Raw genomic sequence first — 56,181 nt, forward strand, 5'->3', positions numbered from 1 at the left:
CAGTGCCATGCAGCTGTCCGATCTGTCCACGCAAGAAGCGCCCCCCCCGCGCAGCCAGTCCGGCATTGCAGAGCTGGACCGCGTCCTCGGCGGTGGTCTGGTCCCCGCCTCCGCGATCCTCGTTGGCGGCGATCCGGGCATCGGCAAATCCACCCTATTGCTTCAGGCTGCCGCCCATTTTGCCAAGGCGGGGCTCTCCACCATCTATGTAAGCGGCGAAGAAGCCTCCGCACAGGTCCGCATGCGCGCCCAACGTCTCGGCCTCTCGGATGCGCCGGTCAAACTCGCCGCCGAAACCAATCTGCGCGATATTCTGACCACCTTGGACAAGGAGCGTCCACAACTGGCGATCATCGACTCGATCCAGACCATGTGGGCCGATAATGTCGAATCTGCCCCCGGTTCCGTTAGCCAGGTCCGCGCTGCCAGCCACGAGCTCACCGCTTTCGCCAAACGCACCGGCACCTCCGTGATCCTCGTGGGTCATGTCACCAAGGAAGGGGCCATCGCAGGCCCGCGCGTGGTCGAACATATGGTCGATACCGTGCTTTATTTCGAGGGCGAGCGCGGTCACCAATTCCGCATCCTGCGCAGCGTCAAGAACCGCTTTGGCCCCGCAGATGAAATCGGTGTATTCGAGATGACAGGCCGTGGATTGGCCGAAGTCACCAACCCCTCTGCCCTGTTCCTGTCCGAGCGTGGCCAACCCGCCGCAGGCTCGGTTGTCTTTGCGGGCATTGAAGGCACGCGCCCCGTCCTTGTCGAGCTGCAAGCCCTCGTGGCCCCCTCGCCCCATTCGCAGGCCCGCCGCACGGTCGTGGGTTGGGACGGCGGACGCCTTGCGATGATCCTGGCGGTGCTCGAAGCGCGATGCGGCATCCCCTTTGCGGGGCTTGACGTCTATCTGAACGTCGCCGGTGGCATGAAAATCTCGGAGCCTGCCGCAGATCTGGCTGTCGCCGCCGCCTTGCTGAGTGCCCGAGAAGACACAGCCCTGCCCGCCGAGACCGTTGTTTTCGGGGAAATCAGCCTTTCGGGCGCACTACGTCCGGCGTCTCAGACCGAAAATAGGTTGAAAGAGGCGCAAAAACTTGGTTTTACCAGCGCTATCGCTCCTGCGGGAGGCAAAGCCGCAGCGGCCACCGGCATCACGCTCAACACCATGAGCGATCTGACCGGTTTTGTTGGTGAAATTTTCGGCGCAGGGTAATGCGCTATTGAGGCATGAAGGCAGACGCAGATGGATGGATTCACGATTATCGACGGCGTTGTAGCGCTTGTCATCATCCTCTCCGCGCTACTGGCCTATGGACGGGGCCTTGTGCGAGAAGCCATGGCGATTGTCGGCTGGATCGCCGCTGCGGTACTGGCCTTTCTTTTCGCCCCGCAAGTCGAGCCGCTGGTCCGCGAATTGCCCGTTGTCGGCGAATTCCTCGCGGATAGCTGCGAACTCTCCATGATCGGCGCTTTTGCAATCGTCTTTGCCATCGCTCTGATCGTGGTCTCCCTGTTTACCCCGTTGTTCTCGTCTTTGGTTCAGCGCTCTGTACTGGGCGGGCTTGACCAGGGGTTGGGCTTCATCTTTGGCGTCGCACGCGGCGTGTTGTTGGTAGCTATCGCATTTTTTGTGTACAAGACCGTGATGACCGGACAGCAATTCACCATTGTGGATGAAAGCCGGTCTGCGGTTGTATTTTCGCGTTTCACCGGACAGATCGAAGAACAAAACCCCGAAGCGGCGCTGGGTTGGATTACCACCCGCTATGAAACGCTTGTCGGAGCCTGCGGCGAGTAAAGCGGTAGAATTCACCTGATTGGTGTCCTGATTAAAGGCACATTAATCTTTGGATTATAGCACTGGGCCCAGAAAAGGGACTTAGTGTGAGCCAAACCGATATTTATGCGGCGTTTGATCTGATCTCGGCACCGGTGTTTGTGTTGGAAATCGACGATCAAGGCGCGCCTGTTTATGTGGCCTTCAATGAATTCGCGCGCTCTGTGTCCGGTCGACCGCTGACGGATTACGTCGGGCGGACCGCACTCGAGATTTATCCGGGTGTCTTTGGCCGGACCGCCTATGCACACCACTGCGCGGCACGCGACCGTGCTGCGACGATGACATATCAGCTTGATCTGCCTGTCTTCGGGATTGCACGCACAATCCGAACCACGCTGCGCCCCGAAACGGATGAGGCAGGCAAGGTCCTGCGCCTTATTGGCACTTCAACCGACATGACGATCGAAAAACACGCACTCGAAGCCAAGGTGCAGCTTGATACGATGTCCTCCGAGATGGAGCAGTTCGTGGCCCTCGCCGCCCATGATTTGCGCGGCCCCATGCGCAATATCGCCTTGATCGCAGATATGCTCCGGGATGAGTTTGTCGATCATGGGGACGGCAAACTCGAATTGATGGATACTCTGGAAAGCATCGCCCTCAAGACGATGAGCCTGATCACAGAGGTGCTGAGCCATGTTGAAACGGTGGCGGTACAAGCATCGAAGACTGTTTTCAGCTTTCCCGCCATGTGCCACGACATCGTCAGCACCCTTGACCCGCATCATCAGCATGTCGTCGTCAGCACGCCTGCAACAGTGGAAACCGACCGCACCGCACTTCAGATCGTGTTGCGGAATCTACTGGAAAACGCCATGAAACATGGCGGCATCCCCCATCTGCATATTCAGGTCGATGTCAAGATCGGCATGGCCGGGATGCTGGATGTGACGATCACCGACAACGGCCAAGGGTTCGAGAAAGACGCGCTTAAGGTCATGAACAGATCAGAGATACGCGCCGAGTCGGGCTATGGTCTATTTGGGATCAAACGTCTGATCTCCGCCCGCGGCGGTACGTTGGCCGCACTCAATCTACCCGATGGTAGCGGCGCAATGATCCGCTTTTCTTTGCCCGGCTCCTATGTCGACAGCAACGCTTCTTTGCACCAGGCTGAGGCTTTCACGCCGAAGATCCCCGTTGTTCCCCTGCGCGGAACGGAAAACCGCGTCTGATAGCAATGCTCTGACACCGGGTCGTTCATGACATGAACAGTGACCCAGTAAAAGCAGTGCACGCGCACGAAGTTCCCGCACCTTTGCGGAATTCCTCGCTCCATGAAGCGCTGCGGGGTGACACCCGCTGCCATTCGCCCTAAGTACTGGTGCGACCCGCAATGGATTCGGAGCTGCTCCCCTTGTCCGACCTCACATCCAAGATCATGCCGCCTGCTCATCCTTTTGACACGTCCTATCTGCGCGATGATGGGGACGAGGATAAACTGAAAGAGGAATGCGGCATATTCGGCGTCATCGGCGTCTCTGATGCGTCGAACTTCGTGGCCCTCGGGCTGCACGCCTTGCAACATCGCGGCCAAGAGGCCGGCGGCATCGTCAGCCATGACACCGAGGTCGGATTTCAGTCTGCCCGCAAGTTTGGCTATGTGCGCGACAACTTCACGTCAGAGACAGTGATGAAGCACCTGCCCGGCGAACTGGCCATTGGCCATGTGCGTTACTCTACCGCCGGATCGAAAGGCCAGACCGCGATCCGCGATGTGCAGCCGTTCTTCGGTGAATTTGCCATGGGTGGTGCCGCAATTGCGCACAACGGCAACATCACCAACGCCAATGCCTTGCGCCGCGAGCTGATCGAGCGTGGCTCGATCTTTCAGTCCTCGTCAGACAGCGAATGTATCATCCATTTGATGGCCCGGTCGCTACAGCGCAACATCCCCGAGCGGATGGAAGACGCGCTGCGCCGTGTCGAAGGTGCGTTTTCCGTTGTCGCCATGACCCGCACCAAGCTGATCGGCGTCCGCGATCCCTTGGGCGTGCGGCCGCTGGTGTTGGGCCGTGTTGGCGATGGCTGGGCCCTCAGTTCCGAAACCTGTGCGCTGGATATCATCGGTGCCGAGTTCGTGCGCGAGATTGAACCCGGAGAGATGGTTGTCATCAACGATAAGGGCGTCGAATCGCACTTCCCCTTCCGCCGCCAGAAATCGCGTTTCTGCATTTTCGAACATGTTTATTTCTCGCGGCCCGACAGCATCCTTGGCGGACGTTCGGTCTATGAAACCCGCGAAGCGATTGGCCGTGAGCTGGCCAAGGAAAGCCCAGTCGAAGCTGATCTTGTCTGTCCCGTACCTGATTCCGGCACGCCCGCTGCCATCGGTTTCTCGCTCGAATCCGGTATTCCCTATGCGATGGGCATCATCCGCAACCAGTACATGGGCCGCACCTTTATCGAACCGACAGAGCAGATCCGCAACATGGGTGTGCGCCTCAAGCTGAACGTCAACCGCGCGCTGATCAAAGGCAAGCGGGTGATTTTGGTCGATGACAGCGTGGTGCGTGGCACGACCAGTCGCAAAATCAAGGAAATGATCCTCGATGCCGGTGCGAAGGAAGTCCATTTCCGCATCGCGTCGCCGCCCACCGCCTGGCCCTGCTTTTATGGCGTCGACACACCCCAGCGCGAAAAATTGCTGGCCGCGACCATGACCGAAGAAGAAATGCGCGATCATCTGAATGTGGACAGCCTCAAGTTCATTTCCCTCGAAGGGCTTTACCGCGCCGTGGGCGAGACGGAGGGCCGCAATGCCAAATGCCCGCAATACTGCGATGCCTGTTTTTCCGGTGAATATCCCGTCACCCCCGCCGACCAGCTCGAGCAGGGATTCGAAATGAAACCCGCAGCGGAATAAAGTCGTTTTCAACGTCTAAGGTCAGTATTCTATGCTACTGTAGCGCATGACAAATGATCCGACGCTCTTCGCCAATCACATCGCCGACTGGTCCGCGCCCGCGCAGAAGGCTGCGCAAACTTGCCGAGCCCTCTTTGCGCAGATCGCAACGCAGAACGGCATCGGCACAAAAGACGAATCACTCAAATGGGGACAATTGTCGTGGCGGCCAGAGCGCCCCCGCACTGGATCGACCCTGCGCATGGTCTGGGCACCAGACACTCCCGATACACTATCGCTCTTTGTCGATTGCAAAACCGACCTAGCCAGCCGCATGTCGACGCTCTATCCCGATGTAGCAGGCAATGACGGGCGGCGCTGCATCACCTTTGATCTGACAGCCCCCCTGCCGGAGCAGGCCGTGGCGCATCTGGCGCAGATGACCTTTACCTATCATCTTTCCGCCGATCCGTCGGCCAAACGCCGCTGAGCAAAAGCACCCCTCTTTCGGCCTAGATCAGAGCTTGCTAGCCACCGCGCAACGCCCTGCTAAACCCCGAAAGCACCCGCCATGAGCAGCACCGACATCCAAGAACCAACGCCCGAAAATGTGGCCGATCTGGCCACTGAAACGATATCGCTACCGAAACGCGCCCTGATCGGGATCTTCGGGAGCGAAACAGCACCCGCCGCCCTGATCCGTGACACGCGCGGTGACATTCACCGTGTCACCCCCGGTGATACCGTCGAAAAACGAACCGTTGCCGCCATCGGCACCGACCGCGTCATCCTTTCCAAAGGCAGCCGCACGGAAACTCTCCTGTTGCCGCAAAGCTAGCGCCTCTTGACCCTTGTGCCGGCAACAGGCACATCCCCCCCATGACAAAAACAGCATTGATCACCGGCGCCTCGCGCGGTCTGGGTGCCGCACTGGCCGAAGCGCTGGCGCCGACCCACCACATCATCGCAGTGGCCCGCACCACCGGCGCGCTAGAAGAGCTCGATGACCGCATTCAGGCCAAAGGCGGTGCCGCCACCCTCGCCCCGATGGACGTCACCAATGCAGATGCCATGGCAACCCTGTGTCGCGGCATCTTTGACCGCTGGGGCACGCTCGATCTATGGCTCCACACGGCCGTACATGCAGCCCCATTGGCCCCGACCGATCACATCGACGCCAAGGATATGGCCAAGTCCGTCGCCTGCAACGTTACAGCCACGGCCACACTGATCACCTACATAGCCCCTTTGCTGGGCCAAAGCGGGTCGGCTGTGTTCTTTGACGATCCCCGCGCCGGACAGAAGTTTTTCGGAAGCTACGCCGCAACCAAGGCCGCGCAAATTGCCCTCGCGCAAAGCTGGGCTACTGAGACCGCATCAATCGGCCCCAAGGTCCATATTATGACGCCCGATCCTATGCCCACAGCAACCCGCGCGCGCTTCTTTCCGGGCGAAGATCGCACCCCGCTGGCCGATCCCCACGCACAGGCCGCTGCGGTTTTGGCGCAACTCTAACCCTTCACCCTTTTAAAAATACCCGACCCCACGCTTGCTGCGGCAAGGCCCCTCACCTATCAAGGCGCAAAGGGGCCAAACATGCGCATATTGATCACCAACGACGACGGCATCACCGCACCGGGGCTGGCCGTGCTTGAACAGATCGCCAGAGATCTTGCCGGACCTAAAGGCGAGGTCTGGGTCGTGGCCCCGGCGTTCGAGCAATCTGGCGTGGGCCATTGCATCAACTATGTCCATCCTACGATGATCAGCGAAATCAGTCCCCGGCGCTTTGCCGCCGAAGGCTCTCCGGCTGACTGCGTGCTCGTGGCTCTACATGATCTGATGCGCGACGGTCTGCCCGATCTGGTACTCTCGGGCGTCAATCGCGGCAACAACTCTGCTGAAAACACGCTTTATTCCGGCACCATCGGTGGCGCAATGGAAGCGGCCCTTCAGGGTCTGCCGGCCATCGCCCTGTCCCAATACTACGGCCCCGGGAACCGTGATCTGGAGGATTCCTTCGAAGCAGCCGCGACCCATGGCGGCGATGTGATCCGCCGCATCCTGGCTGCCACCCCATCCGAGACCGCAGACTACCGCCTGTTCTACAATGTCAACTTCCCTCCCGTGGCCGCCTCTGATGTGCAGGGCATTAAACTCGCCCCACAGGGCCGCCGCCCCGGCGTGGTCTTCGGGACCGAGCCCCATACAGCGCCCTCGGGCCGACGGTTCTCCTGGATCAAGGGCGGCGATCAGCAGGTGATGACAGCCCCTGGCTCCGACGCCGCCGTCAATCTCGAAGGCTACATCTCGGTCACGCCGATGAGGGCCGATCTCACAGCGCATGAGATGATGGACAGCCTTGCGGGAATTGCCACATGACCGAAGAGGCCGACGCAGGCGCGGAACGCAAGATGCAGTTCCTCTATGCCCTGCGTTCCAAAGGGGTGACCGACAATCGCGTATTGGGCGCGATGGAAAGCGTTGATCGCGGTCCCTTCATCACCGGCCTTTTTGCTGAACGCGCCTATGAAGACATGCCGCTGCCGATTGCCTGCGGGCAAACCATCAGCCAGCCCTCGGTGGTGGGCCTGATGACCCAGGCTCTCGAAATCTCACCGCGCGACAAGGTGCTCGAAATCGGCACCGGATCAGGCTATCAGGCCGCAATCCTCAGCAAACTGGCCCGCCGCGTCTATACGATCGACCGTCATCGCCGTCTGGTACAGGAAGCGCGGCAGATCTTTGCGGACCTTGATCTGAACAACATCACCGCCATTACGGGCGACGGTAGCTATGGCCTTGAAGAACAGGCCCCCTTTGACCGCATCATTGTGACCGCTGCGGCCGAAGACCCCCCCGGTCCGCTCCTCGCGCAGCTCAAGGAAGGCGGCATTATGGTCCTGCCGGTCGGCCAATCTGATGCCGTTCAACATCTAATCCGTGTCCGGAAAACATCGGATGGGCTGGAATATGACGAAATGCGCGCCGTGCGCTTTGTTCCGCTGCTCGAGGGCTTGGGCAAAGACACCTGATGGGGTATCATTCCGGCCAAATTCCGGGATACACGGAAACGGCAGTGTGATGAGGTCAAGCAGATGAATTTTTCCACAATCAAAACCCGCGCCCGTTTGAGCCTTGCGGCAGGAACCAGCGCGATGGTGCTCGTCGCATGTGGCGGACAACCGCTTGATTTCGATTTGCGCGGGTTGGGCGGTGGGTTCAGCACCGCTGAAGCCGCAACCGGCCCGCTTGCCGAGCGCCCGAACCCGGACAACCGCGGCGTCATCTCCTATCCGAATTATCAGGTCGCCGTGGCCCGACGCGGCGATACGCTTAATGACGTGGCAACCCGTGTCGGAGTGGATGTGGCAAGCCTGGTACGGTTCAACGGCATTGATGCAGATGTGCCCCTGCGCAAGGATGAAATTATCGCCCTGCCCACCCGCGTCGCCGAACCTTCGCCCGCCACCGGTGCCGCCAGCACCGGCCCGATCCAGCCCGTGGACATCACCAGCCTTGCCGGCAATGCCATCGACCGTGCACCGGAAACGCCGGGCGTACAAACCGCAGCCCTGCCGCCCGTCACCGGCGCAACGGCACCGACACAGGCGCAAAGCGGCAAGGAACCGATCCGTCACAAGGTCGAACGCGGCGAAACCGCCTATACCATTGCGCGTCTTTACAATGTTCCTGTCGCGGCACTGGCCGAATGGAACGGCCTTGGCGCGAATTTCGCAATCCGCGAGGGGCAGTTCCTGCTTATCCCCGTGCCACAGCAAAACCCGCCTGCCCGCGCCGCCGCACCAGCCCAGACCGCTGCGGTGCCGACACCTGCGCCCGGCGCTGGCTCGCCTACGCCGACACCTCCCTCCGCGGCCAAACCGCTGCCACAGGACGATACGGCCAAGCCACTCCCGACAGACACCGGGGCTGCCCCCGCCGCGCCGGTTGCGGATGTGGGCCGCACCACCAAGCCGGCAAAAGCGACCAAGATGGTCATTCCCGTTCAAGGCAGCATCATCCGCAGCTACGCCAAGGGCCGCAACGAAGGCATCAACATCAAAGCCGCCGCCGGTGCGCCCGTGAAAGCTGCGGACAGCGGTACAGTGGCCGCAATCACCAAAAGCGCAGAGGGCGTGCCCATCGTCGTGGTCCGCCATGCGGGCAACTTGCTGACAGTCTATGCAAATGTCACCGATGTGAGCGTGGCCAAGGGCGACAGTGTCGGCCGGGGCCAGCAAATTGCCAAACTTCGCAGCGGCGATGATGCCTATGTGCATTTCGAGGTACGCCAGGGCTTTGACAGCGTCGACCCCGCACCCTTTATTGAATAATGCGGCATCCGTATGAACAAAGATACACGCGCAGGTTCAATTCGCGATAAAATAACCCAGAAATTATCCAGTTTGCGCCTTATTCAATCTAATGCCGCCACATCTTCGCCATGTTTCGGGATTAGAAACAATGCAAGCGTTTAGGTTCCATTGATCAAGCTCTCTCGGGAGCAGCGTAAAAAAGGGCACCGATCTCAGCGGTACCCTGCCCGGCCTGCATACCTCATGTCGTTGCAGGCACGACGGCGAACACATGCGACGGCCCCCTCCAGCCGTCGCATGGCGCAGTCCCTACAAATGAGATGCCTTCTTCAGCGCAATGCCACGCCTTTGCGCCCTGCCAAATCAGTGAAGTACTGCCACGCCACCCGGCCCGACCGCGAGCCGCGCGTGGCCTGCCATTCGATGGCCTCGGCCCGCAGGGTTTCATCGTCAATCTGCACGCCATGCGCATCGCAATAGCCCCGGATCATCGCCAGATACTGGTCCTGATCGCAGGCGTGAAATCCCAGCCACAGCCCGAAGCGGTCCGAAAGAGAGACTTTTTCTTCCACCGCTTCGGCCGGGTTGATGGCCGAACCGCGCTCGTTCTCGATCATATCACGGGGCATCAGATGTCGCCGGTTCGATGTGGCATAAAGTACCACATTCTCTGGCCGCCCTTCGATGCCGCCGTCCAGCACCGCCTTGAGTGACTTGTAATGCGCATCATCATGGCCAAAGCTCAGATCATCGCAGAACAGGATAAACCGTTGTGACGCGCCGCGCAAAAGGTTCAGCAACCGCCCCACCGAAGGCAGATCCTCTCGCTGAAGTTCAACGATCCGCAAAGCTTCATGCGTTGCGCAAACATCCGCATGGATCGCCTTGACAAGGCTGGATTTTCCCATACCCCGCGCGCCCCACAAAAGTGCATTATTCGCGGGCAATCCTGCAGCAAACTGGCGCGTGTTCTGCACCAAGGTATCGCGGGCACGCTCAACCCCCACAAGCAAATCCAAAGCCACGCGCGACACTTCGGCCACCGGCTCCAGCCGGTCCGGCTCCGTATGCCAGACAAAGGCTGTCGCGGCATCAAAGTCGGGTGCCGCCAAAGGCACCGGCGACATACGCTCAAGTGCCGCTGCAATGCGGTCCATCGGATCGTCGATCATCGGCATTACTTCAGATCATCCTCGTCTTCGTCGAATTCCGCCAAAAGCGCGTCTTCGTCATCGTAATAACCTTCGGCCCGCAGCTTTTCTTCGCGCTTGCGCTCCACACGTTTGACCAGCTGAATCGAGATCTCATAAAGCCCGTACACCACCACAAACAGGATCACCTGCGTGATCACATCTGGCGGTGTCACCAGCGCGGCCAGCACCAGAATGGCGACCATCGCGTATTTGCGCACGTTGCCCAGACCCTCAGCGCTGACCAGCCCGGCCTTGCCCATCAAGGTCAGCAAAACCGGCAGCTGGAAACACAGACCGAAAGCCACGATAAACTTGATTGTCAGGCTCAGGTATTCCTGCGCCGATCCCTGAAAGGCAATCGCCGCCACACCGTTGTCCACGACCGTGGCGTTCGATCCTGTCAACGATCCTTGCTGGAAGCCCAGAAAGAAGTCGAACGCCAGCGGGGTCACCACATAGAAGGCAAAAGCCGCACCGATAAAGAACATGAGGGGCGAAGAAATCAAAAAGGGTAGAAAGGCACCCTTCTCGTTCTTGTAAAGCCCCGGTGCCACAAACCGCCACAGCTGGTAGCTGATGTAGGGAAAGCCCAGCACCAACCCGCCCAGCAAAGAGATCGAGATGGCGACAAAGAAACCTTCCTGCAGCTTGATCAGGATCAGCCCGCAATCTTCCTGCCCCCGCTCGGCCATGGCAGAACACAATGGATTGGTCAAAAAGTTGAAAATGGGGTTCCAGACCGTAAAACAGATCACCATCCCGATAATAAAAGCGATCACCGAATGGATCAGCCGCGTGCGCAACTCTGCCAAATGCTCAATCAGCGGTGCTGCGCTGTCGTCAATATCGTCCGTAGCGCTCATGCTCTATTCTTTCTTCGCCGCTGCCTTCTTGGCTGGCGCTTTCTTGGCCGCTGGGGCTTTCTTCGGGGCTGCCTTCGCCGGGGCCTTCTTGCCTGCGGGTTTTGCCGCTGCAGCCTTTTTCGGTGCCGCTTTCTTTGGCGCGACTGGCGTATCCGGCTTCAAAGCCGCCTCTGCCGCCACAGCCCGCGCCTCTGCCTCTGCCGCCTCGCGTTTCAACCGTTCCGCCCCGGACCGCGCCGAACTTGCCTGAACCTTTTTAAAGTCCTCGGCCTTCTTCGCTGCCAGCTTGCCGGTTTCGCTTTCCGGATCCAGATCGGTCAGTGATTTGGTCGCGGATTTGACGCTGTCCATTGCGCTGCCGACAGGGTTGGTCGCCACCTTGAGCGATTTGTTGATCGAGGTAGACATCTCGCGCATGCCGCTCTCGTCAGCCGCGTCGTTCATTGCACTCGAGAACTCGCGGGCCATGCCCTTGGCCTTGCCCACAAACTGCCCGACCTTGCGAAACATCATCGGAAGGTCTTTGGGCCCGACGACAATCAGGGCCACGATCCCAATAAGCAGTAATTCGGTCCAACCCAGATCGAACACGGCTTATACCTGCGTCTTGTCGGACTTCAGGTCGGTCTTGGGGTGCGTGCCTGTGTCGGTGTGCGATGGCAGCTCGGCGCTCTCGATCTCGCTGGCTTTCGTCACATCCTCGTCGCCCTCGCTCACGCCTTTCTTGAAGCTGGTGATGCCCTTGCCGACCTCACCCATCAGGCTGGAAATCTTGCCACGGCCAAAAAGCACCAGAACCACGACCGCAATCAGCAGCAGGCCCGGCAATCCAATATTATTCAACATCTCACGTCTCCCATAGGTCAAAGCAGGCAAGCCCGCATATCGTCAGCTTCTTCTTAGGAAATCACCCGGCGCGCGCAAAGCCCCAAAGGCCAGCGCAGTCCGATCTCGCCACTTGAAGAGCAATAGAATCTCACCTTGCCGCACCCTCCTGACAGGTTTATGTCAGGAGCATGACCCGTAAGGACCGCCTTTTTGCTCTGATCGACCATTTGCGTGACGGGGACACCCACCGCGCGGAAACGCTGGCTGCGCGCTTTGGGGTCTCAGTCCGCACCATTTACCGCGATATGGACAGGCTCGCGGCCTCCGGTCTCCCCCTGCGCGGTACCCGCGGCAGCGGCTATCAACTGGTCCCCGGCATCAGCCTGCCTCCCCTCACTTTGTCTGAAGATGAACTGGAAGCGCTGAACCTCGGCCTCGCCATCGTGGCGCAGGCCGCCGACAACAGACTGCGCCGCGCCGCCGACAGCCTGACCGCAAAGCTGGACACGGCATTGCCTACGAAAACAATCGCCGAAGCGGCGCAATGGGCCGACGTCCTCAGCCCCTTTGCCGATCCCACCCGCAATCTGCGCCATATGCCATTGCTACGCTCTGCCCTCGAAGCCCGCCAAAAAGTCCGGCTGACCTACACCGGCACAGAGGGCACCGTCACCAGTCGCATCATCCGCCCTTTGCATCTAGGCTACCTCGGCCGTATCTGGACCCTGACCGCTTGGTGCGAAACCCGCGACGCCTTCCGCGTCTTCCGCCTTGATCTGATGGAAAGCGCCGAAGCCCTGCCAGAGCTTTTCACCGATGAACCCGGCAAACGTCTGGCCGACTACGCCCCGGATCAGCGCACCCCACCCCCGGCTTCACCCTTTTAGAAATACCAAAGAGCTACTTCCGCAGCCGCCACCCGGTCTGCGGCGACAGAAATGCCTCGACACTGGCCTGCGCGATCACGATCGTATCGCCGCCCGTCGGCACATTCAGCCCGCCCGGCACCGCCGTCACCTCCGCCTTGCCACGCGGCAGTTGCGCGGTCAAAGCCTCCAGATCGACTTTCCCGGGTTCCTGAACGCCAACAGTCACAAGCACACGCATTTCCGCATGCGCCACTTCCGTGACAGCGAAGAGCGGCAGCGACGAGTGGCGCAGGGCGTCTTCAATTGCCCGTCCGGCCGCCTTGGTGTAATCCATCCCGTGCAGGTCATTGCCCATGCCCATCTCAATGATCACCCGGTGCGTCGCGCTCACATCATCCATCGGCACGCTCCATGTCAAACCCGACCGAAAGGGCGACATTCGCCATAATCGTCGGATGACCGTCGCCTTCCTGCCCCATGGGGCGCGGCACATCCAGGCCGCCTTTGGACACGCGTACGGTCACATGGCCATAGGGAAAAACAGACTTCAAAACCTCTACATCAACCTGGTCAGGCTCCTGAACTCCGATATCAAGTGTGATCTGCATGTCTTTCTTATCAAACCCGAAAAGCTCTGCCAGATTGATCGAGTTGTGCCACAACGCATCGCGCACGGCCCGTTCGGCAGCCTGCGTGTAATCACCGCGTCGCAAAGAAGATCCCATCCCGAATTCCACCAACAAAGTCTCAGCCATCACGTCTCCCTTTCAGGAAATACAAAACACCGGTCGCGCGGAATTGTCAGCCACATCACGGCCCCCGGTTGCGGCAAAAATACATTGGGTACTGTAGCCCGCAAACTTGATCCGTCATGGTCCATCACGAACTCGACAAGGCTCTCCGACCCCATAAAGCGCGCCCGACTGACCACTGCCCGCGCCGGTGTGCCTTCCTTGGCAGTGGGGTTCGGCCCCTTGCCCGCCCGGTCAAAATCAATCCGCACATGCTGGGGCCGGAACACGATCTGAACCTGTGTGCCATCGGCAACGCCGGGGGCCAGAAACCGACCAAAGGCAGTCTGGGCCAGCGCCCCCTGCACCGTAGCCTCCACAACATTGGCATCACTGAAAAACGCCACCGCCGCCCGGTCGATGGGCCGCGTATAGACATTATAGGGCGCGCCTTGCTGCACAATCACGCCGTCGCGCATGAGCGCAATCTCGTCGGCCATCCGCATCGCCTCGTCAGGCTCGTGGGTCACAAGCAATACGGCGGTGTCTTCCTCCTTGAGGATGCTCAGGGTCTCGTCACGGATGCCGTCCCGCAAACGGTTGTCCAAGCCCGAAAACGGCTCGTCCATCAACATGATGCGCGGCCTGGGGGCCAATGCCCGCGCCAGCGCCACGCGCTGCTGCTCTCCGCCCGACAGCTGGTGCGGATAGCCGTCGATGAACCGCAGCAGATCCACCCGCTTTAGCAGTTCCTCGACGCGGGCGCGCTTTTCAGCCTTGGTCCCCTTCAGCCCGAAAGCCACGTTGTCAGCCACGCTAAGATGCGGAAACAGCGCGAAGTCCTGAAACATCAGGCCAATCTCGCGGCGCTCCGGCGGTACGCGAAACACGGTATCGCAGATCAGATTGCCATCCACATGGATCGTGCCGCTGTCCTGCATCTCGACCCCCGCGATCATCCGCAAGGTCGTGGATTTACCGCAACCCGATGGCCCCAGCAGACAGGTCACCTGCCCCGGCATGATTTTGAGCGAGACGCCATCCACCACCGCGCGGCCTTGATAGCTGCGGCGCAGGTCTTTGATCTCGAGGCGTGGGGCGAGTGAAGTCATTGATACCCGATAGATTTACTCAGGCTCAGCTATCAGCCCTGCCGCAGCGCTGCAAGCGCTCCGGCCCTGCCTGCGACCATCAGGACCGGGTTATTGGACCAGATCAAATCCGGCGCGTGCCACATCAACCCCGTTAACCTGCAACACGACCGCATGTGCACCGGGATGAAGCGTGAAAGTCGTCGCATTTCCCTTCAACAGATGCCGCTTTGACAAAACGAGCTGCGTGCCGGCAGTGATCCTAGCCGCCTTCAGCTTGAAAACTTTCTCGGCTTGATTGCCTCCCGGCCGGGCAAAGACTATCCGGTAGTCGACCATCACCGGTACGTCGGTTTCCGCCTGCAGGGTGCAGAAAATCTCCAACCGCTCCCCGATCCGCACAACCTCTGCGCCCAGCGACAGGTCCGCTGTCACCGGGACATCACGCCGGTAGCCCAAAAGCGCCAGCGCCCCCGTATGGCCTTGCTTGACGAGCACCCGCAGCGCATGGCGGGTCATCCACTCCAGCTCCTTTGCCTCCTGCGCGCCCGTTTTGGACCAGTCCCGCAGCAGATCAAGCACGACCTCAGGCTCTGCCTTCGCAATGTCATTCAGATGATTGGCAACCGAGCGCGTCACGAACCGCGTTCTGTCCGCATACAGCTCTTGCAACAAAGGCACCCGCTGGGCTGTTTCCAATTGCACGGCCTTGGCCCAAGGCAAACGCGGTCGCGTGCCTTCGCTGACCAACCTGCGAACGTGGTAGTTGTCGTCCTTGGCCCAGATTGCCAACCGCGCCAGCGTTTCCTCAGGCCAGCGGTTCAAAAAAGGGCGAATGTAGAATTCCATCGAAAACCGCTGCGTTGCGCGATACAGCAACTCAAGCGCCCGGTCCCGATGATCTTCCAACCCGTGCCGTACGGCCAGTATTCCCGGCAGTGCGTGGATGAAATGGCCAAAATCATCGTCGCGAAGGGATGGGTCCAGCGGCGCGGGCATGGCTGCTTCAAGCTGGTCGGCCATCGTTGCAAAGTCCGGTGCCAACTGCCGCTCCAGACAATCAGCCATCCAGTCCAGCCGCGCCAGCAATTCCCGCTCTGCGAACCCTGCCAGCGCGTCGGCTTTGAACCGCGCCGCGTCGAACCCCGGCATGCCAGCGGCATATTCTGCCGCCAGCTGCCCGACAGTTTCGGCGTTAAAAAGATGGTCTTTCAGTGAAAACCGGTTTTCCATCACATCGTCAGGTTTGTGGCTCCGCCATCCAGCAACAGGTTCTGCCCGATGATAAACCCGGCATGCTGCGAGCATAGGAATGCACAGGCCTGTCCGAACTCCTCGCGCGTGCCGTAGCGCCCTGCCGGAATACCCGCCGCGCGTTCGGCGCGTGCCTCGTCCAGCGTGATACCCTTTTGCTTGACCACACCGCCATCCAGCGCATCGGCGCGGTCCGTTGCGTGGATCCCCGGCAGGAGGTTGTTGATCGTCACACCTTTGCCCGCCACCTGACGGCTGGTGCCCGCCACATAGCCGGTCAGACCCGTGCGGGCCGAATTGCTCAGCCCCAGAACGCCAATGGGCGCGCGCACGGATTGCGAGGTGATGTTGACCACCCGGCCCCAGCCACGGTCCATCATGCCCGGCACCAGTGCCTTGATCAGCGCGATCGGGGCCAGCATATTGGCGTCCAACGCCTTGATGAAATCCTCACGGTCCCAATCGCTCCACATGCCGGGGGGCGGCCCACCTGCATTGTTGACCAGAATATCCACATCACCCGCCGCTTCGATCACCATCGCCTGACCTTCTTCGGTTGCCACATCCGCAGCAACTGTCGTGATCGTAACGCCGTACTCCTGACGCAGCCGTTCGGCCGATGCCTCCAATGCTTCCGCGCCCCGTGCATTCATGACGAGGTCAACGCCTGCTTCGGCCAACGCCTCTGCACAGCCCAGTCCCAACCCTTTTGATGATGCGCAAACCAGCGCCGTCTTACCTTTGATCCCAAGATCCATGACCGATTCCTCCAATTGTTGCACAAGAGTTAACCAGCTTCCGACCCAACTGCCAGCAAAACACCCCGCGCTTGACCCAAGCCTGTCACAATCCTAGCCTAAGCCGCTGCCAACGCCCTCAGTCCGAAAGGTGCCCCATGGCCCGTTCCCGTCCCGCGCCTGCGCAAAGTCTGCCTGTCTACCGTGCCGCGGATTTCACCTGCACGGACGGGGCCAATATGGGTGATCCGGTGACCATCGCGTCTGAATTGCTGCTGGATGACATCTATGAACTGCCGTTCGGGCAGGACCTGCAGCGGCTGTCGGTTATTGCCGACAGCACCGGCCCTTTCCGCGTGTCATCCGAAACCGCAGTGGGCACGCCGCAGGCCGTTTTACATATCGACTGCGCGCTTAGCTTCATGTCACCCGACGGCATGACCCATGAAACACTTTTGCTAGTCGAGGTCGACGAAGACGGTACCATCGCCGATATCTATCTGCTGCCACTTTCAGCTTTGAAAAGCAGCGTCGAATACCGGCTCGTCGGCATCGACACCACGACGGCACGCCAGAAGTTCGCGCAGGTCGCCTGTGTCTCCTTCACCCGCGGCACCCACATCACGCTGGCTTCCGGCGAACAGCGCCTGATCGAAGAGCTCGAAGTTGGCGACCGCGTTCTGACCCGTGACGACGGCGTGCAGAAAATCCGCTGGATCGGGCAATCTACCGTGCGCGCAGTGGGCGAATTCGCCCCGATCAAAATCCACGCAGGCACGCTGCACAACGAAAACGACCTGATCGTCAGCCCCGACCACCGCCTGTTCATCTACCAACGCAGTGACGAACTGGGCGCAGGCCAATCCGAAATCCTGGTGAAAGCCCGCCATCTGGTCAACGGCTATACCGTTACAGTTATGGACGGCGGTTTTGTCGACTACTTCCAGCTTTTGTTCGACAGCCACCAGATCATCTATGCCGAAGGCATCGCCGCCGAGACGATGCTGATCGACACCCGCACAAAATCTGTCCTCCCCGCCGACCTCTCCGCCGCCATGGGCGACGTGATCCCCGGCCACTCCGACCTGCCTCACGCTGGTCTGGACGTTAACGAAGCGCTGCTGAGGCGACCCGATGCAGCAGAGTTGCTGCGCAAAGCGTCGAGCCGGTAGCACTAGGCCAAGTTTACGACATAGATTAAACGCGCAAATACTGCCGCCTCACCGCAGACCGGCCTTAGATATATGTCAAACCCTTGCCCTCGCCCGTATGTAAGGTATGTGTACGCTCGGTGTGCGTTGGGTGACTATTTACGCTTTGTACATCTTTGAACTGCCCTTTCGGGTACACTCACATCAGGAACGCCGTGCAAGATGCTGGATAGCAACCCAAATCGCCCCGAGCTGCCACCCGAAATCGCACGGCGCCGGACATTTGCGATCATCAGCCACCCGGATGCCGGCAAAACCACGCTGACCGAGAAATTTCTGCTGTTCGGCGGCGCGATCCAGATGGCAGGGCAAGTCCGCGCCAAGGGCGAAGCACGACGCACGCGCTCTGATTTTATGGCTATGGAAAAGGACCGTGGCATTTCTGTCTCTGCCTCCGCAATGTCCTTTGATTTTGCCAGCCGGAACAAGAACTTCCGTTTCAATCTTGTGGATACACCGGGGCACTCGGATTTCTCTGAGGACACCTACCGCACGCTGACAGCCGTTGACGCCGCGGTGATGGTCATCGACGGTGCCAAGGGCGTTGAATCCCAAACGCAGAAACTGTTCGAGGTCTGCCGCATGCGAGACCTGCCGATCTTGACCTTCTGTAACAAGATGGACCGCGAAAGCCGCGATGTCTTTGAGATCATTGACGAAATACAACAGAACCTCGCCATCGATGTAACACCTGCAAGCTGGCCCATCGGCGTCGGCCGCGACTTTATCGGCTGCTACGATATTCTGCGCGACCGTCTGGAACTGATGGACCGCGCCGACCGCAACAAGGTGGCGGAGAGCATTGAAATCAACGGCTTGGACGATCCGGCGCTGGCCGAACACGTCCCCGCCGCATTGCTGGAAAAACTGCGCGAAGATCTTGAGATGGTGCGCGAGTTGATGCCACCGCTTGACGCCGATTTGATGGCCGAAGGCTCGTTGACTCCCATCTGGTTCGGCTCGGCCATCAACTCTTTCGGGGTGAAGGAATTGATGGAAGGCATTGCCAAATTCGGACCGGAGCCGCAGATCCAGAACGCCACACCAAGGCAGATTCTCCCTGAAGAACCAAAGGTTTCGGGCTTTGTCTTCAAAGTTCAGGCGAACATGGATCCCAAGCACCGCGACCGCGTGGCCTTTGTGCGCCTTGCCTCGGGGCATTTCCTGCGCGGCATGAAAATGACCCATGTGCGCACCAAGAAGCCTATGACCATTTCCAACCCTGTGATGTTCCTCGCCTCCGACCGCGAATTGGCCGAAGAGGGCTGGGCCGGCGATATCATCGGCATCCCTAACCACGGCCAGCTGCGCATTGGCGACACATTGACCGAAGGTGAGGCTCTCCGGGTGACCGGCATCCCCTCCTTTGCGCCGGAGCTGTTGCAGGGCGTCCGTGCGGGTGACCCTCTAAAGTCAAAACATCTCGAAAAAGCTCTGATGCAATTCGCAGAGGAAGGGGCCGCTAAGGTTTTCAAGCCTTCCATCGGCTCCGGCTTTGTTGTGGGCGTTGTTGGCCAGTTGCAGTTCGAAGTGCTGGCCAGCCGGATCGAGCTTGAATACGGCCTGCCGGTACGCTTTGAACCCTCGCAGTTCACCTCTGCTCGTTGGGTGAACGGAGACAAGCAAGCCGTTGATAAATTTACCGAAACCAACAAGCAACACATCGCCCACGACCATGATGGAGACATTGTTTATCTGACCCGCCTGCAGTGGGATATTGACCGGGTGGAGCGCGATTATCCGGATGTGCGATTGACGGCCACGAAAGAAATGATGGTGTGACAAGCTGGGGTCTGAGTGCAACGATCAAGGCCCCCACGCCCGAGATTCTGCGCTTTGTCGCCTACCATCTGGAGGCCGGAGCGCAGCGGCTTTATATCTATCTCGACGATGACAACCGCAATGCGTTTGACGCGCTGAAACCCCACCCCAAGGTACGACCTGTTCTGTGTGACAGCGATTGGTGGAACGGCAAACCGCCTAAAAAGCATCAGGTCAGGCAAAGCCGCAATGCGACGCATGCCTACCACCGCCGCGACACCCCAGATTGGCTGATCCACATGGATGTGGACGAGTTTCTGATCACAGAGCGGCCCGTCGCGGACATTTTGGCGGCCCTGCCCGCGGACCAACCCATCGCCCGCATCCGCCCGATGGAACAGCTCGCCGGCGACGGCAGTGCCTTCAAAGCTTTCGTGCCCAACGGTCCCGATCGCACCCGCATCGTCGATGCCCTTTATCCGACCTATGGGGCCTATATCAAAGGTGGTTTCTTAAGCCATCTGGCCGGAAAGCTGTTTGTGCGCAGCGGTTTGGACGATGTGCGTATCCAGATCCACAATGCGTTCCAACACGACACAATGCTGCCTGGTCCCGAAGACACCGACGGGATCGAGCTTGCTCATTGCCATGCCAAGTCTTGGGACGACTGGCTCTCTGCCTATCGCTACCGGTTGGAAAAAGGATCCTACCGCCCCGACCTCGCCCCCAACCGCCCCCGCGACAGGGGTGGGCTCTCGATGCACGAAGTATTCTCGATGATCGAAGCCGAGAGTGGCGAAGCGGGCCTGCGTGCCTTCTTCGACGAAGTCTGTGCCGATACGCCGCTATTGCGCGACCGTTTGGCGCAACACGGTCTGCTGCGGCGGGCGAAACTTGATCTAAATATCACAATGGCGCGACATTTTCCCGACCACACAGCCTAACAGGCGTTCTGTTTGACGCCACGCGCCCGAGTTGCTATGCGGACACAACATATCGCGGCAGTTGCCGCCCAATGGGCCAATCGGGCCGGTATGAACCACGCAGCGGGCCAAGTCAGTGTCCGCAAACATCGGACACATATGACAAAATTCTCTGATCTCAAGCTCAGCCCCAAAGTGCTTAAAGCCATCGACGAGGCTGGCTACGAAAGCCCGACCCCCATTCAGGCGGGTGCTATTCCCCCTGCCCTCGAAGGCCGCGACGTTCTAGGCATCGCCCAGACAGGTACCGGAAAAACCGCCAGCTTTACGCTGCCAATGATCACCATGCTGGCCCGTGGCCGCGCCCGCGCACGGATGCCGCGCAGCCTTGTACTCTGCCCGACGCGTGAGTTGGCTGCACAGGTTGCCGAAAATTTCGACACCTATGCCAAACACGTCAAGCTGACCAAAGCGTTGCTTATCGGCGGCGTCAGCTTCAAGGAACAGGACACCGCCATAGACAAAGGCGTGGATGTGCTGATTGCCACGCCGGGTCGCCTGCTCGACCATTTCGAGCGTGGCAAACTCATTCTGAATGACGTGAAAATCATGGTGGTGGATGAAGCCGACCGGATGCTCGACATGGGGTTCATTCCCGACATCGAACGCATCTTTGGCCTGACGCCGTTCACCCGCCAGACGCTGTTCTTCTCGGCCACGATGGCACCCGAGATCGAGCGGATCACCAATACCTTCCTCAGCAATCCCGAGCGGATCGAGGTTGCACGTCAGGCGACGACAAACAAGAACATCACCCAAGGCGTGCTGATGTTCAAAGCCTCGCGGAAAGATCGTGAAGCGACGGAAAAGCGTAAAGTGTTGCGCGCGCTGATCGACGCCGAAGGCGACAAATGCACCAACGCGATCATCTTTTGCAACCGCAAGATGGACGTGGATACGGTTGCCAAGTCTTTGAAAAAGTACGGCTATGATGCCGCGCCGATCCACGGGGACCTGGATCAAAGCCAGCGCACCAAGACGCTCGATGGCTTCCGCGCCGGCGATCTGCGTTTTCTTGTCGCCTCTGACGTTGCCGCCCGTGGCCTTGATGTGCCGGCGGTCAGCCATGTGTTCAACTTCGATGTGCCCAGCCATGCCGAAGATTATGTGCACCGCATAGGTCGCACTGGCCGTGCCGGACGTGACGGGGCGGCGATCATGATCTGTTCCCCTCGGGACGAAAAGAACCTCGCTGACGTTGAAGGCCTCGTGCAGCATGAAATCCCGCGGTTGGACAATCCGCTGGGTGGTAGCAAACCTTCCGAAGAGGTGGCGGCAAAGCCTGCCGATGCGGCGGAAAAGACCGAAAAGCCCAAGCGCACCCGGTCGCGCAGTCGGAAATCCGACGATGCGCCCAAACCGGCCGAGACCAAAGCAGACGCGCAGGCCGAAGCACCAAAGGCCGAGGCCTCCGTCGAAGCCAAGCAGCCGGACGACAAACCAAAATCCGACAGCCGCAGCAGATCGCGCAGCCGCGATGACAACAAGCAGCGTGACGACCACAAGCAACAGAACGAGAAGCGGGATAACAACCGCAGCCGCAATGACAATCGCGGCGGCCGGGGCGGGAATGACCGCGGAGGCAATCAGGTTGTCGGGCTTGGCGATCACACGCCAGAGTTCATCGAGTTGAGCTTCGAGGACCGTCCAAGCAACTAACCCTTAGATCGTTAGTCCACAAAAAAGGCCCCGCAGATCGCTGCGGGGCCTTTTTTGCATCTGCCTGAGAAACAGCTCAGCTCAAGCGGCTGACTACGACTGTCACTTCGGGCTTCTTGCCAATCTCTTCCTGACCGGACTGGCGCACCACCCGCTTCAGGCCTTCGTTCAGTTTGTTGTCATCGCGCAATGTGGCGGCTTTGGACCGGCCCAGAAACTGGCTCAAGTCTTCTTCCATCACGTCAACCAGCGCCGTGCCCGACTTGCCCGTCTCGGGCAGGCCCATGCAATCCACCCAAGGATCACCGAGAGGCTCGTCATTGTCATCCATGATCACGGTCACGGTGACATGACCGTTCAACGCCATGCGGATCCGGTCGCGCACAACGCCGTCCAGCGCACCAATCTGAACAGAGCCGTCCAGATACGTCCGCCCGCTTTCGATGTATTCCGCGACCTTTGGCTTGTTGCCCGACAGATCAATCATCATCCCGTTCACAGCCAGCACGCCAGTAAAGCCTTTGCCTTCCGCGATTTTCACATGCTCGCGCAGGTGGCGATGTTCGCCATGCATCGGGATCAGGATTTGCGGTTTCACCACATCATGCAGCGTCTCAAGATCGGGGCGGTTGGCGTGACCAGACACATGGTAATGGCCGTTGCTGTCATCCACCACATCAACGCCCAGTTCAGAGAACTGGTTCATGATACGGATCACGCCCTTTTCATTGCCGGGGATCGTCTTGGACGAGAACAGGAACAAATCGCCCTGCTTCATCTCGATGCCCTGATATTTGCCCCGTGCCAACTGCGCGCTCGCCGCGCGGCGTTCGCCTTGGGATCCGGTGACCAGAAGCATGAGGTTTTCACGCGGGATGCCTCGCGCTTCCTCGGCGCTGACAGTCTTCGGGAAATCCTTCATCACGCCGGTTTCAAGCGCCGCTTCAACCATGCGGTTCATCGCACGGCCCAGCAGCACGATTGAGCGTCCCGCCTTGTCGCCCGCCACAGCCAGCGTTTTGACACGCGCCACGTTGGAGGCAAAGGTGGTCGCCACGACCATACCTGCCGCCCCGCTCACCAATTCCTCAATTGCCGGACCGACAGTCGCCTCTGACCGGCCGGCCTTGGGGGAAAAGACATTCGTGCTGTCACAAACCAGAGCCTTAACCCCGTCCTTGCACACGTCGGCCCAGAGCTCGGGGTCATAAGCCTCGCCCACACCCGGTGTCACGTCGATTTTGAAGTCCCCGGAATGCACCACGCGCCCCTCTGGGCTGTCAATTACCAAGGCAGAGCTTTCGGGGATCGAATGGGAAATCGGCAGAAATCCAACTTTGAACGGTCCTGCCTCCACCTGCTCGGGCCAGGCACCGACGATCGTCAAGGCGCTGTCCGGGATGTTGTATTCATCCAGTTTCCGCCGGGCGATGTTGCCGGTGAACTTGCGCGCATAAATCGGGGCTTTAAGGTCTGCATAGGTGTGCGCTACGGCACCCACATGATCCTCATGCGCATGGGTGATAAACACCGCTTCAATCCGGTCGCGGCGTTCCTTCAGCCATGTGATGTCGGCGATGATCAAATCAACGCCGGGGCTGCCATCCATATCCGGGAAAGCCACGCCAAGGTCGACTACGATTAGCCGTTCTTTTCCAGGCTTGCCGTAGCCATATACATAGGCATTCATGCCAATTTCACCCGCCCCGCCGAGGGGAAGGTAGATCAATCTCTCACTGCTCATCTGTCAGCTAATTCCTTGTTATACTTATAAATCACGGTCAGGCCGTGCATTGTCAGATCATCTTGGTATTCATCAAAAAGGTCGGCGGCCTGCTGAAACAGCGGGGCCAGACCCCCGGTGGAAATGACGCGCATCTCGCGCTCGCGTTCCGCCTTTATCCGCGCACATATCTCACGAACGAGACCAACGTAACCCCAGAAAATTCCCGATTGCATACAGGCGACCGTATTGGTCCCAACGACCTGCTGGGGCTGGGTGATATCGACATGCGGCAAGGCGGCGGCGGCACTGTGCAACGCCTCAAGGCTCAGGTTCACACCTGGCGCGATCACGCCACCGACATAGGCGCCATCCGCCGCGACCACGTCAAAAGTCGTCGCCGTCCCGAAATCCACGATGATCAGGTCCGGCCCGAAAAGATCGTAGCCCGCCACGGTATTCACCAACCGGTCCGGGCCTACTGCTGTCCCTTCGTCCACCCGCACCTCGACCGGCAGCGCACAATCAGGTTTACCGACAACCATGGGCCGCGTGTCGAAATACCGATCGGCAAAGACCCGCAGGTTGAAGACAACGCGCGGCACCGTGGACGAGATGATAACGTCAGTGATCTCTGCCTCGATCTTTTGAAATTTCATCAGCGTGCTCAGCCAGACATAGTACTGATCCGCGGTGCGCTGCCATTCGGTCGCCGTGCGCCAGGTCGCGATAAAGCTTTCGCCGTCCCAAATCGAAAACACCGTGTTGGTATTGCCGCAATCAATCGCAAGAAGCATGGGTCTGTCCCCCTAGAAAAACACATCCGCAGCCGTGATCGCCACAGGGCCCGCCGCCGTGCCCAGGATCAGGTTGCCGCTTTCATCGACATCTTCAAACGTGCCGACGGTCTCATCACGCATGGTGCGGGCGGTAATCACCTCACCCAGCTTTGCCGCATGGGCCAGCCAGGCCCGCCGAATAGGCGCAAAGCCCTGATCGAGGAATTGCGCCTCAAGCGCCGCATATTCTGTCGCCAATGTATCAAGGAAAACTTCGGGCGGCACTGTGAGCCCCAGTTCACTCTTCAAGCTCACCGGACGCAATGCGCGTTCCTCCACCTCTGCGGCAGAGGGGGCATGCACGAGGTTGACGCCTATGCCGATGATCAGGTGGTCGCCCACACTCTCTAACAGAATGCCCGCCACCTTGCCCCCACGGAGCAATACATCATTCGGCCACTTCAGGGCAAAGACGTCCGGCCTGCCGGTCACAGCATCAAAAGCGCGGTAGAGCGCCAAAGCCGCCAGAAAGCTGCGCAGCGCTGCCACGCCGGGTTCCTCAGCGCGCCGCATGATCAACGTACCTGCGAAATTACACCTTGGCGTGGCCCATGCTCGCCCGCGCCTCCCGCGTGCCGCTGTCTGCTCTGAAGCGAAAATCCAGGTCGGCCCCGAAAGCGTCGGCAGCATTCGCTGCGCTTCGGACAGGGTTGAATCTACGGTCTCCAACACATGGCGGCCATAGCCCTGGGGCCAGCCCGTCATGGTTTCACCCTTTTAAAAATACCCGACACTGCCCGCTGACACAGACACGCGATCAATTGACCAGCGCACCCGCCGCCGCCTGTGCCGCAGCTTCCACGCCGAACATGTTGATGATACCCAACACCATGATCAAGGCCGAGGCCGTCAGGAAGATCGGCAACACACGCCCCCTGCCCTGGTCCAAGCGGTCGCTGCCGTCTTCGCCAAAATACATGAAGAAAACGATCCGCAGATAGTAGTAGGCACCGATCACCGATGCCACAACACCCGCAATTGCCAACCAGGCCAGACCCGCATCATAGGCGGCACGCAGTACGTAGAATTTGCCAAAGAACCCGAGCATCGGCGGCACACCTGCCAGTGAGAACAGCAAAACCAGCATCGCCAAGGCGCGCCCGGGATTGTTCTTTGCGTACATGTTCAGCGCAGAGATGTCCGAAACCGGCGCGCCGTCTTTCTCCATCATCAGAATAAAGGCGAAGGTGCCCACATTCATGGTCACATAGATCGCCATATAGACCAGCATCGCCTGAACGCCAAAGGCTGTACCCGCAGCAAGCCCCATCAGCGCATAGCCCATGTGGGCGATGGATGAGAATGCCATCAGACGTTTGATGTTGGTCTGGCCAATGGCCGCTACACCGCCAAGGAACATCGACAGGACCGACAAAAGCGCCACGATCTGCTGCCAGTCCCCGACCGCTTGGCCGAAGGCATCGTGCAACACCCGTGCAAACAGTGCCATTGCGGCGACTTTGGGGGCAGTGGCAAAGAAAGCTGTAACCGGTGTGGGCGAGCCTTCATAAACGTCTGGCGTCCACATGTGGAACGGCACAGCCGACACTTTGAATGCCAAACCAGAAATCAGGAACACAATACCAAAGAGCAGCCCCAAGGATGTCTCACCCGCCTGTGCGGTCGTGATGATCCCGGAGAACAAGGTCGTCCCGGTGTAGCCATACACCAGCGAGGCACCGTAGAGCAGAATGCCCGAAGACAGCGCGCCGAGTACAAAATACTTCAGACCCGCTTCGGTTGAGCGCACGGAATCACGGCGCAAGGAGGCCACCACATAAAGTGCCAGCGATTGCAGCTCCAACCCCATATAAAGCGCCATCAGATCGCCTGCTGAGACCATCATCATCATGCCCACAGCGGCCAGTGCAACCAACATCGGATATTCAAACCGCAACAGCCCACGTGCCTGCATATACCCTTCGGACATGATCAGGACGGCAGCGGCAGACAGCAGGATCGTGACCTTCGCAAACCGTGCAAAGCTGTCCTCGATGAACATGCCGTTAAAGGCGACCTCAGTGCCCTCACCCGTCAGACCAATCCACGCGGCCAGCGCCACGAAAACCACCGCCGTGGCCCAGACCAGCAAGCTGCCCATTCTGTCTTTGGTGGTGTAGACGGCCGCCAGAAGCCCCACCAGCGCAAAGGCCGCCAGCAGAATTTCGGGCAGAATGACGTTCAGATCAGCGGAAATCATCGCGCGTGTCCTTTAGTTCAAAGCTTCGGCGGTCTGGACGGCCGTTTGGCCTGCCTCTACCGCGCTTGCGTAATTTTCAACCAGCGCCGTTACGGACGGCCCGATCATGTCCAGCACCAGCGCCGGGTAGATGCCCAGAAGCAGTGTCATCACCACGAGTGGAGCAAAGATCCACTTCTCGCGGGCGTTCATGTCTTTGATCGCCTTCAGGCTTTCCTTGATCAACTCGCCCATCACCACACGGCGATAGAGCCACAGGGCATAGGCAGCAGACAGGATCACGCCGGTGGTCGCAACCGCCGCCACCCAGGTATTGACCTGGAAAGTGGCCATGAGCGTGAGGAATTCACCGACAAACCCGGAAGTGCCCGGTAGGCCTACATTTGCCATCGTGAAGAGCATGAAGATCATCGCGTACACCGGCATCCGGTTGACCAGCCCGCCGTAGGCGTCGATCTCACGGGTGTGCATGCGGTCATAGACCACGCCAACACACAGGAACAATGCGCCCGAGATGAAGCCGTGGCTGATCATCTGGAAGATCGCACCGTCTACCCCTTGCTGGTTCGCTGCAAAGATACCCATGGTGACAAAGCCCATATGCGCAACGGATGAATAGGCAATCAGCTTTTTCATATCGTCCTGCACCAGCGCCACAAGGCTGGCATAGACGATGGCGATGGCAGACATCCACAACACAACCGGTGCCATCACATCAGATCCCACCGGGAACATCGGCAAGGAGAACCGCAGGAAGCCGTAGCCCCCCATTTTAAGCAGGATTGCCGCCAGCACCACTGAGCCGGCCGTCGGGGCCTGAACATGCGCATCCGGCAACCAGGTGTGCACCGGCCACATCGGCATTTTCACTGCAAAGCTGGCAAAGAACGCCAGGAACATCAGCGTCTGCATCCCACCGATGACTTGCACCCCAAGAACAGAGAAGGTTTCGGAGCCGAAGGTGTGGTTCAGCAAGCTGACATCACAGGCCCCGATACAGGTCGTGCCTGCATCCGAGAACATTGCGACCATTGCCACAAGCATCAGGACCGAGCCGAGGAAAGTATAAAGAAAGAACTTGAAGCTGGCGTAGATGCGGTTCGCCCCGCCCCAGATGCCGATGATCAGGAACATCGGGATCAGGCCCGCTTCGAAGAACAGATAGAACAAGATCAGATCCAACGCCATGAAGACGCCGAGCATCAGCGTTTCCAACAGCAGGAAGGCGATCATGTACTCCTTGACGCGGGTGTTCACATCCCACGAGGCAGCGATGACCAGTGGCATCATAAAAGTAGTCAGCATGACGAAAAGGATCGAAATGCCATCCACGCCCATTCGGTACTTCAGCCCCAACAGCCAATCGGATTCCGTTACAAACTGGAAGCCCGTGTCATGTGGATCGAACTGGAACAGCACGAACAGCGAAATCACAAAGGTCGCTGTTGTGGTGATCAGCGCCAGCCACTTGGCATTGCGGTGCGCGGCTTTATCGTCGCCACGCAGGAACACCGCCAGGATAACTGCAGCAAAGGCAGGCAGAAATGTAATGATGGAGAGCAGGTGCGTATCCATTAGTTCGCTCCTCCGGTCATCGTCATCCAGGTGACGAGCACGGCAATGCCGATCACCATCGCGAAGGCATAGGTAAAGATATAACCGGACTGCGCCTTACCGGCGAGCCGCGTGAAGAAGGGTATGATCCCCATTGCGATCCCGTTCAGGGCCCCGTCGATGACGCTGCCGTCACCACGCTTCCAGAGGAAGCGACCAATCGCTTTGGCTGGTTTGACAAAGACCACATTGTAGATTTCGTCAAAGTACCACTTGTTCAGAAGGAACTGGTAGAGCGGTTGCTGGTTTGCGGCCAGACGACCGGGCAATGTCGGGTTCCAGATGTAGAACCACAGCGCCATCACAAGACCCAGCAGCATGGCGATGAAGGGCGATACCTTGACCCAGATTGGCGCACCATGTGCGTCTTCCAGAACATGGTTTTCGGGCGCAAAGTACAACGCCCCCTCGCCCGGCGCACCGCCAAAGGCAGCATGATGCGCCTCATCCGAGCCGTGTCCGTCTTCGGACGTACCGTGGTTGTCTTCGGCACCATCAGCCTGCGCATCCGATCCTTCGGCCATTTCGGCCAATGGGATATTGTAGAACTCAGCAACGTATTTGTGATCGCCAAAGAACGGCTTGTACCAGATCATACCGGCAAAGATCGCGCCCAATGCCAGAACGCCCAGCGGCACCAGCATCACTGTGGGCGATTCATGTGCATGTTCATGCGTATGCTTGTTGCCACGCGGCGCACCAAAGAAAGTGAGGAAGATCAAACGCCAGCTGTAAAAGCTTGTCATCGCGGCAGCGACAACCAGCAGCCAGAAGCCATACATCGACCCGCCTGCCCAAGCGCTTTCAATGATCGCGTCCTTCGACAGGAAGCCGGCAAAACCGAAGTGCGTCAGCGGGATGCCGACACCGGTGATGGCCAATGTGCCGACCATCATCGCGGCAAAGGTATAGGGGATCTTTTTCCGCAAGCCGCCGTAATTATTCATGTCCTGCTCGTGGTGCATCGCGTGGATGACCGACCCGGCACCAAGAAACAGCATCGCCTTAAAAAAGGCGTGGGTGAACAAGTGGAACATCGCCGCCGAATACATCCCGACGCCAGCAGCCACGAACATATATCCCAGCTGCGAACAGGTTGAATAGGCGATCACGCGCTTGATGTCGGTTTGGACCAGGCCCACGGTCGCGGCAAAAAAAGCGGTCGTGGCACCGATCACGGTGACGAACATCATCGCTTCCGGGGCAAATTCCATCACCGGCGACATGCGGCAGACAAGGAAGACACCCGCCGTCACCATTGTCGCCGCATGGATCAGCGCTGACACGGGTGTCGGGCCTTCCATCGCGTCGGGCAACCATGTGTGCAGGAACAATTGTGCCGATTTGCCCATCGCACCCACAAACAGCAGGAAGGCAATCAGATTGGCCGCATTCCAGTCGGTCCAAAGGAACGAAATGGTCTGCTCTGCCAGATCAGGTGCAACGGCAAAGATATCATCAAAGCGGATGCTGTCCGTCATCAGGAAAAGCGCGAATATCCCAAGCGCAAATCCGAAGTCCCCGACCCTGTTCACCACGAAAGCCTTGATCGCAGCGGCATTTGCGCTTGGCTTTTTGTAGTAAAAGCCAATCAGCAAGTAAGACGCGACACCCACGCCTTCCCAGCCGAAGAACATCTGGATCAGGTTGTCTGAGGTCACCAGCATCAGCATCGCGAAGGTGAAGAACGACAGATAGGCAAAGAAACGTGCGCGATAGTTCTCGTGCTCACCCGCGAAATTGTCGTCATGGGCCATGTAGCCAAACGAATAGAGATGCACGAGCGCCGAGACGCTTGTCACGACGATCAACATGATCGCAGTCAGCCGGTCCATTCGGATCGACCAATCCGTGCTCAAGCTGCCCGATTCAATAAAGCGCAGTATCTGGATATGCTCGGTTGGACCGTCCAGCGTCAGGAAAACAACCCAGGACAGGGCCGCCGCCAGAAACAGCAGGCCCGTGGTGATCCACTGGGCCGCAGCCTCGCCAATGATTTTCCAGCCAAAGCCGCCGACGAGGGCGCCGACGAGTGGGGCGAAAAGGATGATGGTTTCCATGTGCCTCTAGCCCTTCATTACGTTGACGTCTTCAACCGCGATCGTGCCACGGTTGCGGAAGAAACAAACCAGAATAGCCAGACCGATCGCCGCCTCGGCTGCAGCGACTGTCAGAACGAAAAGCGTGTAAACCTGTCCGACCAGATCGCCCAGAAAACTGGAGAAGGCGACGAAATTGATATTCACCGCCAAAAGCATCAATTCGATGCTCATCAGGATGATGATCACGTTCTTGCGGTTCAGGAATAGCCCGAAGATGCCAATGACAAACAGCGTCGCCGCTACTGTCAGGTAATGTTCAAGTCCGATCATGTCGTCCCTCGGTTCTTTTGCCCGTTATCGGGGCTTTTAGTATCTTTGCGTCCCGCTTGCCAACGGGACATGCGGTGGTTCAGCGGGTAAATCCGTAGCCGCCCAAAACGATGATCAGCACCACCACCAACACCACGATTGTATTTCTCGACATGTTGTCGTCCTTGTTTCCTGCCGTCCAAAAGCGGCCAGCAGCCATCTGTCTTTCGGGGCTAGAGCCCCTGCCCCGGTTTCACATCTTTCAGTTCCATCGTCTTGGTCGGGTCACGCATCATCTGTGCTACGACATCCTGCCGCTTTACATCCACGCGGTGGCGCAGGGTCAGCACAATGGCACCAATCATCGCCACCAGCAGGATCAGACCTGCAAGCTGGAACAGCAAAAAGTAGTCGTCATAAAGGATCAGCCCCAGCGCCGCTGTGTTCTGCACATCGGGGCTTGTCACCTGCGCGCGCAGCCCTTCCGCCGCCGCGTTGCTTTCCCAAGCGCCAAAGGCCATCACAAACTGCATCAGGATGATCAGGCCGATCAACAACGCCAATGGCATGTATTTCGCCATCTCCGCCTTCAGCTCTGCAAAATCAACGTCGAGCATCATCACCACGAACAGGAACAGGACCGCAACAGCGCCCACATAGACGATGATCAACAGCATCGCGACAAACTCGGCCCCCAAGAGCACGAAAAGCCCTGCCGAAGAGAGAAAGGCGAGGATAAGCCAAAGCACAGAGTGCACCGGATTGCGGCTGATCACTGTGAACAGACCGCCTGCGATCACGCAGATCGCAAACAGATAGAATGCAAAGACACTCATGCGTCGCCCTCTTTTTCGTCAAAGACCTGCTGTGCGAGTTCCATCGCGCGGGTCATGGCAGGCAGGCCAGCAAAGACCGACATCTGCGCAATTGTTTCTTTGATATGCTGCTCGGTCGCACCTGCAGTAATCGCGTGGCGCACCGTTTGGCGCATGACTGTATCGTTCTGCGCCCCCTGCATCGTCAGACCCGCAAGCGTCAACAACAACCGCGTCCGCGCATCCAGACCGTTTTCATTGATGGAATTGCCGAACATCATTTCCATCATGTCTTTGGGCATGGTGCCCATCATCGCCTCGAACACCTTGGGCGAAAACGCATCCATCGAAGGCATGGCCTTCGCCATCTCCTGCGCCTGCTTCATCATCGCTTCAAAGGGGTTTACGGGGTCACTCATCGGTAGGGCGCATCCATCTCGAGGTTGCGGGCAATCTCGGCTTCCCAACGCTCGCCGTTGTCGAGCAGCTTTTCCTTGTCGTAGTACAGCTCTTCGCGCGTCTCGGTCGAAAACTCGAAATTCGGCCCTTCGACAATCGCATCCACAGGGCAGGCTTCCTGACAGAAACCGCAGTAGATGCATTTGGTCATGTCGATGTCATAGCGCGTCGTGCGGCGCGAACCGTCGGCGCGCGGCTCCGCATCAATGGTGATCGCCTGCGCAGGGCAGACCGCTTCGCACAGTTTGCACGCAATGCAGCGTTCTTCCCCGTTGGGATAGCGGCGCAAGGCGTGCTCTCCACGGAAACGAGGCGACAATGGCCCCTTTTCGTGCGGGTAGTTCAAAGTAGCCTTAGGCGCAAAGAAATAGCGCATGCCTAGCATGAACGCCTTCACGTAGTCGGTCAGCAGGAAATATCCGGCTTTGCGGGAGAAATCTGTTTGGCTCATATCATCCTCACATCGGCCAGCGGGCATAGATGCCCCAGAACCATTCGAATTTTGCCGCGAAGGCCACGAATACCACCCAGAAGAGCGAGAACGGCAGGAAGACTTTCCAGCCCAGACGCATCAATTGGTCGTAGCGGTAGCGCGGCGTGATCGCCTTCACCATGGAGAACATGAAGAAGACGCCGAGCATCTTAATGAACATCCAGAAGAAGCCATCCGGCAGGAAAGCCACAGGCGACAGCCATCCGCCAAGGAACAGCAGTGATACCAGCGCACACATCAGCACCACGGCCACCAGCTCGCCAATCATGAAGAGCAGGAAGGGTGTGGACGAATATTCAACCTGATAGCCCGCCACCAGTTCTGATTCCGCTTCCGGCAGGTCAAACGGGGGCCGGTTGGTTTCTGCCAAGGCCGAGATAAAAAACAGGATCAACATCGGGAAGTGTGGCAGGAAATACCAGTGCAGGATGCCGCCGCCGCCCTCTTGTGCGGCCACGATGGATCCGAAGTTCATCGAACCGGTCGAGATGATCACACCGATGATGATCAAACCGATCGAGACCTCATAGGAGATCATCTGGGCTGCAGAGCGCAGCGAGCCGAGGAAGGGATATTTGGAGTTTGACGCCCAACCGCCCATGATCACGCCGTAGACCTCAAGCGAAGAGATTGCGAAGACATAGAGGATGGCGACGTTGATGTCGGCCAGGATCCAACCATCATTGAACGGGATCACCGCCCAGGCAATCATCGCCATGACAAAGGAGATCATCGGGGCCAGGAAGAACACGGCGCGATCCGCGCCGGCGGGCACCACGACTTCTTTGACGATATATTTCAGGAAATCCGCAAAAGATTGCAGCAGACCGAACACACCAACCACATTGGGCCCGCGCCGCATCATCACGGCGGCCCAGATCTTGCGGTCTGCGTACATTAAAAAGGCCAGCGCCAATAGCAAAGGCACCACCAAGAGCAGGACCTGCCCCACCAACAACAGCCCCATACCCAGGCCGGTTTGCGTAAAGAATTCAGCCATTGTCCCTCATACCCTCGGAATGCCTTTTTCGACGCAGTTGGCTACTGTGACTTCGGCATCGATTGTCTTTATGCCCCGCGGCAGGCTCGGCGAGATCGTATAAACAGCATCGCCCCGCCAAAGGCCAGCCTCTTGGGCCACATTTGTGCGCACATGTCTTGCGAATCCGTAACCGCGAATGAGCGTATATTGCGCAGCCGCACATTCGGCATAGTCGGCCACGTCCTGACCGCTTTGCGCTTTGGTCATGGTCACCTTGAACTGCACCAGATCACCGTCCAGCAGTGCGGTTTCTACCCCTTTGTAATCAGGGATAAAATCCGATGCCAGAGGCACCTGTGGTTCGCATGCGCCCAATGCCATGAGAGCAAGGGCCGCCACGATTCTCACTCAGCCGCCATCGGTTGCGCAGCCCGTGCCGCCGCATTCGCCGAAAGCTCAGCCATCAGCTGGCTGGCCCGTGCAATCGGATTGCTCAGATAGAAATCCGCAATCGCGGTGCCAAAGGCCGCTGTGCCCATCTCGGCTTGCGGTACTGCCTGCCACTCATTCTGTGCAACGACATCCACATCACCCAGATGCGGCACCTCTTTGACCAAGGCCCGGCGCAACGCGGCGAGTGAGTCGTAGGGCAAGGTTGCCTCCAACTCGGCCGACAAGGCGCGCAAGATCGCCCAGTTTTCTTTGGCCTGTCCAGGGGCAAAGCTGGCACGCAGCGCCAGTTGCGGCCGCCCTTCGGTATTGACGAACAGCCCGCCCTCTTCGGTATAGGCGGCACCCGGCAAGATGATATCGGCGCGGTGTGCGCCCCGATCGCCATGGCTGCCCTGATAGATCACGAAAGGACCGGCAGGAATGTCGCCCTCATCAGCGCCAAGATTATAAATCACATCAGCGCCCAGCACATCGGTGATCCCGTTCTCGGACGTGGCACCGATATCCATCGCGCCAACACGGCCTGCAGCAGTGTGCAGCACCAAAAGCTTGCCGCCCGACTTTTCACAGATCGCCTGAACGGTAGCCAGAACCGCTGCGCCATCTTCGGCAGCCAAAGCGGCCTGCCCGACGATCACGATCGCGTTCTGCTCGGCCATCGACGACATATCGAGATCAAGCACATGGGCAAGTGCTGCGCGGTCCGTGCCCATATGTTCATAGTCATAGGTCAGGTTGCCCGCCTCACCGACCAATGTCACATCAGCGCCCCGTGACCAGGCCTTGCGGATGCGTGCGTTCAGTACGGGCGCTTCAACCGCCGGGTTTGTCCCGACCAGCAAGATCTTATCGGCCAGATCAATGTCCTCGACCGTGGCGGTACCCACATAGCCGGAACGGTTGCCCGCAGGCAGCTTGGCACCGTCTGTGCGACATTCAACAGAACCGCCCTGCCCTTCGATCAGGGTCTTCAGCGCATAGGCTGCTTCGACCGGAACCAGATCACCGATCAGGCCGCCGACCTTCTTGCCCTTAATCGCCGCTGCTGCAGCGGCGAGTGCTTCGGGCCACTCCGCTTTGCGCAGCTTGCCGTTCTCGCGGATATAAGGCGTGTCGAGACGCTGACGGCGTAAACCATCCCAGACAAAGCGTGTCTTGTCGGAAATCCATTCCTCGTTCACGCCATCATGGTTCCGCGGCAGAAACCGCATCACTTCACGGCCCTTTGTATCGACGCGGATGTTCGATCCCAGCGCATCCATAACGTCGATGCTTTCGGTCTTGGACAATTCCCAAGGCCGCGCCGTGAAGGCATAGGGTTTCGACACCAGCGCCCCGACCGGGCAAAGATCAATGATATTGCCCTGCAGGTTCGAATCGAGTGTCTCACCCAGATAGGACGTAATTTCGGCATCTTCGCCGCGGCCCGTCTGGCCCATCTTGTGAATGCCCGCGACTTCGGTGGTGAACCGGACACAGCGCGTACATGAAATGCATCGCGTCATATGTGTTTCGACCAATGGCCCCAGATCAAGATCTTCGGTCGCCCGTTTCGGCTCGCGGTAGCGGCTGAAATCGACGCCATAGGCCATCGCCTGATCCTGCAAATCACATTCGCCGCCCTGATCGCAGATCGGGCAATCCAGCGGGTGGTTGATCAACAGAAATTCCATCACGCCTTCGCGGGCCTTTTTGACCATCGGCGAATTGGTTTTCACGACAGGCGGCTGGCCCTCGGGACCGGGACGCAGATCTTTGACCTGCATCGCGCAAGAGGCCGCCGGCTTGGGCGGGCCGCCCACAACCTCGACCAGACACATCCGGCAATTCCCGGCAATCGACAGCCGTTCATGGTAGCAAAAACGCGGGATTTCGACCCCCGCCTCTTCACAGGCCTGAATCAGCGTCATCGCCCCTTCAGTCTCGATTTCCTTGCCGTCGATAATGATCTTGCGGATGTCGCTCATATGCTCACTTCGCTCTCAGTAACGAACCGATCCGGCTCGATTTTTGAATTTCTTCCATCCCAAGCACACAATAGCTTTGCGGGTCGGAAGTATCGACCCCTCTCGCCTGGAAAAATGTTGCGGCTTTGCGGCGCAGGCGATTCTTTTCGGCGTCGCTGTCGGTATAGGCTTCGATCTCGGCCTCAGTATAGCCCAGATCGCGGGCCTGACGTTCCAGATTGCGTACATACCCGATGGCTTTGAACATACGCGGCGCGATGGTTGGACAGTTCTTGCGTACGATGTCGGCGATGCCAAGATCAAAGAGCGCGTCGTCAATCGCCGCGACCTCGCGCAGCGGCGTTTTAGCCATCACCGGAGTGGCCAATATCGCGGCCCCCAAAACTGCTGCAACCAATGTCTTCATGTCTCTAAGTCCTCATCTGCTCAGGCGGTTTTTGCCCCTGCGCAACATGAGTATCAGTCCCTTTGATATGCAATATCAGGCGACCAGCCTGACTGGCTTCGGCGTCTTATTGCGCATTTCAAAGCTGAGGGCAAACCCCCTGAAACACCAATGTATTATCAACGATCCGCAGCTGTTCAGGCGGCGTATCGGGCCCCACTGCCCAGGCGATGTCAGAGCTGCCGTAGGTTTTGACACAATAGCTGTTGCCGGCGTGCCGGCCGGCCTCGCGCGCGCCGTCAAGAGACTGGGCCACGTCACGGATGCGCACGGTAAAGACGTCGCGCTGGCGGTCGACCTTGCTGACCTTGGTCCGATAGTAGTGACCATCAAACGTCAACCTGTCCGCCCTATTGGTGCAGCCCGCCAGAATGCCGAGGGCCATCAGACCTGCAACTGCATATTTTATCATTTTTGTACCCTCGAATGCGTCGGTCTTTGCACCGCCGCCTTGTCAATCACCACAATAGAATCGTGCACATGCACGCCGCTGAATTCTTGTGCAAGTTCCGGCAAGGCCAGCCCTTTTTTGCCGTGATACCAACTGTGCATGTCATCAATCATATGTCGCACCGTATTAAAGAAATTCGCGCGCTCCTTAAACCCCCCGCCGAAACGCGGGTAATAAGCGGTGTGCAGATCCTCGATCATATAGGTGCCGCCCTCGGTCAGCATAGGAAAAAGCACGCGCAGGGATTTCTCGATATGGGGCATCCGGTGGCTGCCATCATCCAGCACAACATCGACACCGCCCATTTCCTTGACGACCTCAGCCAGAAATTCAGGATCGTCTTGCGATCCGATCCGCACCATGCCCGACTGCCCGTCGTATTGCGCGCAGTCGGGGTTGATATCGATCCCGCACAACATCGCGTCCTTCCCCAGATACCGCCGCCACATCTGCAAAGAGCCGCCGTTATTCACCCCGATCTCCAGAAACTTGACCGGCGTGTCGCGATACTGGCCGAAATAGCGATCATAAAGTGGCAGGTAATGATGCCACTTGTGCACCTTCACGCCCTCGTTGCCCGCGTAGATATCAAGCAGATCACCATCAAAACCATAGCGGTCGCGGATATCTGCAGCCACATCGCCATCTTCGGGAAAGCGAAATTTTTTCAAGGGCCTGCTCCTGCTGCGGTTGGGGTTATCCCCTTATGGCCCCCATATTTGCGATTATTGCAGTTCAGGCAAGCTCTGTGTCGCGACATCGATGGGTTTGATGCATTGTTGCCTGCTTAAGGTACTGCTACCCAAAGGCATGATCGCTGTCGCCATGGCGCTCTAGATGTTCGAGCTGCGCCATGCTTTCCCAAACGCTCAAGGTCGAAGCCATCCGCGGGTTGGCCCCCATGTTACCTGTATCGCTGGTCTGTTCGAACTCCATCTCGTCGGATGCCATCATCCAGACGAAACCAGGACTGCGCATCGCCGCCGCATTCACCAGATCAAGCCCGTTTACAAAGTCCTGCACCCTTGGGTCTTCCCAGTCGTACTTCAGGATGCCAAGGTTCAATTCCGCAAGGTGATACCCTTCTTGCTGCATCCGCCTAGAATATCGCGGCACTGATTGTCATGATCGCAAGCGCAATGACGCAAATCCAGCCGATCATCCAGGCGACCGACCGCGCGGGCTGGATTTCCGTACCGATGTGTATCGCTGCCATGACGATGCGCGATACGATAAAGACAGACGCCAGCACGTTGACCCAGAACGGCGCGACGCCAATCAGGATCGCCGCGACGGTCGCGCCGATGAAGGGACCGGACATCTCGATCGCATTGGCAAAGGCGCGGCTTCGACGGTAAACGATATTTGAATAATCTCTTTTCGGATGGCCGCAGGCACAGCGGTTCTCGGGCGTGCGCCCGATTGTCGAAAGCATCCCCAAGACAAGGCTGATCAATGACCACAGCGCCAATGAGGTAATCGCGTGGCTGTAGGCGGCAAATTCTTCCATGAAATCATTCCTTTTGAATTGGCCAAATGGCCCTGTCTGAATTGTATGCATGCCTACCACGGACGCGGCAACAAAAAAGGGCCGCAGAAACTGCGGCCCCAATTTGAGAGAAAGTCGTGTTGGCTTATTCCGCCGCGACAGCGCTCACACGACCTGTCCGCTTATGCTTGATCCGGTCCTCGATCTCGTCCCGGAAATGCCGGATCAGACCCTGGATCGGCCAGGCCGCCGCATCACCCAGCGCGCAGATTGTGTGGCCTTCGACCTGCTTGGTGACATCCAGCAGCATGTCGATCTCTTCCGGTTCCGCATCGCCGGTCACCAGACGGTCCATGACCCGCATCATCCAGCCCGTGCCTTCGCGACACGGCGTACACTGGCCGCAGGACTCGTGCTTGTAGAACTTCGCCAGACGCCAGATCGCTTTGATTACATCTGTCGAATTGTCCATGACGATGACCGCCGCCGTGCCTAGACCCGACCGCTGCTCGCGCAGGTAATCGAAATCCATGATCGCGTCTTTCATCTGTGCGCCGGGGATCATCGGAACAGAAGATCCGCCAGGGATCACAGCCTTGAGGTTATCCCAACCGCCACGGATACCGCCGCAATGTGTCTCGATCAGTTCTTCAAAGGTGATGCTCATCGCCTCTTCAACAACACAGGGGTTGTTCACATGTCCCGAAATCGCAAAAAGCTTGGTGCCTGCATTGTTTGCACGGCCAAAGCCCGCGAACCACTCTGGACCACGCCGCAGGATCGTTGGCACCACGGCAATCGATTCCACGTTGTTCACAGTCGTCGGGCACCCGTAAAGACCCGCGCCCGCAGGGAACGGCGGCTTCATGCGCGGCATGCCCTTCTTGCCTTCAAGGCTTTCCAGCAGAGCCGTTTCCTCACCGCAGATATAGGCACCGGCACCATGCGCGAGATAGATGTCGAAATCCCAACCGGACCTGCAGGCGTTCTTGCCCACCAAGCCTGCGTCATAAGCCTCGTCAATCGCGGCCTGCAGCGCCTCTTTCTCGCGAATGTACTCGCCGCGAATATAGATGTAGCAGGCATGTGCGTTCATTGCGAAAGACGCGATCAGACAGCCTTCAATCAGCGTATGCGGGTCGTGGCGCATGATCTCGCGATCCTTGCACGTCCCCGGCTCGGATTCGTCGGCGTTAATTACCAGATAGCTGGGACGGCCATCGCTCTCTTTGGGCATGAAAGACCATTTCAGACCCGTCGGGAAACCAGCCCCGCCACGCCCGCGCAAACCGGATGCCTTCATCTGGTCCACAATCCACGGCGCACCTTTTTTCAGGATATCTGCCGTGCCGTCCCAATGGCCACGCGCCTGCGCTCCTTTGAGTGTACGGTCATGCATGCCGTAAATGTTGGTAAAAATCCGGTCCTGATCTGCAAGCATCGCTGCACCCTACTCTTTTATCATCCCAGCCCGATCGTGGGACTGATTAATCTTTCTTCTGGTCTTGTCTGACCTGCCACATTTGCCAGATCACCACCATGGCCCAAATCAACGCAGCCAACGCCGCGAAATCGAACAACAGCGCATAGCGCCCCGGTAAGCCAAGCTGCGGCCCCGCAAGGTTCGCAATCAGCCACAAAACCATCGTAATCGCGATCACCAGACCAACAGTCTGGCCCTTCTTCGCAAGGGCTTTGTCGCTGTGCTCACTCATTCCCGGGGCCGCTTTTCTTATTTCTTCTTGCGCGAGGATGCGGTCTCGCCACCCTCGGCCAGTGTTTTGGCCTGGCTCATCCAGTCATCGCGGATGATCCTGCCCTTGAACCGAAGTCGGGCATCGACCCATGCGATCTCGCTTTCACCCCATGTGGCGACCTGATCAAAGCGGTAGATGCCCAGATCGTTCAGCGTTTGCTCAAGCTTCGGCCCGACCCCGCTGATGAGCTTCAGATCATCTGCACCCTCTGCAGGCGCGGCGTCGAATAGCTGCGGGGCTTCTTCGATAACAGTGCCTGAAGAGGCAACCACTGCCTTTTTCTCTGGCTTGGCTGCCGGAGCGGCCGTTTCTCCCGCAGGGATCGCTTCGGACTTCTTATCTGCAGCAACAGGTGCGGCGGCTTTCTTGGCCGGAGCCTTTTCAGCTGCTGGTTTCGCCGTGTCCTTGGTTGGGTTCTCGTACTTCCAATCACCTTTGCGGCTGGCGAGCTCTGCCTGACCGGCCAAGGGTTTGGAGGGCTTGATCGCATGACTTTTCTGCACTGGTGCAGCAACTGCGACTTCCGGTGCGGCAGATGCCGCAGGCGCAGTGCTTGCATGTGCCGCAGGAGTGGCATCCGCTGCCGCCGCCACGGGTGCAGCGGTAGCCGCAGCCGGAGAAGATGCCGCAGTTGTCGCTGCACTGCTGCGCCCGGCCGTATTCACTTCCGCTTCGCGCGCAGAGCGCTGTGCCGGCATTTCTTCCACCGCCGCAGCTTGACCGCGACAGACAAACAAGTTCAGCACAAAGCCGAGCACAAGGGCAACAATCACGCCCGTAGAGAACGCTTGAATGCCGCCGAAGCCGCTAAAGAAATAGAGCAAGGCCATCGTCACAAAACCGACAGCCCCCGCAATCAACCAGCACTTTCCGGTGCATCCCAAACCATTTTGTTCTTGTGTCATCGTCGTTTACTTCCCTCCTGGTGGCAGCGCCCTCAGGTATCGCCGCCATAGCGCCCGTCTGTGCGGGCCTTCGCGGAAAAGGCTGTCTCTTCGCCCGCCGCCAGTTTAGACGCCTGATCCACCCAGTTGTCGCGGCTGACACGGCCTTTGAACCCTTTGAGGTTGAGATCCGCCCAAGCGATTTCCGCCTCGCCCCATTTGGCGATTTGGTCAAAATGGAAAATGCCCATTCCGTTTAGCATGTTTTCCAGCTTCGGGCCTACACCCTTGATCATTTTCAGATCGTCCGCCCCGGAATCGCGCGGTGCCGATAGGCTCTCGGGTTTTTCGCCCACGGAGATCGGCCCGTTATCTGCCAGCGCTTCGGCGGGTGTGGTCGTGGGTTTGGCCGGTTTGCCAGAAGACGCTGGCGCGGCGCTGCCGGTCTCGGGTTTGGCGATGGCTTCGGCATCCCCTTCTTCCCCCGGTGCTTCGCTGCGGCCATCCGAACTCGCCCCGACATTACGCGGTGCGGCGTCTTCGGTCTTGCTGCGACCACCCTGTTTGCCGTCCGGCCCTTCCGGCGGCATCATGTCGTCACGCTTGGCCTCGGGAGGTTTCTCGTCGGTGTTGGCACCTTTGTCCTGCCACGGCATCAACAGCGGCACCTCGGTTCCGTCGATCCGCTTGACCGTGTCGCGGATATCAACCGCCAGCTGGGCGGAGGCGTTGTACGCGGGTTTGCCGCTTTCGTGGTCTTTCAAACTGGTCAGACCGCTCAAAGGTTCAGAGGCGAAGCGACCGTTTTGCGGCCCCGGTGTCGGCACCTTGCCCGCTGCCAGATCATCCAGCAGTTGCACCAGCGTTTCAGCGGTCAGGTCTTCGTAGTAATCCTTGCCGATCTGGGCCATCGGCGCATTGGCGCAGGCACCCAGACATTCGACCTCTTCCCAGGAAAATTTGCCGTCCGCGCTCAGCTCATGAGCGTTCTTGGCGATCTTTTCCTGACAAACGGAAACCAGATCCTCGGCCCCGCAGATCATGCAGGTCGTCGTGCCGCAAATCTGGATATGTGCCACAGAACCAACAGGTTGCAACTGGAACATGAAGTAGAATGTCGCGACTTCAAGCCCGCGAATATAGGCCAGCCCCAACATCTCGGAGACATGTTCGATTGCCGGACGGGTCAGCCATCCCTCCTGTTCTTGAGCACGCCACAACAGCGGGATGATCGCAGAGGCCTGCCGCCCCTCGGGGTACTTCGTCATCTGGCCTTCGGCCCAGGCCTGATTGGCAGGGGTGAAAGCAAAATTCTCGGGTTGGTCGGGGTGTAGTCTGCGCAACATAATCTGGTTCCTAGCGCTCTATGCCTTACAAGCCGGAGGCAAGAGCATCAGCGTTTTATCGTCATCCGCGAAAGCCACAACGCCTTCCGCGATCATATCAGCCAAAGCCATGCGGGCGGCATCTGGAGAAATCTTGTGTTTCGGCAATTCCCGCCCCGCGATGGCGTTGGTCATTTGGCAATCGTTGTTCTGCATGATCTCGACCAACGCGTGCTGGTGACCGTGTGCAGCATGTGCCGCAGCTTGGCCCCCGGTCATCGCCAGAGGGATCAGGCTGACCGCCAGTCTCACCGGTCAATCTCTCCGAACACCACGTCCATCGTGCCAATGATGGCGGCAACATCCGCCAATTGGTGTCCCTTGCTCATGTGATCCATTGCTTGCAAGTGCAAGAACCCCGGTGCGCGCAACTTTGCGCGATAGGGTTTATTGCTACCATCCGCCACAAGGTACACACCGAATTCACCTTTCGGCGCTTCCACAGCACAATAGACCTCACCCTCAGGCACGTGGAAGCCTTCGGTATAGAGCTTGAAGTGATGGATCAGGCTTTCCATGTCCTGCTTCATCGCAGTCCGGCTTGGCGGGGTGATCTTACCGCGCGCCAGAATGTCGCCTTTGCCCTCGGGCGCACGCAGTTTTTCAATCGCCTGCCGGATGATGTGGACCGACTGGCGCATTTCTTCCATGCGGCACAGGTAGCGGTCAAAGCAATCGCCGTTCTTGCCGACGGGCACCTGGAATTCGAATTCGTCGTAGCATTCATAGGGCTGCGAACGACGCAAATCCCACGCCATGCCAGAGCCGCGCACCATCACGCCGGAGAAGCCGAAGTTCAGGATGTCTTCTTCGGTCACGATACCGATGTCGACATTGCGCTGCTTGAAGATGCGGTTCTCGGTCAGCAGCGCGTCGATATCGACCATGAATTTGGACATGAACTGGTCCGCCCAAGCCTCGATATCGTCGAGCAGTGCATCGGGCAGATCCTGATGCACGCCACCCGGCCGGAAATAGGCCGCGTGCAGGCGTGCGCCGCATGCCCGTTCATAGAAAACCATCAACTGTTCACGCTCTTCAAAGCCCCAGAGTGGCGGGGTCAATGCACCAACGTCCAAAGCCTGTGTGGTCACGTTCAGCAGATGGTTCAGAATACGACCGATCTCGCAATACAACACGCGGATCAGCGAAGCACGTCGCGGCACCGGAGTTTTGGTCAGCTTTTCAATCGCCAGACACCAGGCGTGCTCCTGGTTCATCGGCGAAACATAGTCAAGACGGTCGAAATACGGCAGGTTCTGCAGGTACGTCCGGCTTTCCATCAGCTTTTCAGTACCACGGTGCAGCAGACCGATATGAGGGTCGCACCGCTCCACAACCTCGCCATCAAGCTCAAGCACCAAACGCAAAACACCGTGCGCCGCAGGGTGCTGCGGGCCAAAGTTGATGTTGAAATTGCGGATCTTCTGTTCGCCAGTCTCGAAATCGGTCGAGCCGTCGTCATAGGTGTTCACGCGAATGTCGCCATCCATCATTTGCGCCCTTTCAACTGCCGCTCACCGGGCCGCCTGTCGTCTTCATCCACACGGACGGGGATCGCAATTTCGTCGCGCACACCGAATATCTTGGCCATAAGTTCTTCTAGATAGGCAATCATAGCTTCTCCAATTCTTGCAGGCGCATCCCCATCCACCACAGTAAGGCAATTGTGCCAAAGGGGACCAGACAGGCCGCAGCCCAGTATTTGTTGATGCCGAAGAACGGCAGCAGTTTCAGCATGGGGATCGCGGTCAGCGCAGAAAGAACCAGCCACCAGAACCCACCCATTACTTCGCTCCCGCCTTGTCGTCGGCAGCCTTGTCATCGCCCGGCAGGATGTATTCCGCTCCCTCCCAGGGGGACATGAAATCAAACTGGCGGTATTCCTGAACCAGCGAAACGGGTTCATAGACCACACGCTTTTGCGCTTCGTCATAGCGGACTTCGGTATAACCCGTGGTCGGGAAATCTTTGCGCAGCGGATAGCCCCGAAAGCCGTAATCCGTCAGAATACGGCGCAGATCGGGATGCCCCGAGAAGAGGATGCCGAACATATCGAACACTTCCCGCTCGAACCAGTTGGCGCTTGGGTGCACATCAACCAGCGAAGGCACCATGTCTTTCTCACGCACAGCTACCCGAAGCCGGATACGGTGGTTTTGGTACATGGAGAGCAGGTGATACACCACGTCGAACCGCTTGGCCCGGCCTGTGTAATCAACGGCCGTAATATCCACCAATGTGGAAAACTGGCAGGTCGCATCCCCCTTGAGGAAATCAACCAGCCCCGCGATGTTGGCCAGCGTCACATCCAGGTTCAACTCGTCCCGGCTGACATCCCATGCAAGCACACAATCGGGCCGTTTGGCCTCGATATAGGCACCAAGTTCTTGAAGCGCATCAGTCATCGTACAATAGTCCCCGTCCGACGCATCTTTTTCTGCAACTGCAGGATTCCGTAAAGCAGCGCTTCCGCCGTCGGCGGGCAGCCCGGCACATAGATATCGACCGGCACGATCCGGTCACATCCGCGCACAACGCTGTACGAATAGTGATAGTACCCGCCACCGTTCGCACATGACCCCATCGAGATCACATAGCGTGGTTCCGGCATCTGGTCATAAACCTTGCGCAGCGCCGGTGCCATCTTGTTGGTCAGCGTCCCTGCCACGATCATCAGATCGGACTGGCGCGGACTGGCGCGTGGTGCGGTACCGAACCGCTCCAGATCATAGCGCGGCATCGAAGTATGCATCATCTCGACCGCGCAACAGGCCAGACCAAAGGTCATCCAGTGAAGCGATCCTGTACGCGCCCAGTTGATCACATCCGCCGAGGATGTCACCAAAAAGCCTTTGTCCTGCAAAGCTGCGTTCAGCTCCTGAGTGGCAACTTCGCGGTCCGGTCCGGCCTTGTAGCCTCCGATCGCCCCTGCGTCTGTTACTGCCATTCCAGTGCCCCTTTCTTCCATTCATAGGCGAAACCGGCCGTCAGCACCCCGAGGAACACCATCATCGACCAGAAGCCGACCATAGATATGTCCTTGAACGCCACGGCCCAAGGGAAAAGGAAAGCGATTTCCAGATCGAAAATAATGAAGAGAATTGAAACCAGGTAGAATCGCACATCGAATTTCATCCGCGCATCGTCGAAAGCGTTGAAACCACATTCGTAGGCCGACACCTTTTCAGGGTCCGGATTACGCACAGCGACGACCACGGCAGCAAGGATCAGGACAAGCCCCAAACCAATGGCAACGGCCAGAAAAACAAGGATCGGCAGATATTCCCGCAACATGTCGTCCAAGGGAGGCTCCTCTTATTTTGGGCACACACAAATTGGCGCAACCCGACGCATATGTCTTGGAACTCGTCTAAACCCATCGCACAGGAGGGTCAACGGGATGAGGGTGGGGAATTGGTCGCAGGGGTTCGAATGCAGCATGGTGTAAAGCGGCTGCCTAATTCCTCCCCGGTTCATGCAATAACAGCCTTAAAGGCACCCGCCCTCACGGTACCTGAATTCACGAGGGCACAACCTTGGCCATCCATTTGGCAATCATGTCATGCTGCACCCGCGCCTGCTCGGCCACGCGGTAGAACCCGACCAGTTCGCGCACCGGTCCACTGATCCGCTCGAACCCCGAAATAAAGGCCACGATCACGCCGACCTGCGTCTCGCCCTGCATCACAAGGTAACCGCCATAGATCAGCACCGAAAGCGGCCCCAGTGCGTTCATCAGGTTCAGCGCCGCCTTCAGCGTGAACTTCAACAGGTTGAACTTCATCCGGTTGGACAGGATCTTGGCCAGAATGGGCGGACCGCCCTCCTGCATTGGCGTGTCCATTTCAGAGATATGGTCCCCAAGCGAACGAAGATATGACACCCGCTTTTCCACCAGCTCGTTCAATCTGCGCTGCATGAAAGGCGTCAGCACGATCTGCGGCACCATGAAAGCCAGGGCAAAAAGCGCAATCGCGGGTTCGACCACGAACATATAAGTGATCACCCCCAGCAGTATGGCCACATTGGCACAGGCCTGTGAAAGCGCCTCGCCAACAAAGCCTGCCAGTTTTTCCACCTCGGATCCAACAATAGACACCACCTTGCCGGCGCCACTCTCCGTGTCGTCCTCTCCCCCCACATTGGCTCCGTAAAGGCGCAGCAGATGACGGCGGGTATAATTATTGGTGCTTTCGATCAGCCAGCCCTGATACATGCGCAGCCCGAACTTCGACAGCTGGTGCAGCACGACCACTGTTAAATAGGCCATCCCGAACTGCAGCAAGAGCGCCACATTCTGCGTCTCGACCACCTCGTTCACGATGCGACGTTGCAATTCGATGGGCGCAAGGTTCAACACGGCCACACCCACAGCGATCAGGCAGGCCACCACCTGATGCCACCCTGTCATCCGCCAGACAAACCCCCAGACGCTGGACGCCGCCGTGTCATCACCGGTGCGCGGCACATCACGCGGATGGAAGATTCTGAACAGCAGGCTCATCCGGCCAGAGGCCCGACTGTCAAGGCATCCACCGCGCTTTGCGTTTGGCGAAGAATGCGCCGATCCCTTCGGCAGCCTCTTCCGACTCCCAGCGCGCACTCAGCGCATCAATCGACATGGCCACCGCTTCATCGGTCGCAATTCCACCCAGATCCAGCGCGAGCTTTTTGGCGGCCGCAACAGCACCCGGCGCGCAACTGAGATAGGGAACCACTTCGCGCTCGACCGCTGCATCAAGGTCCTCCGCAGATACGGCATGGGCCAGCAGGCCCAGGTCCACCGCCTCGGACGCATCAAACAACCGTCCCGACATGAAGACCCGCCGCGCACGTCCCTCACCCATGCGGGCGACCACATAAGGGCCGATGGTCGCAGGGATGATGCCCAGCCGTGTCTCTGTCAGTCCCATCTTAAGGCTGTCGATACCAATCGCCACATCGCAGACCGCCGCCATGCCAACGCCACCGCCAAAGGCATTGCCCTGTACCCGGCCAATCAGCGGCTTGGGCAAAGTATTCAGTGCGCCCAACATGGTCGCCAGTTTGCCCGCCTCAACGGCCCTCGTCTCGGCATCCATATCGCGCTGATCGCGCATCCAGCCCAGATCACCACCCGCGCAAAAGCTCTTGCCTGCGCCTGTCAGCACCACAACGCGCACGGCTTCATCGTTGCCCAGATCAGCGGCAGCCTGCGTCAACTCCGCCAGCATCAGCGCCGACATGGCGTTGTGCTTGTCTTCCCGCGCCAGTGTCAGCGTCGCAACACCGCGACTGTCTACCGCCATTTTGATGGTCTCAAACATGGGCCACCTTCCCTAATACCTGCCGACCCGCACTCACCCGCGCATGCCCCGCGCCATCTCGGCGGCCTCTTCCAGCACCGCGGCATCGAGGCCCGTCTCATACCCCAAGTGTGTCAGGTGGGCATGCACCGCCTCTGTCGCGACATTGCCCGGCGCGCCCGGCGCATAGGGACAACCGCCCAAGCCGCCGATAGCTGCATCAAACACCCGCACACCAAGGCTGAGCGAGGCATCAATATTCGCCATCGCCCGCCCGCCTGTGTCGTGAAAATGCCCTGCCAACCGCCCCACCGGGACCACATCGCGCACCGCCAAAAGCATCCGCGCCACACTGTCAGGCGTGCCAGCCCCAATGGTGTCACCCAAAGATATCTCGTAACACCCCATGGCAAAGAGCTTGTCCGCCACCAAAGCCACCGCAGCCGGGGCCACAGCGCCATCATAAGGGCATTCCACAACGCAGGACACATAGCCGCGCACCGGAATATCGCGGTGCCGCGCTTCCTCCAATATCGGCGCAAAGCGCTCAATACTCTCGGCAATGCTGACGTTGATGTTCTTTTGGCTGAATCCTTCGGAAGCCGAACCGAAGACAGCGATCTCGTCAACACCGGCCGCCAAGGCATCCTCATAGCCGCGCATATTCGGCGTCAAAGCCGCATATCGCACGCCGTCGACTCGCTTGATCGCTGCCATCACTTCGCCCGATCCGGCCATCTGGGGCACCCATTTTGGGCTCACGAAACTCGCGCATTCGATCCGCCGAAACCCTGCCGCGCTCAACTGGTCGATCAGCGCCACCTTCTGCGCCACCGAGATCTCGCCCGCCTCGTTCTGCAAACCGTCGCGCGGGCCTACCTCAAAAATCTCACATGGTCCCAAAGTCATCGCATATCCCCCTCGATTCACCCTTTTAAAATACCCGACACACCGCCAGCGTCACTCGACTGGCGAGGGTGGATAGAAGTCCTTTGTAAAAATCCCGTCCTCCTGCGGCAAAGCCCTCCGGAACCCCTCTCGTTCGGATATTCGCTCGTACCAGTCCGCCACCGCCGGATGCTGGTCAAGCGTTACAAAGTAGCGTGACATATAAACCGCCTGCCCGCACGAAATATCCGCTGCCGAAAAGCCGCTTGTCAGCAAATAGTCCCGGTTTTCGACCGGTGTGCTTAGCCGCGCCTCAAGAGCATCGTAACATTTGGCCACTCGCGCCGCCTCCAGCTTCATCACAATGGGGGATCGCATCGAATCCTCCCGCAGCGCAACATGCTGCTGCGTCAACGCCGCCGTGTGCTGGCTGAGGGTCTCAGCAAAATGCACCCAAACCAGCCAGGCCATCCTGTCCGGACTGCCGACCGAGCGTCCCATACGGTCAGGCGAGAACCGCTCGCAGAGATATTCCGTGATCGCCCCTGTCTCGAACATCCGCTCCCCGTCGATCTCCAGCGCAGGCACCCGCCCCGCAGGCGACAGGGTCAAATATTCAGGATCGCGCAACGACCGGTCAAAGGCATGCACCCTGACCTGAAATTCTACATCCAACTCGTTCAACAACCAAAGCGTGCGCATGGAGCGGGTTTGCGGACAATGATGAAGCGTGATCATGCGGCCACCTCCGCATCGTCCGCTTCAAGCCGCACAAGGGCCGCCCCCGCCTCAACCTGATCCCCGGTGGATGCGAGGACTTCGGCCACAACCCCGTCACGCGCCGCTAACAGAGCATGTTCCATCTTCATCGCTTCCAATACCGCCAACCGGTCACCCTTCTGCACCATCTGCCCCACTTCAGCCTCCATGACACGCACCAGCCCCGGCATCGGTGCCTCGATCAGATTACCATCGCCCTGCGCACCTGCGGCCCGCTCCAGCGGATCAATCACCTCAAAGACCATGCCGTAGTTTTCGAACACGGTCACAACACCGTCCACAGCGGCCACCGCCGCTGCGCGTTTGCCACCGATGATCCAATGCGCGCCACGCCGCAGCGCCTCGACCTCCGTACCGCCAACGACCCAGACCTGCCGCGCTGCATCCATCACCCGCACTTTGACCAGATGTTCCTCACCATCAAAGCGCAACAATACCGACCTTACCAGCGGATCCCACAGCGCAAAGCCGGTCTGACCACGCGGCTCCAGCAGATCAAGCGCGGCCATCCCGGCCAGCGCGACATGCCGCGCTTCCACCTCTGGAACAGCGGTCAGCGCCTCAATATCCCGGGCGATCAGACCGGTATCCACATCACCTTTGCCAAACCCTTCATGCGCCGCGAGCGCACCCAGAAACGCCAGATTGGTCACCGTGCCGCCGACATGACAGCCTGCCAGCGCCGCGCGCAACTTGGCCAGAGCCACATCCCGCGTCGCTCCGTGAACGATCACCTTTGCAATCATCGGATCGTAGAATGGTGAAATCACATCGCCCGCCCTGACCCCTGAATCAGCCCGCGTTTGCGGCGTAAATGCCAGGTCCGTCAACTTGCCAGTGGCAGGCAGAAACCCCGATGGCACATCCTCCGCATAAAGCCGCGCCTCGAACGCATGACCCGAGATCGACAGTTCCTCTTGCTGCTTCGGCAAAGCCTCTCCGGCCGCCACGCGCAGCTGCCATTCAACCAGATCAACACCGGTGATCGCCTCCGTGACCGGATGCTCCACCTGCAAACGCGTGTTCATCTCCATAAAGAAAAACCCGTCTGGCGACAGACCGTCCGAGCCATCGACGATAAATTCCACCGTCCCGGCACCTGCATAGCCAATCGCCTCGGCCGCCTTGACCGCCGCATCGCCCATCGCCTGACGCATCTGGGGTGTCATCCCCGGTGCCGGTGCCTCCTCGATCACCTTCTGGTGCCGCCGCTGCAACGAACAATCCCGCTCGAACAAATGCACAGCACGGGTGCCATCCCCAAAGATCTGCACCTCGATATGCCTTGGTTTGGATACAAACTTCTCAACCAATACATCCGCATTGCCAAAGGCCGTTTTCGCTTCGGACCGCGCACTCTCCAAAGCGGCCTGAAACGCGCCCGCCTCCTCGACCAAGCGCATGCCCTTACCGCCACCGCCCGCGACTGCTTTGATCAACACCGGATAGCCGATCTTGCCCGCCTCCCCGGCCAGCAACCCATCATCCTGATCGCTGCCATGATAGCCCGGCACCACCGGCACGCCCGCCTCGATCATCAGTGCCTTGGCCGCATCCTTCAGACCCATCGCCCGAATGGCCGACGCGGACGGCCCGATAAAGACCAAACCCGCCGCCTCGACCGCCTCAACAAAATCGGGGTTCTCGGACAGAAATCCATAGCCCGGATGCACCGCTTGCGCACCGGTGTCCAATGCCGCCTGAATGATGACATCACCGCGCAAATAGCTTTCTGCGGGCGCAGATCCGCCAATATGCACCGCCCGATCCGCCATCGCGACATGTTTGGACGTCGCATCCACATCCGAGTATACCGCCACACAACGCACACCCATCGCCTGCGCGGTCTCCATCACACGGCAGGCAATTTCTCCCCGGTTGGCAATCAAAATCGTGTCAAACATGGTTTCCACTCCGCTGCATCATCGTTTTCTCTTTTTGGCCTTATATCCCGCGGGGTCCGGGGCAGAGCCCCGAAATATCCCGCCGTCAAAACCGCTCCACGACCTCGAAGGTCTCTACCAACATCGCCACATCACGAGCGAAGAGCCCTGCCCGCGTCAGATAGGCTTCATACCCTCTGCGCCAGTCTGTCAGATCGCTGAATTCACCCTGCGGGACGATGAGCGGCTCTGACATCTCGTCAAACGGCACAATGTCTACCGCAAGGGTTCGCACCGCCGCCACTGGCCTGCCCGTCCAATCCAGCGCCACATCCACACGGCCCAGAACAGGCTTCGCCTCTCCGCGCGCCTCGAACGCCGCAACGGCATCACAAGTCACCGTCTTTTTACCTATAAGCACCAATTTCAGTATCTCGGCGTTCAGTTTGGCAGAATCGCCGTATTTAAAGCTGACGGCCCCCGGATACCGCGCCAGGGCTTCTGTCTCGGTGATCATCATTTGCCCTCCGTTTCCTTGTCTCCGCCCCGCCGCACGCCGTTTCGGATCACATCCGGAACACACCAAACTTCGTCTCCTCAATCGGCGCATTCAGCGCGGCAGACAGGCTCAAGCTAAGCACATCGCGGCTCTTGCGCGGATCAATGATCCCGTCATCCCAAAGCCTTGCGCTGGCATAAAGCGGATGCGACTGCTCCTCGAACATATCAATCGTCGGCTGTTTGAACCTGGCTTCATCCTCAGCCGACCACGTTTCGCCCGCCCGTTCAATCGCATCACGCTTCACTGTCGCCAGAACGCCTGCGGCCTGCGGCCCCCCCATCACGGAAATCCGGCTATTCGGCCACGTCCACAGGAAGCGTGGCCGGTAAGCCCGCCCCGCCATCCCGTAGTTACCCGCCCCGAAGGATCCGCCCACCAGCATGGTGATCTTCGGCACATTCGTAGAGGCCACCGCCGTCACCATCTTGGCCCCGTGCCGCGCAATCCCTTCGTTCTCGTACTTACGCCCGACCATAAAGCCGGTGATGTTTTGCAAGAAAACCAAGGGGATATTCCGTTGCGAGCACAGCTCCACAAAGTGCGCACCCTTCTGCGCCGCTTCCGAAAACAGCACACCGTTGTTGCCGATGATCCCGACAGGGCAGCCTTTCACATGGGCAAAGCCCGTCACCAGTGTCTCGCCAAACCGCGCCTTGAATTCGTCAAACCGCGAGCCATCCACCAGCCGCGCAATGACCTCGCGAATGTCATAGGGCGTGCGCAGGTCCGCAGGCACCACCCCCAAGAGCTCGGATGGATCATAGGCCGGTTCCTCTGGGCTTTCCCACTGAACTGTCACGGGCTTGGCCCGGTTCAGCTGCGCCACAGCCCGCCGAGCCAATGCCAGCGCATGGGCATCATCCTCGGCCAGATAATCCGCCACTCCCGATAGGCGCGTGTGCACATCGCCGCCGCCCAGATCTTCCGCCGTGACCACCTCGCCCGTTGCCGCCTTGACCAAAGGCGGCCCCGCCAGAAAGATCGTCCCCTGTTCTTTGACGATTATCGTCACATCCGACATCGCGGGCACATAAGCCCCGCCCGCTGTGCAAGACCCCATCACCACGGCAATCTGCGGAATACCTTTAGCGCTCATCCGCGCCTGATTATAGAAAATCGCGCCGAAATGATCGCGGTCGGGAAAGACCTCATCCTGCTGCGGCAGGTTCGCGCCGCCGCTGTCGACAAGGTATACGCAAGGCAGGTGGTTTGCCTCTGCAATCTCCTGCGCGCGCAGGTGTTTCTTGACGGTCATCGGGAAATACGTCCCGCCTTTCACAGTGGCGTCGTTGCACACGACCATGACCTCCTGACCTTGCACATGCCCGATCCCCGCAATCACGCCGGCACAAGGCGCGGCATCGTCATAGAGCCCATACGCCGCAGTGGCCCCTATCTCGAGAAAGGGGCTGCCCGGATCCAAAAGGTTCGCCACGCGTTCACGCGGCAGCATCTTGCCCCGGCTTTCATGTCGGGCGCGGGATTTCTCGCCGCCGCCCAATGCTGCTGCTTCGGCCGCTTGCTGAACAAGACCCAAAGCCTCCAAATGGGCCGCTTCATTCGCTTTGTAAGCCTCGGATGATGGTAATGCCTGCGATGCTAGTTTCATATCTGTCCCTCAACTTCCCGCGTTGCACGCGCCTTCAATTCCCGCCGGATCACCTTGCCTGTGACTGTCATCGGCAAAGCTTCCAGAAACTCGATTTCCCTCGGGTATGAATAGCTTGCCAGCCGCTCTTTAACCCACACTTGAAGCATGTCCGCCGTTACATCTGTTCCCGATTTACGTACAACGTAGGCTTTGACCACCTCTGTGCGCAACGCATCAGGCTTGCCCACCACCCCACAGGTGGCGACGGCAGGATGGGTCAGCAGGCAATCCTCAATCTCGGCCGGCCCGATCCGGTAGCCGGCCGAAGTGATCACATCATCCTCGCGCCCGACAAAGCGCAGGTAATCGCCTTCCCAGATGCCGCGATCTCCGGTCACCAGCCAATCGCCACGAAACTTCTCTGCCGTGGCCTCAGGGCGCTGCCAATACCCCAACATCATCGACGCCGACCCCCGGCGCACGGCCACATCACCTTCTTCCTGTGTCGGGGTGCCTGCCGCATCAATTACAGCCACATCATGGCCGGGCACGGCTTTGCCGATGCAACCGGGCTGCACCTCAATCACCGCGCCGCAGGACGAGGCCACCATGTTGCATTCCGTCTGGCCGTAGAACTCGTTGATCTGCAACCCAAATGCCTGCTGCCCCCAAGCCAGCATCTCGGCACCCAGCGGTTCGCCCCCACTGGCGACAGAGCGCAAACCGGGTAGCGACACATCCGCCGCCTTGAGCATTCGCAATGCCGTGGGCGGGAAGAAGACGTTGCGCACGCCGCCGCGTTCGATCACATCCGCGCATCCCTCTGGTGTGAATTTCGTCATCCGCGCCGCCACCACCGGAATGCCCAGCGCCAGACCCGGCATCAGCACGTCGAACAAGCCACCAATCCAGGCCCAATCCGCGGGCGTCCACAAGCAATCACCGGGCTGGCCCAACATGTCATGGCTCATCGCCACGCCGGGTAAATGACCCGTCAAAACGCGGTGGCCGTGCAACGCACCCTTGGGGCTGCCGGTGGTGCCGGAAGTATAGATGAGTACCGCAGGGTCTTCGGGTCCGGTGTCTGCAAATGCCACAGGCGAGCCGTCCGCCGTGAGGTCTTCGACCAGCCAAGCCTCTGCCAGATCGCCCAGAAGTGCTGCGCCTTCGGCATCCGTCAGCACGATCTCGCAGCCCGCGTCGCCGATCCGCGATGATAGCGCGTCGCGCTTAAAGAGTTTGAACAAAGGCACTGAAATCGCGCCGGCTTTCCAGATCGCCAGATGTGCTGCCGCACAGTCGACCGACTGACTGAGCAAAACACCGACCCGCGCTCCGACCTTCATCCGCGCCTGCAACGTGCGGGCAATCGCATCGACCCGCTGCGCCAGTGCGCCAAAGCTGACATCCCGCCGTGCGGTCCCGGTCAGATCAATGAGCGCTATATGCTCTGCGGGATGCGCCAAACATTGCGCCGCCATGTTCAACCGTTCCGGCACGTCCCATGCGCCCTGATCTGTCAGCCCCGGCAAAGTCATGTCTGTGGTCCTTCCAGTGCGTCGCCTTCGATCAAGCGTCCAAAGCGGTCCACACGATATTGCACGATATGCGCCGCCCCGCCGCAGTTCACCACCAGCCAGACGCCCTCCTCCTGCCCCGGCACCGCCGCGCAGTCGGTCACCCGCGCGCCTTCCGGTCCTTCGGCGACGTAAATCGCCGCATAATGGTTGATCACATCTGTCTCTGTGATCTGCGCTGCCACATAGCCCTGACGGTATGCCAACAATCCGGCCACCACCGTCAGCACCACAAGGGGCATCCACCAGAGCCAGCGCGGCATCGTTTACGCCATCACGGCCATCATTTCGCGCCCGACCAACATGCGCCTGATCTCCGAGGTGCCCGCGCCGATCTCCATCAGCTTGGCATCGCGGAAAATACGGCCCACGGGGTTGTCGCTTAGGTATCCTGCGCCGCCCATTGCCTGCACCGCCTGATGCGCCTGTTTCATCGCCTCTTCAGAAGCATAAAGACAGCAGGCCGCCGCATCTGCGCGGGTCACATCGCCGCGATCGCAAGCCTGCGCCACGTTGTAGACATAGGCACGAGCAGAGTTCATCGCCGTATACATATCGGCCATCTTGCCCTGCATCAGCTGGAAGTTCCCCACCGGCTGCCCGAATTGCTTGCGCTCGGCCATATAAGGCATGATTTCGTCCAGACAGTTGGCCATGATGCCCAACCCGATGCCCGCAAGCACTACACGTTCGTAGTCCAGCCCCGACATGAGGACTGCCACGCCGCGCCCTTCCTCGCCCAGGACATTCTCGAAAGGCACCTCGACGTCATCAAAAATCAGCTCGGCTGTGTTTGAGCCGCGCATCCCCAGCTTGTCGAAATGCGGCGAGGTCGAGAACCCCTTCATATCCTTGTCGATGAGAAAGGCCGTGATCCCTTTGCTGCCCGCATCCGGGTCAGTCTTGGCATAGACAACGAGGGTCTGCGCATCCGGCCCGTTGGTGATCCAGTATTTGTTGCCGCTCAAACGGTAGTGATCGTTGCGCTTTTCCGCCCGCAGCTTCATCGACACCACGTCGCTGCCAGCAGACGGTTCGGACATGGCCAGCGCACCGATGTGTTCACCGGAACAGAGTTTCGGCAAGAACTGTTTTCGCTGCTCCTCCGTGCCGTTCAGGCTGAT

At 59.0% G+C, this 56,181-nt stretch carries 63 protein-coding genes (2 of these 63 cut by a window edge); 15 read left to right on the top strand and 48 right to left on the bottom strand.

Going from position 1 to position 56,181, the window contains the following annotated elements:
• The 10 genes from radA to Z945_RS0116855 all read left to right on the top strand — a co-directional run.
• Positions 1 to 1,210: the 3' portion of a DNA repair protein RadA gene (gene radA / locus Z945_RS0116810; protein ID WP_025053259.1), read on the top strand. It extends 158 nt beyond the left edge of the window; only the last 1,210 of its 1,368 coding nucleotides appear in the window; its start codon lies off the left edge, out of view; the stop codon is at positions 1,208 to 1,210.
• 30 nt (positions 1,211 to 1,240) lie between these two features.
• The gene (locus tag Z945_RS0116815) at positions 1,241 to 1,795 is read left to right on the top strand and encodes a CvpA family protein (RefSeq protein ID WP_025053260.1); all 555 of its coding nucleotides are present in this window, start codon (positions 1,241 to 1,243) and stop codon (positions 1,793 to 1,795) included.
• 86 nt (positions 1,796 to 1,881) lie between these two features.
• Complete coding sequence (locus Z945_RS0116820; RefSeq protein ID WP_025053261.1) at positions 1,882 to 3,012, top strand: sensor histidine kinase; 1,131 nt, start codon at positions 1,882 to 1,884, stop codon at positions 3,010 to 3,012.
• Positions 3,013 to 3,218: 206 nt separating this feature from the next.
• On the top strand, positions 3,219 to 4,703 hold the full coding sequence (gene purF, locus Z945_RS0116825; protein WP_025053262.1) for an amidophosphoribosyltransferase: 1,485 nt from the start codon (positions 3,219 to 3,221) through the stop codon (positions 4,701 to 4,703).
• Between the two features lie 46 nt (positions 4,704 to 4,749).
• Complete coding sequence (locus tag Z945_RS20155; protein ID WP_025053263.1) at positions 4,750 to 5,172, top strand: hypothetical protein; 423 nt, start codon at positions 4,750 to 4,752, stop codon at positions 5,170 to 5,172.
• An 81-nt stretch (positions 5,173 to 5,253) separates the two neighbouring features.
• Positions 5,254 to 5,520, top strand: coding sequence for a hypothetical protein (locus tag Z945_RS0116835; RefSeq protein ID WP_025053264.1), 267 nt, complete (start codon positions 5,254 to 5,256; stop codon positions 5,518 to 5,520).
• Between the two features lie 41 nt (positions 5,521 to 5,561).
• On the top strand, positions 5,562 to 6,197 hold the full coding sequence (locus Z945_RS0116840; protein ID WP_025053265.1) for an SDR family NAD(P)-dependent oxidoreductase: 636 nt from the start codon (positions 5,562 to 5,564) through the stop codon (positions 6,195 to 6,197).
• An 81-nt stretch (positions 6,198 to 6,278) separates the two neighbouring features.
• Positions 6,279 to 7,064: a 5'/3'-nucleotidase SurE gene (gene surE / locus Z945_RS0116845; RefSeq protein ID WP_025053266.1), complete on the top strand. Its 786-nt coding sequence runs from the start codon at positions 6,279 to 6,281 to the stop codon at positions 7,062 to 7,064.
• The gene (locus Z945_RS0116850) at positions 7,061 to 7,717 is read left to right on the top strand and encodes a protein-L-isoaspartate(D-aspartate) O-methyltransferase (RefSeq protein WP_025053267.1); all 657 of its coding nucleotides are present in this window, start codon (positions 7,061 to 7,063) and stop codon (positions 7,715 to 7,717) included. Before surE ends, Z945_RS0116850 begins: the two co-directional genes overlap by 4 nt.
• Before the next feature lie 63 nt (positions 7,718 to 7,780).
• The gene (locus Z945_RS0116855; RefSeq protein WP_025053268.1) at positions 7,781 to 9,019 is read left to right on the top strand and encodes a LysM peptidoglycan-binding domain-containing M23 family metallopeptidase; all 1,239 of its coding nucleotides are present in this window, start codon (positions 7,781 to 7,783) and stop codon (positions 9,017 to 9,019) included.
• 311 nt (positions 9,020 to 9,330) lie between these two features.
• Here the strand turns inward: Z945_RS0116855 and Z945_RS0116860 are convergent, their stop codons facing one another.
• From Z945_RS0116860 to Z945_RS0116875, 4 genes are read right to left on the bottom strand one after another with little or no spacing between them, the layout of a single operon-like run.
• A complete protein-coding gene (locus tag Z945_RS0116860; protein ID WP_025053269.1) occupies positions 9,331 to 10,173 on the bottom strand; it encodes an ATP-binding protein in 843 nt (280 codons plus the stop codon).
• Positions 10,174 to 10,178: 5 nt separating this feature from the next.
• Positions 10,179 to 11,057, bottom strand: coding sequence for a twin-arginine translocase subunit TatC (gene tatC / locus Z945_RS0116865; protein WP_025053270.1), 879 nt, complete (start codon positions 11,055 to 11,057; stop codon positions 10,179 to 10,181).
• Between the two features lie 3 nt (positions 11,058 to 11,060).
• Complete coding sequence (gene tatB, locus Z945_RS0116870) at positions 11,061 to 11,648, bottom strand: Sec-independent protein translocase protein TatB (RefSeq protein ID WP_025053271.1); 588 nt, start codon at positions 11,646 to 11,648, stop codon at positions 11,061 to 11,063.
• A gap of 3 nt (positions 11,649 to 11,651) precedes the next feature.
• Entirely contained in the window at positions 11,652 to 11,903 is a 252-nt protein-coding gene (locus Z945_RS0116875) for a twin-arginine translocase TatA/TatE family subunit (protein ID WP_025053272.1), read from the bottom strand.
• Between the two features lie 170 nt (positions 11,904 to 12,073).
• Between Z945_RS0116875 and Z945_RS0116880 the strand changes: the two genes are divergently transcribed.
• Entirely contained in the window at positions 12,074 to 12,772 is a 699-nt protein-coding gene (locus Z945_RS0116880; RefSeq protein ID WP_025053273.1) for a helix-turn-helix transcriptional regulator, read from the top strand.
• A 13-nt stretch (positions 12,773 to 12,785) separates the two neighbouring features.
• Here Z945_RS0116880 and Z945_RS0116885 read toward each other — a convergent pair whose 3' ends face one another.
• The 5 genes from Z945_RS0116885 to Z945_RS0116905 form a co-directional block, all read right to left on the bottom strand.
• Positions 12,786 to 13,154: a Lin0512 family protein gene (locus tag Z945_RS0116885; RefSeq protein ID WP_037971120.1), complete on the bottom strand. Its 369-nt coding sequence runs from the start codon at positions 13,152 to 13,154 to the stop codon at positions 12,786 to 12,788.
• Complete coding sequence (locus Z945_RS0116890) at positions 13,147 to 13,509, bottom strand: Lin0512 family protein (RefSeq protein ID WP_025053275.1); 363 nt, start codon at positions 13,507 to 13,509, stop codon at positions 13,147 to 13,149. The genes Z945_RS0116885 and Z945_RS0116890 overlap by 8 nt, the downstream gene beginning before the upstream one ends.
• Entirely contained in the window at positions 13,509 to 14,597 is a 1,089-nt protein-coding gene (locus Z945_RS0116895) for an ABC transporter ATP-binding protein (RefSeq protein WP_025053276.1), read from the bottom strand. Before Z945_RS0116895 ends, Z945_RS0116890 begins: the two co-directional genes overlap by 1 nt.
• Positions 14,598 to 14,687: 90 nt before the next feature.
• On the bottom strand, positions 14,688 to 15,809 hold the full coding sequence (locus Z945_RS0116900) for a hypothetical protein (protein WP_025053277.1): 1,122 nt from the start codon (positions 15,807 to 15,809) through the stop codon (positions 14,688 to 14,690).
• Positions 15,809 to 16,588 (bottom strand): SDR family oxidoreductase, encoded by a 780-nt coding sequence (locus Z945_RS0116905; protein ID WP_025053278.1) that lies wholly within the window; start codon positions 16,586 to 16,588, stop codon positions 15,809 to 15,811. The genes Z945_RS0116900 and Z945_RS0116905 overlap by 1 nt, the downstream gene beginning before the upstream one ends.
• A 137-nt stretch (positions 16,589 to 16,725) precedes the next feature.
• Here Z945_RS0116905 and Z945_RS0116910 point away from each other — a divergent pair, with 137 nt between their 5' ends.
• From Z945_RS0116910 to Z945_RS0116925, 4 genes are all read left to right on the top strand, one after another.
• Complete coding sequence (locus Z945_RS0116910) at positions 16,726 to 17,739, top strand: Hint domain-containing protein (RefSeq protein WP_025053279.1); 1,014 nt, start codon at positions 16,726 to 16,728, stop codon at positions 17,737 to 17,739.
• 201 nt (positions 17,740 to 17,940) lie between these two features.
• A complete protein-coding gene (locus tag Z945_RS0116915; protein ID WP_025053280.1) occupies positions 17,941 to 19,560 on the top strand; it encodes a peptide chain release factor 3 in 1,620 nt (539 codons plus the stop codon).
• On the top strand, positions 19,557 to 20,483 hold the full coding sequence (locus Z945_RS0116920; RefSeq protein WP_025053281.1) for a glycosyltransferase family 2 protein: 927 nt from the start codon (positions 19,557 to 19,559) through the stop codon (positions 20,481 to 20,483). Before Z945_RS0116915 ends, Z945_RS0116920 begins: the two co-directional genes overlap by 4 nt.
• A gap of 138 nt (positions 20,484 to 20,621) precedes the next feature.
• Positions 20,622 to 22,181 (top strand): DEAD/DEAH box helicase, encoded by a 1,560-nt coding sequence (locus tag Z945_RS0116925; protein WP_025053282.1) that lies wholly within the window; start codon positions 20,622 to 20,624, stop codon positions 22,179 to 22,181.
• A 76-nt stretch (positions 22,182 to 22,257) separates the two neighbouring features.
• Here Z945_RS0116925 and Z945_RS0116930 read toward each other — a convergent pair whose 3' ends face one another.
• From Z945_RS0116930 to Z945_RS0117125, 39 genes are all read right to left on the bottom strand, one after another.
• Positions 22,258 to 23,925: a ribonuclease J gene (locus Z945_RS0116930; protein ID WP_025053283.1), complete on the bottom strand. Its 1,668-nt coding sequence runs from the start codon at positions 23,923 to 23,925 to the stop codon at positions 22,258 to 22,260.
• Positions 23,922 to 24,701, bottom strand: a complete 780-nt coding sequence (locus Z945_RS0116935) for a type III pantothenate kinase (RefSeq protein ID WP_025053284.1) — start codon at positions 24,699 to 24,701, stop codon at positions 23,922 to 23,924. The genes Z945_RS0116930 and Z945_RS0116935 overlap by 4 nt, the downstream gene beginning before the upstream one ends.
• A 12-nt stretch (positions 24,702 to 24,713) precedes the next feature.
• Positions 24,714 to 25,448, bottom strand: coding sequence for a biotin--[acetyl-CoA-carboxylase] ligase (locus tag Z945_RS0116940; RefSeq protein WP_025053285.1), 735 nt, complete (start codon positions 25,446 to 25,448; stop codon positions 24,714 to 24,716).
• A gap of 52 nt (positions 25,449 to 25,500) precedes the next feature.
• The gene (gene nuoN / locus Z945_RS0116945; protein WP_025053286.1) at positions 25,501 to 26,943 is read right to left on the bottom strand and encodes an NADH-quinone oxidoreductase subunit NuoN; all 1,443 of its coding nucleotides are present in this window, start codon (positions 26,941 to 26,943) and stop codon (positions 25,501 to 25,503) included.
• 12 nt (positions 26,944 to 26,955) lie between these two features.
• A complete protein-coding gene (locus Z945_RS0116950) occupies positions 26,956 to 28,518 on the bottom strand; it encodes an NADH-quinone oxidoreductase subunit M (RefSeq protein ID WP_025053287.1) in 1,563 nt (520 codons plus the stop codon).
• Positions 28,518 to 30,617, bottom strand: coding sequence for an NADH-quinone oxidoreductase subunit L (gene nuoL, locus Z945_RS0116955; RefSeq protein WP_025053288.1), 2,100 nt, complete (start codon positions 30,615 to 30,617; stop codon positions 28,518 to 28,520). The genes Z945_RS0116950 and nuoL overlap by 1 nt, the downstream gene beginning before the upstream one ends.
• Positions 30,618 to 30,623: 6 nt before the next feature.
• Entirely contained in the window at positions 30,624 to 30,929 is a 306-nt protein-coding gene (gene nuoK, locus Z945_RS0116960) for an NADH-quinone oxidoreductase subunit NuoK (protein ID WP_025053289.1), read from the bottom strand.
• A gap of 212 nt (positions 30,930 to 31,141) precedes the next feature.
• Positions 31,142 to 31,744 (bottom strand): NADH-quinone oxidoreductase subunit J, encoded by a 603-nt coding sequence (locus Z945_RS0116970; protein WP_025053290.1) that lies wholly within the window; start codon positions 31,742 to 31,744, stop codon positions 31,142 to 31,144.
• Entirely contained in the window at positions 31,741 to 32,142 is a 402-nt protein-coding gene (locus Z945_RS0116975) for a carboxymuconolactone decarboxylase family protein (protein WP_025053291.1), read from the bottom strand. Before Z945_RS0116975 ends, Z945_RS0116970 begins: the two co-directional genes overlap by 4 nt.
• Positions 32,139 to 32,633 carry an NADH-quinone oxidoreductase subunit NuoI gene (gene nuoI, locus Z945_RS0116980; protein ID WP_025053292.1) on the bottom strand — a complete coding sequence of 165 codons (495 nt, stop codon included), beginning with the start codon at positions 32,631 to 32,633 and terminating at the stop codon, positions 32,139 to 32,141. The genes Z945_RS0116975 and nuoI overlap by 4 nt, the downstream gene beginning before the upstream one ends.
• 7 nt (positions 32,634 to 32,640) lie before the next feature.
• A complete protein-coding gene (gene nuoH / locus Z945_RS19810; RefSeq protein ID WP_037971129.1) occupies positions 32,641 to 33,675 on the bottom strand; it encodes an NADH-quinone oxidoreductase subunit NuoH in 1,035 nt (344 codons plus the stop codon).
• 6 nt (positions 33,676 to 33,681) lie between these two features.
• Complete coding sequence (locus tag Z945_RS0116990; RefSeq protein ID WP_037971131.1) at positions 33,682 to 34,038, bottom strand: hypothetical protein; 357 nt, start codon at positions 34,036 to 34,038, stop codon at positions 33,682 to 33,684.
• Positions 34,039 to 34,061: 23 nt separating this feature from the next.
• Positions 34,062 to 36,077 (bottom strand): NADH-quinone oxidoreductase subunit NuoG, encoded by a 2,016-nt coding sequence (nuoG, locus tag Z945_RS0116995; protein WP_025053294.1) that lies wholly within the window; start codon positions 36,075 to 36,077, stop codon positions 34,062 to 34,064.
• A 4-nt stretch (positions 36,078 to 36,081) separates the two neighbouring features.
• On the bottom strand, positions 36,082 to 36,483 hold the full coding sequence (locus tag Z945_RS0117000; protein ID WP_025053295.1) for a DUF5333 domain-containing protein: 402 nt from the start codon (positions 36,481 to 36,483) through the stop codon (positions 36,082 to 36,084).
• Between the two features lie 118 nt (positions 36,484 to 36,601).
• The gene (locus tag Z945_RS0117005; protein ID WP_241434519.1) at positions 36,602 to 36,934 is read right to left on the bottom strand and encodes a hypothetical protein; all 333 of its coding nucleotides are present in this window, start codon (positions 36,932 to 36,934) and stop codon (positions 36,602 to 36,604) included.
• Complete coding sequence (locus tag Z945_RS0117010) at positions 36,931 to 37,644, bottom strand: class I SAM-dependent methyltransferase (protein ID WP_025053297.1); 714 nt, start codon at positions 37,642 to 37,644, stop codon at positions 36,931 to 36,933. Before Z945_RS0117010 ends, Z945_RS0117005 begins: the two co-directional genes overlap by 4 nt.
• A 127-nt stretch (positions 37,645 to 37,771) precedes the next feature.
• On the bottom strand, positions 37,772 to 38,089 hold the full coding sequence (locus tag Z945_RS0117015) for a DUF3291 domain-containing protein (RefSeq protein WP_241434520.1): 318 nt from the start codon (positions 38,087 to 38,089) through the stop codon (positions 37,772 to 37,774).
• On the bottom strand, positions 38,073 to 38,483 hold the full coding sequence (locus tag Z945_RS0117020; RefSeq protein WP_025053299.1) for an MAPEG family protein: 411 nt from the start codon (positions 38,481 to 38,483) through the stop codon (positions 38,073 to 38,075). The genes Z945_RS0117015 and Z945_RS0117020 overlap by 17 nt, the downstream gene beginning before the upstream one ends.
• A 124-nt stretch (positions 38,484 to 38,607) precedes the next feature.
• Entirely contained in the window at positions 38,608 to 39,903 is a 1,296-nt protein-coding gene (nuoF, locus tag Z945_RS0117025) for an NADH-quinone oxidoreductase subunit NuoF (protein WP_025053300.1), read from the bottom strand.
• A 46-nt stretch (positions 39,904 to 39,949) separates the two neighbouring features.
• Positions 39,950 to 40,177, bottom strand: coding sequence for a DUF5337 domain-containing protein (locus Z945_RS0117030; protein ID WP_025053301.1), 228 nt, complete (start codon positions 40,175 to 40,177; stop codon positions 39,950 to 39,952).
• A 17-nt stretch (positions 40,178 to 40,194) separates the two neighbouring features.
• Entirely contained in the window at positions 40,195 to 41,124 is a 930-nt protein-coding gene (locus tag Z945_RS20160) for a hypothetical protein (protein WP_025053302.1), read from the bottom strand.
• Positions 41,125 to 41,156: 32 nt separating this feature from the next.
• Positions 41,157 to 42,449: an NADH-quinone oxidoreductase subunit E gene (locus Z945_RS0117040; protein ID WP_025053303.1), complete on the bottom strand. Its 1,293-nt coding sequence runs from the start codon at positions 42,447 to 42,449 to the stop codon at positions 41,157 to 41,159.
• Between the two features lie 18 nt (positions 42,450 to 42,467).
• Positions 42,468 to 42,740 carry a hypothetical protein gene (locus Z945_RS0117045; RefSeq protein WP_025053304.1) on the bottom strand — a complete coding sequence of 91 codons (273 nt, stop codon included), beginning with the start codon at positions 42,738 to 42,740 and terminating at the stop codon, positions 42,468 to 42,470.
• Entirely contained in the window at positions 42,737 to 43,984 is a 1,248-nt protein-coding gene (locus tag Z945_RS0117050) for an NADH-quinone oxidoreductase subunit D (RefSeq protein ID WP_025053305.1), read from the bottom strand. Before Z945_RS0117050 ends, Z945_RS0117045 begins: the two co-directional genes overlap by 4 nt.
• Entirely contained in the window at positions 43,981 to 44,106 is a 126-nt protein-coding gene (locus Z945_RS20970) for a hypothetical protein (RefSeq protein WP_277618920.1), read from the bottom strand. Before Z945_RS20970 ends, Z945_RS0117050 begins: the two co-directional genes overlap by 4 nt.
• Positions 44,103 to 44,276, bottom strand: a complete 174-nt coding sequence (locus Z945_RS20730) for a hypothetical protein (RefSeq protein WP_025053306.1) — start codon at positions 44,274 to 44,276, stop codon at positions 44,103 to 44,105. Before Z945_RS20730 ends, Z945_RS20970 begins: the two co-directional genes overlap by 4 nt.
• A complete protein-coding gene (locus tag Z945_RS0117065; RefSeq protein WP_025053307.1) occupies positions 44,276 to 44,896 on the bottom strand; it encodes an NADH-quinone oxidoreductase subunit C in 621 nt (206 codons plus the stop codon). Before Z945_RS0117065 ends, Z945_RS20730 begins: the two co-directional genes overlap by 1 nt.
• Entirely contained in the window at positions 44,893 to 45,438 is a 546-nt protein-coding gene (locus Z945_RS0117070; RefSeq protein WP_025053308.1) for a NuoB/complex I 20 kDa subunit family protein, read from the bottom strand. Before Z945_RS0117070 ends, Z945_RS0117065 begins: the two co-directional genes overlap by 4 nt.
• Positions 45,429 to 45,794, bottom strand: coding sequence for an NADH-quinone oxidoreductase subunit A (locus tag Z945_RS0117075; protein WP_025053309.1), 366 nt, complete (start codon positions 45,792 to 45,794; stop codon positions 45,429 to 45,431). The genes Z945_RS0117070 and Z945_RS0117075 overlap by 10 nt, the downstream gene beginning before the upstream one ends.
• Before the next feature lie 217 nt (positions 45,795 to 46,011).
• Positions 46,012 to 46,995 (bottom strand): ABC transporter transmembrane domain-containing protein, encoded by a 984-nt coding sequence (locus Z945_RS0117080; protein WP_025053310.1) that lies wholly within the window; start codon positions 46,993 to 46,995, stop codon positions 46,012 to 46,014.
• A 19-nt stretch (positions 46,996 to 47,014) separates the two neighbouring features.
• Positions 47,015 to 47,797 carry a crotonase/enoyl-CoA hydratase family protein gene (locus Z945_RS0117085; RefSeq protein WP_025053311.1) on the bottom strand — a complete coding sequence of 261 codons (783 nt, stop codon included), beginning with the start codon at positions 47,795 to 47,797 and terminating at the stop codon, positions 47,015 to 47,017.
• 33 nt (positions 47,798 to 47,830) lie between these two features.
• Positions 47,831 to 48,685 (bottom strand): hydroxymethylglutaryl-CoA lyase, encoded by an 855-nt coding sequence (locus Z945_RS0117090; protein WP_025053312.1) that lies wholly within the window; start codon positions 48,683 to 48,685, stop codon positions 47,831 to 47,833.
• Positions 48,686 to 48,736: 51 nt separating this feature from the next.
• A complete protein-coding gene (locus tag Z945_RS0117095) occupies positions 48,737 to 49,402 on the bottom strand; it encodes a glutathione S-transferase family protein (protein WP_025053313.1) in 666 nt (221 codons plus the stop codon).
• The gene (locus tag Z945_RS0117100; RefSeq protein WP_025053314.1) at positions 49,399 to 51,348 is read right to left on the bottom strand and encodes an acetyl/propionyl/methylcrotonyl-CoA carboxylase subunit alpha; all 1,950 of its coding nucleotides are present in this window, start codon (positions 51,346 to 51,348) and stop codon (positions 49,399 to 49,401) included. The genes Z945_RS0117095 and Z945_RS0117100 overlap by 4 nt, the downstream gene beginning before the upstream one ends.
• An 85-nt stretch (positions 51,349 to 51,433) precedes the next feature.
• Positions 51,434 to 51,847, bottom strand: coding sequence for an ASCH domain-containing protein (locus Z945_RS0117105; protein ID WP_025053315.1), 414 nt, complete (start codon positions 51,845 to 51,847; stop codon positions 51,434 to 51,436).
• A gap of 46 nt (positions 51,848 to 51,893) precedes the next feature.
• Positions 51,894 to 53,498: a carboxyl transferase domain-containing protein gene (locus tag Z945_RS0117110; protein ID WP_025053316.1), complete on the bottom strand. Its 1,605-nt coding sequence runs from the start codon at positions 53,496 to 53,498 to the stop codon at positions 51,894 to 51,896.
• Positions 53,495 to 55,018, bottom strand: coding sequence for an AMP-binding protein (locus Z945_RS0117115; protein ID WP_025053317.1), 1,524 nt, complete (start codon positions 55,016 to 55,018; stop codon positions 53,495 to 53,497). The genes Z945_RS0117110 and Z945_RS0117115 overlap by 4 nt, the downstream gene beginning before the upstream one ends.
• Entirely contained in the window at positions 55,015 to 55,320 is a 306-nt protein-coding gene (locus Z945_RS0117120; RefSeq protein WP_025053318.1) for a hypothetical protein, read from the bottom strand. Before Z945_RS0117120 ends, Z945_RS0117115 begins: the two co-directional genes overlap by 4 nt.
• Before the next feature lie 3 nt (positions 55,321 to 55,323).
• A protein-coding gene (locus Z945_RS0117125; RefSeq protein WP_025053319.1) for an isovaleryl-CoA dehydrogenase crosses the window boundary here: on the bottom strand, positions 55,324 to 56,181 show its 3' portion. The gene runs 306 nt beyond the window's last position; the window shows 858 of its 1,164 coding nt (coding positions 307-1,164); its start codon lies beyond the right edge, outside the window; its stop codon occupies positions 55,324 to 55,326.

Source organism: Sulfitobacter noctilucae (assembly GCF_000622365.1).
In the GTDB taxonomy this organism is placed as follows: Bacteria; Pseudomonadota; Alphaproteobacteria; order Rhodobacterales; family Rhodobacteraceae; genus Sulfitobacter; species Sulfitobacter noctilucae.

Coding starts and splice junctions, on each gene's coding strand:
- Z945_RS0116815 (WP_025053260.1), top strand. CDS start 1,241: ATGGATGGATTCACGATTATCGACGGCGTTGTAGCGCTTGTCATCATC.
- purF (WP_025053262.1), top strand. CDS start 3,219: ATGCCGCCTGCTCATCCTTTTGACACGTCCTATCTGCGCGATGATGGG.
- Z945_RS20155 (WP_025053263.1), top strand. CDS start 4,750: ATGACAAATGATCCGACGCTCTTCGCCAATCACATCGCCGACTGGTCC.
- Z945_RS0116835 (WP_025053264.1), top strand. CDS start 5,254: ATGAGCAGCACCGACATCCAAGAACCAACGCCCGAAAATGTGGCCGAT.
- Z945_RS0116840 (WP_025053265.1), top strand. CDS start 5,562: ATGACAAAAACAGCATTGATCACCGGCGCCTCGCGCGGTCTGGGTGCC.
- surE (WP_025053266.1), top strand. CDS start 6,279: ATGCGCATATTGATCACCAACGACGACGGCATCACCGCACCGGGGCTG.
- Z945_RS0116850 (WP_025053267.1), top strand. CDS start 7,061: ATGACCGAAGAGGCCGACGCAGGCGCGGAACGCAAGATGCAGTTCCTC.
- Z945_RS0116855 (WP_025053268.1), top strand. CDS start 7,781: ATGAATTTTTCCACAATCAAAACCCGCGCCCGTTTGAGCCTTGCGGCA.
- Z945_RS0116860 (WP_025053269.1), bottom strand. CDS start 10,173: ATGATCGACGATCCGATGGACCGCATTGCAGCGGCACTTGAGCGTATG.
- tatC (WP_025053270.1), bottom strand. CDS start 11,057: ATGAGCGCTACGGACGATATTGACGACAGCGCAGCACCGCTGATTGAG.
- Z945_RS0116875 (WP_025053272.1), bottom strand. CDS start 11,903: ATGTTGAATAATATTGGATTGCCGGGCCTGCTGCTGATTGCGGTCGTG.
- Z945_RS0116880 (WP_025053273.1), top strand. CDS start 12,074: ATGACCCGTAAGGACCGCCTTTTTGCTCTGATCGACCATTTGCGTGAC.
- Z945_RS0116885 (WP_037971120.1), bottom strand. CDS start 13,154: ATGGATGATGTGAGCGCGACGCACCGGGTGATCATTGAGATGGGCATG.
- Z945_RS0116890 (WP_025053275.1), bottom strand. CDS start 13,509: ATGGCTGAGACTTTGTTGGTGGAATTCGGGATGGGATCTTCTTTGCGA.
- Z945_RS0116895 (WP_025053276.1), bottom strand. CDS start 14,597: ATGACTTCACTCGCCCCACGCCTCGAGATCAAAGACCTGCGCCGCAGC.
- Z945_RS0116900 (WP_025053277.1), bottom strand. CDS start 15,809: ATGGAAAACCGGTTTTCACTGAAAGACCATCTTTTTAACGCCGAAACT.
- Z945_RS0116905 (WP_025053278.1), bottom strand. CDS start 16,588: ATGGATCTTGGGATCAAAGGTAAGACGGCGCTGGTTTGCGCATCATCA.
- Z945_RS0116910 (WP_025053279.1), top strand. CDS start 16,726: ATGGCCCGTTCCCGTCCCGCGCCTGCGCAAAGTCTGCCTGTCTACCGT.
- Z945_RS0116915 (WP_025053280.1), top strand. CDS start 17,941: ATGCTGGATAGCAACCCAAATCGCCCCGAGCTGCCACCCGAAATCGCA.
- Z945_RS0116925 (WP_025053282.1), top strand. CDS start 20,622: ATGACAAAATTCTCTGATCTCAAGCTCAGCCCCAAAGTGCTTAAAGCC.
- Z945_RS0116930 (WP_025053283.1), bottom strand. CDS start 23,925: ATGAGCAGTGAGAGATTGATCTACCTTCCCCTCGGCGGGGCGGGTGAA.
- Z945_RS0116935 (WP_025053284.1), bottom strand. CDS start 24,701: ATGCTTCTTGCGATTGATTGCGGCAATACCAACACGGTGTTTTCGATT.
- Z945_RS0116940 (WP_025053285.1), bottom strand. CDS start 25,448: ATGACGGGCTGGCCCCAGGGCTATGGCCGCCATGTGTTGGAGACCGTA.
- nuoN (WP_025053286.1), bottom strand. CDS start 26,943: ATGATTTCCGCTGATCTGAACGTCATTCTGCCCGAAATTCTGCTGGCG.
- Z945_RS0116950 (WP_025053287.1), bottom strand. CDS start 28,518: ATGGATACGCACCTGCTCTCCATCATTACATTTCTGCCTGCCTTTGCT.
- nuoL (WP_025053288.1), bottom strand. CDS start 30,617: ATGGAAACCATCATCCTTTTCGCCCCACTCGTCGGCGCCCTCGTCGGC.
- nuoK (WP_025053289.1), bottom strand. CDS start 30,929: ATGATCGGACTTGAACATTACCTGACAGTAGCGGCGACGCTGTTTGTC.
- Z945_RS0116970 (WP_025053290.1), bottom strand. CDS start 31,744: ATGAGTGTCTTTGCATTCTATCTGTTTGCGATCTGCGTGATCGCAGGC.
- Z945_RS0116975 (WP_025053291.1), bottom strand. CDS start 32,142: ATGAGTGACCCCGTAAACCCCTTTGAAGCGATGATGAAGCAGGCGCAG.
- nuoI (WP_025053292.1), bottom strand. CDS start 32,633: ATGAGCCAAACAGATTTCTCCCGCAAAGCCGGATATTTCCTGCTGACC.
- nuoH (WP_037971129.1), bottom strand. CDS start 33,675: ATGGCTGAATTCTTTACGCAAACCGGCCTGGGTATGGGGCTGTTGTTG.
- Z945_RS0116990 (WP_037971131.1), bottom strand. CDS start 34,038: ATGGCATTGGGCGCATGCGAACCACAGGTGCCTCTGGCATCGGATTTT.
- nuoG (WP_025053294.1), bottom strand. CDS start 36,077: ATGAGCGACATCCGCAAGATCATTATCGACGGCAAGGAAATCGAGACT.
- Z945_RS0117000 (WP_025053295.1), bottom strand. CDS start 36,483: ATGAAGACATTGGTTGCAGCAGTTTTGGGGGCCGCGATATTGGCCACT.
- Z945_RS0117005 (WP_241434519.1), bottom strand. CDS start 36,934: ATGATAAAATATGCAGTTGCAGGTCTGATGGCCCTCGGCATTCTGGCG.
- Z945_RS0117020 (WP_025053299.1), bottom strand. CDS start 38,483: ATGGAAGAATTTGCCGCCTACAGCCACGCGATTACCTCATTGGCGCTG.
- nuoF (WP_025053300.1), bottom strand. CDS start 39,903: ATGCTTGCAGATCAGGACCGGATTTTTACCAACATTTACGGCATGCAT.
- Z945_RS0117030 (WP_025053301.1), bottom strand. CDS start 40,177: ATGAGTGAGCACAGCGACAAAGCCCTTGCGAAGAAGGGCCAGACTGTT.
- Z945_RS20160 (WP_025053302.1), bottom strand. CDS start 41,124: ATGACACAAGAACAAAATGGTTTGGGATGCACCGGAAAGTGCTGGTTG.
- Z945_RS0117040 (WP_025053303.1), bottom strand. CDS start 42,449: ATGTTGCGCAGACTACACCCCGACCAACCCGAGAATTTTGCTTTCACC.
- Z945_RS0117050 (WP_025053305.1), bottom strand. CDS start 43,984: ATGATGGATGGCGACATTCGCGTGAACACCTATGACGACGGCTCGACC.
- Z945_RS20970 (WP_277618920.1), bottom strand. CDS start 44,106: ATGATTGCCTATCTAGAAGAACTTATGGCCAAGATATTCGGTGTGCGC.
- Z945_RS20730 (WP_025053306.1), bottom strand. CDS start 44,276: ATGGGTGGGTTCTGGTGGCTGGTTCTTTCTGCGCTGACCGCGATCCCC.
- Z945_RS0117065 (WP_025053307.1), bottom strand. CDS start 44,896: ATGACTGATGCGCTTCAAGAACTTGGTGCCTATATCGAGGCCAAACGG.
- Z945_RS0117070 (WP_025053308.1), bottom strand. CDS start 45,438: ATGGCAGTAACAGACGCAGGGGCGATCGGAGGCTACAAGGCCGGACCG.
- Z945_RS0117080 (WP_025053310.1), bottom strand. CDS start 46,995: ATGAGCCTGCTGTTCAGAATCTTCCATCCGCGTGATGTGCCGCGCACC.
- Z945_RS0117085 (WP_025053311.1), bottom strand. CDS start 47,797: ATGTTTGAGACCATCAAAATGGCGGTAGACAGTCGCGGTGTTGCGACG.
- Z945_RS0117090 (WP_025053312.1), bottom strand. CDS start 48,685: ATGACTTTGGGACCATGTGAGATTTTTGAGGTAGGCCCGCGCGACGGT.
- Z945_RS0117095 (WP_025053313.1), bottom strand. CDS start 49,402: ATGATCACGCTTCATCATTGTCCGCAAACCCGCTCCATGCGCACGCTT.
- Z945_RS0117100 (WP_025053314.1), bottom strand. CDS start 51,348: ATGTTTGACACGATTTTGATTGCCAACCGGGGAGAAATTGCCTGCCGT.
- Z945_RS0117105 (WP_025053315.1), bottom strand. CDS start 51,847: ATGATGATCACCGAGACAGAAGCCCTGGCGCGGTATCCGGGGGCCGTC.
- Z945_RS0117110 (WP_025053316.1), bottom strand. CDS start 53,498: ATGAAACTAGCATCGCAGGCATTACCATCATCCGAGGCTTACAAAGCG.
- Z945_RS0117115 (WP_025053317.1), bottom strand. CDS start 55,018: ATGACTTTGCCGGGGCTGACAGATCAGGGCGCATGGGACGTGCCGGAA.
- Z945_RS0117120 (WP_025053318.1), bottom strand. CDS start 55,320: ATGCCGCGCTGGCTCTGGTGGATGCCCCTTGTGGTGCTGACGGTGGTG.